This window comes from Sphingomonas sp. S1-29, assembly GCF_026167545.1.
GTDB lineage: Bacteria > Pseudomonadota > Alphaproteobacteria > Sphingomonadales > Sphingomonadaceae > Sphingomonas.
Genome location: NZ_CP110678.1, coordinates 2,946,189 through 3,002,654, shown reverse-complemented (window position 1 = coordinate 3,002,654; position 56,466 = coordinate 2,946,189). Strand labels below are relative to the sequence as shown.

Sequence of the window (56,466 nt, the reverse complement as noted above, 5' to 3'; positions counted from 1 at the left end):
GATCAGCCCCGGCGCGATGAACTCGGCAAAGGGGACGCCCATCACCGATCGCCCGCCGCCGCCCAGCGCGACGGTGAAAATCACCAGGAACAGCAAGGTGGTGATCGCCGGCGCCCACACCGTTTGCAACTGGACCTTGAAGAAGCGGCGGACCTCCTTCACATACAAGGTCTTGAGCCCACCCCAATTGACGCCGCGAAAGACCGCGACGCCGGGGGCGGGCAATTTGGATATCATAGGGTCGGGCCGGTCTGCCATCTTCGATGCGCCTAGTCGACGCTGCCCGCCCCCGCAACCCGGCGCCGCCGGCATGGAAGAGAAGAACGCAATGAGCTGGACCGAGGAACGTATCTCGACGCTGACCAAGATGTGGGAGTCGGGCAGCACCGCCAGCCAGATCGCCGAAGAGCTTGGCGGGATCAGCCGCAACGCGGTGATCGGCAAGGCGCATCGGCTGGGGCTCAAGCCGCGCCCGTCGCCGGTAAAGAATGCCGAGCCCGCCGCTGCCAAGCCGGCACCGGTCGCCGCACCCGCCGCACCGCCGCCACCGCCCGCGCCCAAGCCCGCCGCGCCGGTCGTCGCCGCGCCCGTCGCGCCGCCGGTTGCGGTAAAGGCGCCGACGCCGCCCAAGCCGGTCGCCGCGCCCGCCGAGCCCGCCGAGCCCGAGGATGAAGTCGAGATCGACGAGGTCGAGGCCGACGATGAAGACGACGCGGTCGCACCGGTGAAGGCGCCGGTGATGCGCTCGGTCGGCCCCGGCGGCTTCCTGCGCCAGAACCCGGGTGAGAACAGCGCGCCGCTGACGCCCGCGCCGCCGCGCCGCTTGGTGCCTGCGCGCCCGTCGGATGCGGTCGCGGGCAAGACCTCGCTGCTCGATCTCAACGATCGAATCTGCAAATGGCCGATCGGTCATCCAGGCGAGCCCGACTTCCACTTTTGCGGCGACAAGGTGAACCCAGGCTTCCCCTATTGCGTCGATCATTGCGGCCATGCGTATCAGGCGCAGCTGCCGCGCCGCGATCGCCGCCCGCCGCCGCCGCTGCCCTATGGCGGTCCGCGCGTCCGCTGAGCCGAAAGCCGGTCGATCGGGCGATCGACCGGCGCCAGATACAAGAAACCCCGCCGGCCCTGAGGCCGACGGGGTTTTTTGTTACGCTACGCTACTAACGATTCGCGATCAGAAGCGGAATGCGCCCGTCATGCGAATGCTGTGGAAGCGGAAGTCGTTGCTGCTGCGCTGGAAGTCGGTGCTACCGGCGCCGAGCAGGAACGGGTTGGTGACCGGGGCATTGCCGCGGCTGGTGTTCACGCGGAAATCGTCGTCAACATAGTTGTTGAACATATATTCCATGCCGAACGAGAAATTGTCGCCGATCTTCTGCTCGAGACCGCCACCGACGGCATAGCCCCAGCTGTTCGACTTGCGATCTTCCAGCGTGAACGCGTTCGCCGTGTTGGTCGACGAGAAGCTGTTGTTGATCCGCGCATAGGTTGGGCCACCGGCTGCGTAAAACAACGAACGACCGCCCGCTGCATAGCCGACGCGGCCACGGACCGAAGCGTTCCAGTCGAAATCGCGCGTCATGACGTAGTTGGCAGGCGTCGTGCTGAACGCCGAAACGCTGTCGCTGACTTCCGACTTACCGAACTCGCCCATCACGCCGTAGACGAAGTTGCCGATCTGGTGATCGGCGCCGACGCGCACGAAATATTCCTTGCCGTCTTCGTCGTTGCGGCACGCACCCGCTGGGGTCGCGCCATTGGCTGCGCCGTTGCAGAAGCCCGGCGAGAAGGCGTTGGGGCCGGCTGCGGTGGTGACGACGTCACCGAAATTGCCGTCGAGGTTGCGATCGAACAGGATCGTTTCGTCGACGTCGTTGGGCTGCACGCTCATGCCGAACGAACCGCCGACATACAGGCCCTTGAAGTGGGTTTCGCCGTTTGCGTCCTGCGCGAAGGCGGGAGCCGAGGTGGCAAGCAGTGCGACGACGCCGAGGGCGGCGCCTGATAAAGTACGCTGACGCATACGAAACTTCCTTCTGTGGTTTATGGTAACAAATACGGGGCGCTAACGCGCACGGTTGCACTTGGGTGCATTGCAGCGCGAAAATGAGACCGGACTGTGGCATTGATGCCACAATCGCCTTTTGCGGATTCGGTTTCCGCCTTCGGCACAGCACGATATAGCCCGACCATGTCCAACGACCTGTTCGCCGCGCCCGTCACCGCCGGCACCGACTATAACGCCGCCTCGATCGAAGTGCTCGAGGGGCTCGAACCCGTTCGCCGCCGCCCGGGCATGTATATCGGCGGCACCGACGAACGCGCGCTGCACCACCTCGCCGCCGAAGTGCTCGACAATGCGATGGACGAAGCGGTCGCGGGCCATGCGACGCGGATCGAGGTGACGCTCGATGCGGGCAACCGGCTGACGATCGTCGACAATGGCCGCGGCATCCCGGTCGATCCGCATCCGCGCTTTCCCGACAAATCGGCGCTCGAGGTGATCCTCTCGACGCTCCATTCGGGCGGCAAGTTCAACGGCAAGGCCTATGCCACCTCGGGCGGGTTGCACGGCGTCGGCATCAGCGTGGTCAACGCGCTGTCGGTCGATACCGTGGTCGAGGTGGCGCGCGGGCGTGAGTTGTACCGGCAGCGCTTCAGCCAGGGGCAGACGCTGGGGGGCATCGAGCATCTGGGCGGCACCCCCAACCGGCGCGGCACCTCGGTCGCCTTCACCCCCGATCCCGAAATCTTCGGCGCGATGCAGTTCAAGCCCGCGCGGCTGCACAAGCTGGCGCGATCCAAGGCGTATCTGTTCGCGGGCGTCGAAATCCGCTGGAAATGCGCGCCCACGCTGATCTCGGACGATACCCCCGCCGAGGCAGTGTTCCAGTTCCCCGGCGGGCTGGCCGATCACCTCAAGGAACAAGTCGGCGGCCGCGAATGCGCGACGTCCGAGTTCTTCGCCGGACGCCAAGCCTTCCCCGACGAACAGGGCAGCGTCGAATGGGCGGTCGCCTGGCCGCTCTGGTCCGACGCGTCGTATAGCTGGTATTGCAACACCATCCCCACCCCCGATGGCGGCACGCACGAGGCGGGGCTTCGCGCCGCACTCACCAAGGGGCTGCGCGCGTTCGGCGATCTGGTCGGCCAGAAAAAGGCCAAGGACATCACCGCCGACGATCTGATGGTCGGCACCGAATTGATGCTGTCGGTCTTCATTCGCGAACCGCAATTCCAGAGCCAGACCAAGGACCGGCTCACCAGCCCCGAGGCGGCGGGCCTGGTCGAGCGCGCGGTGCGCGACCATTTCGACCAATATCTCTCTGACCGGATGGAGCGCGGCAAGGCGCTGCTCGGCTATGTCCTCGACCGGATGGACGAGCGATTGAAGCGCAAGGCCGAGCGCGAGGTGAAGCGCAAGACCGCGACCTCGGCGCGCAAGCTCCGCCTGCCCGGCAAGCTCACCGATTGCTCGGCCGACGATCCCAAGGGCACCGAATTGTTCATCGTCGAGGGCGACAGCGCCGGCGGCAGCGCCAAGCAGGCACGCGACCGCAAGACCCAGGCGATCCTGCCGATCCGCGGCAAGATTTTGAACGTCGCCAGCGCCACGAGTGCCAAGATCATGGCGAACCTCGAAATCGCCGATCTGACGCTGGCGATGGGTTGTGGCACCCGCAAGGACTGTATCCCCGACAATCTGCGCTATGAACGTATCATCATCATGACCGACGCCGATGTCGACGGCGCACACATCGCCACCTTGCTGATGACCTTCTTCTTTCAGGAAATGCCCGAACTGGTGAAGCGCGGGCATCTGTATCTGGCGCAGCCGCCGCTCTACCGCCTGACGGTGGGGGCCAAATCGCTCTACGCCCGCGACGACGCGCACCGCGCCGAGATCGAACGCACGGTGTTCAAGGGCAAGAAGGTTGAGGTTTCGCGCTTCAAGGGCCTTGGCGAGATGAACCCGATGCAATTGCGCGAAACGACGATGGACCCCAAGACACGGGGACTATTACGTATTACCCTGCCGCAGGAATATGAGGAGCGCGCCGAAGTAAAGGATCTGGTCGACCGGCTGATGGGCACCAACCCCGCCCACCGCTTCGCCTTCATCCAGCAAAACGCCGCGCGATTGGAGGAGGATGCGATCGATGCGTAGCGATGTATTTGCGCTGTTGCTGAGCACCGTCGCCTTGCCCGCTGCCGCGCAGGTTGCCGAGGAACCCGGCCAGCAAAGCGATACGATCGTCATCACCGGCCAGCGACTCGAAGACAGCCAGTCCGCGCTCGACGCCTGCATCGCGCGAAATTGTCCTCCCATCGAGGAAATCACCGCGACGGTACGGCACGCCGAAAACGCCTTCGTCGCCGGCGATTACAAGGTAGCAAACGAAACGCTGCGAAAAGGCTTGGCACGCAACCGGCAACATGAAGCGGTGGCGCCTATCGCGGTATCCGAGCTGATCCGTGCCCGGTCGCAAGTCGCCGCGCATCTGGGGCTCACCGATCTTTCGCGCGTAGCCGCCATCGACAATGCGCGGATGCTGCGCAAGCAAGTCGGCGAAACCCACCCCAACAGCCTAGTGGCGGCAGCCGAAGTCAGCGACGCGCTGGTCAGGTCCGGCAGGCCCGACGCGGCCCGCGAGCATTATGCGAAGCTTGCAAAAAAGGCTCGGCGCCAGAACGAGGTCGGCTTCGAAGGCTTCGTCCGGTTGCGGCTTGCGGCGCTCGAAATAGCGATCGCCGAGCGGACCGTCACCGGAGCGCCAACCCGCGCGATGGAAACGCTCGATACGTTGATCGCGAGCACCATTCCCGAACAACGAGTGTATGCCGACGCAGCGCGAATGCTGAAGGCTGGCTTTCTAGCCCGCAGGGGCGACGACGGCGCGCTCGAGGCGGCGATCACCCAGGTACGCACGTCGCCCGAAAGGCCGCCGCAATTGTTGTTCGCGCCGGCGATCGACGTCGACGACCGTCGTCTCCCAGGCATGAGCCCGCGACCGCAGCTGCATGCAGTCGACGACAATTGGGCGGATATCGGCTTCTTCGTAAGGCCCGACGGGCGAACCGGCGATGTCCAGATATTGCGCACCGGCAAGCAGTTCGAACGACCCTGGGCAGATCGTGTGATCGCGTCGATCGCGGGGCGGCGTTACGCCCCGCGATCGGTCGCTGCGACCGATCCCGGGTCGTTTCGCGTCGAACGGTTCACTTATACCGCCGACTATCGAACCAACACCGGCTCACGCATGGTGGTTCGATCGGACAGTCCAAAGATCCTCCGGCTTGATCTGACAGTCGAAAAAACCGCGGCGAAATGATGGGATTAGCCCTGGCGGCGGCAGTATTTGCATCGTCTGCGCCGCCGCGTTTGCCCCCGCCCCCCACCCCGTTCGTGCTGAGCTTGTCGAAGCACCGTTCTGCCTCGCCGTCGTCAATCCGAAAGCAGGACGGTGCTTCGACAAGCTCAGCACGAACGGAGGGAGGGCCGTCACTCCCCTCCCGCGGCGCCGAAGTCGTAACGATCCTCAACGGCGATGGCGATTACGACACCGCCTTCACCGCCACCTTCCGCGCGCAGATCAGCCGGGCGCAATTCAACGCGATCGCTGCCCGACTGCGCAGCCAATATGGCCAGGCCACCGGGGTCGAGCGGATCGATGTCACCAATCGGCTGCAGGCGGTGGTCATCATCGGCTACCAACGCGGCACCGCCACAGTGTCGCTGTCGCTCGACGCCGCCGCGCCGCATGCGATCGGCGGCCTGCTCATCACCAGTACTGCGCCGCGTGGCGACAGCCTCGAGCGCGTCACGGCCGAAATCGAGGCGCTGCCGGGCAGCACCGGGATCGGCATCTATGCACTCGGCACCGACGCACCGCGCGCGCTGGCGCAGCTGAACGCCGACGTCGCCGCGCCGATCGGCTCGGCGTTCAAGCTTTGGGTGCTCGCCGAACTCGCCGCACAGGTAAAGGCGGGCGAGCGCCGCTGGGCCGATGTCGTCCCACTCGGTGCGGCGTCGCTGCCTTCGGGGATTACCCAAGGCTGGCCGGCCGGCGCGCCGATGACGCTGCAGAGCCTGGCCACGCTGATGCTGTCGATCAGCGACAACACCGCCACCGACACACTGATGAGCGCACTCGGGCGCGAGCGGATCGACGCGCGCGCGGTGGCGCTGGGCGCGCCGCGCACCTCGCTGCCGGTGCTCGCGACGCGCGAGGCGTTCGCGCTCAAGAGCGCCGACGCGGCCGCGGTCGCCGGCTGGGCGACGCTGACGCCCGCCGACCGCCGCGCGCGGATCGCCGCGCTACCCGTCAAGCCGCTCGACCCGGCGATGTTCTCGGGCACGCCGCTTCGTCCCGAAATCGAATGGTTCGCCTCGCCCGCCGCGATGGCCGCGACGCTCGACTGGCTGCGGCGCGAGGGCGATCCGACGGCGCTGGCGATGCTTGCGGTACACCAGCCCTCGCCCGCGACGCGGCGCTTTGCCTATGCCGGCTATAAGGGCGGGTCCGAGCCCGGGGTGCTCAGCCTCAACCATCTCGTGCGCGACAAGCAGGGCCGATGGTATGCCGTCGCCGCGGCCTGGCACCGCAGCGATGCGCTGGTCGAGGAACCGACGCTGGCGGGGATCGTCGATCGCGCGCTGACGGTCATCGCCACCCCGTTCGTTTCGAGCGAAGTCGAGAAAACCGACTAGGCGCGCGAGCCCCGTTTCTCGACTTCGCTCGAAACGAACGGGGTGGCGGCCGCGCCGAACAGCCACCGCTGGTGGAAAAGCGTAAATCCCGCTACCTAGCGGCGATGCATGTAACCAAGCGTTTCCCCTTCACCGCGATCGGCGCCGCCCTGCTGCTCGTCGCGATCCCCGCCGCGAGCCAGCAGCAGCCGGCCCCCGCGCTCCAAACCGCGCCCCCAACCGCTCCAGCGGCACCCGCCCCCGCGCCGATGGTCGAAGGGCGGATCCAGACCGCCGCCGAACCCTGGCTCTACAAGGGCAGCGACATCACCCCCGATCCGGGCTGGCGCTTCGGCACGCTGCCCAACGGCGTGCGCTATGCCGTCCGCCGCAACGGCGTGCCGCCGGGCCAGGTCGCGGTGCGCGTGCGGATCGATGCCGGGTCGCTGATGGAGCAGGATAGCGAGCGCGGCTATGCGCATCTGCTCGAGCATCTGGCGTTCCGCGGCTCCGAGCACGTGCCCGACGGCGAATCGAAGCGGCTCTGGCAGCGGCTGGGCGTCACCTTCGGGTCCGACAGCAACGCCAGCACCACGCCGACGCAGACGGTGTACAAGCTCGACCTTCCCTCGGCGACGCCGCAGGGGCTCGACGAGAGCATGAAGGTGCTCGCGGGCATGATGGCGAACCCGACGATCGACGAGGCGGCGATCACCGCCGAGCGCCCCGTGGTGCTCGCCGAACAGCGCGAGCGGCTGAGCCCGCAATCGCGGCTGGGCGACAAGTCGCGCGAATTGTTCTTCGCCGGCCAGTTGCTCGCCGATCGCTCGCCGATCGGCACCACCCAGACGTTGCAAGCGGCCAACGCCGCCGCGGTCAACGCCTTCCACAAGCGCTGGTATCGCCCCGAGCGCACCGTGATCGTGATCGCGGGTGACGTCGATCCGGCGGTGTTCGAACAGCAGATCGCGAAGCATTTCGGCAGCTGGCAGGGCGTCGGCCCCGCCCCCAAAAACCCCGATTTCGGCAAGCCGACCGGCGAGCAGGGCCTCAGCGCCGCCGCGGTCGAACCCTCGCTGCCGCCGGTTGTCAGCCTGGCGATCCTGCGGCCGTGGAGCATCACCCAGGACACGATCCTGTTCAACCAGGAGCGGATGATCGACCAGATCGCGATCCGCATCATCAATCGCCGCCTCGAATCGCGCGCGCGCAGCGGCGGCAGCTTCATCACCGCGGGCGCCAATCTCGAGGATATCTCGCGTTCGGCCAACGCCACCTTGGTCCAGATCCTGCCGGTCGGCGACGATTGGGAAGCCGCGGTGCGCGACGTTCGCGCGACGATCGCCGATGCCGCAATGACCCCGCCGACCCAGGCCGAGATCGACCGCGAAGTCGCCGAGATCGACGCGATCATGAAGAACGCGGTCGATACCTCGCGGGTCGAGGCGGGCGCCATCCAGGCCGACGAGATCGTCCAAGCGGTCGACATCGCCGAGACGGTGGCGTCGAGCGAAGGCTCGCTCGCGATCTTCCGCGGCGCGGTCGAGAAGAAGTTCTTCACCCCCGCTCGCGTCCAGGCTTCGTCGAAGAAGATCTTCGCCGACGGGCTTCGCCGCGCAGTGGTCAACACCCGTGCCCCCGACGCTACGGTGCAGGCGCGGCTGGCCGCGGTGCTCGACGAGGATGTGAGCAAGCTCGCCGCGGCGCGTTCGACCGGCCCGGCGATCACCTTTAATCAGCTGCCCAAGCTCGGCCGCCCCGGCAAGGTCGCCACGCGCGCGCCGGTGCTGAACGATCCCGACATCGAAAAGGTGACCTTCACCAACGGGGTCAATCTGCTGCTGTTCCCCAACGATGCCGAGACCAACAAGATCTATGTCCGTGTCCGCTTCGGCGGCGGGCTGCGCGCCTTGCCCGCCGATCGCGTGACGCCCGCCTGGGCCGCCGATCTGGCGCTGGTGTCGTCGGGAATCGGCAAGTTCGGCCAGGAAGAGATCGACCGGCTCACCAGCGGTCGGCAGATCGGGCTGAGCTTCGCGATCGACGACGATGCCTTCATGTACGGCGCGGTGACCAGCCCCGCCGATCTCGCCGACCAGCTCAAGCTGATCGCGACCAAGATGGCGGCGCCCGGTTGGGATCCCAATCCGGTGGCGCGCGCGCGCGCGGTGATGCTGGCGGGCTATGCCGGCCTCGAATCCTCGCCCGACGGCGTGCTGAGCCGCGACCTCGAAAACCTGCTCCACGCCAAGGACCCGCGCTGGGGCGTGCCGCCGCGCGAGGCGGTCGAGCAGCTGACCCCCAAGGCCTTCCGCGCGTTCTGGGAGCCGCTGCTGGCGACCGGGCCGATCGAGGTGCAGGTCTATGGCGACGTCACCGCCGAGGCCGCGGTCACCGCGGTCGCCAATTCCTTCGGTGCGCTCAAGGCCCGCAAGCCCGCAGCGCTCGCCGGCCCGACGCCGCAATTCCCCGCGCACGATGCCAAGCCGGTGGTGCGCTATCACGAAGGCCAGCCCAACCAGGCAGCCGCAGTGATCGCATGGCCGACCGCGGGGGGCAGCGAAGCGATCACCGAGAATCGCCGCCTCGAAATCCTGGTCGCGATCTTCCGCGACCGGCTGTTCGACCAGCTGCGCAGCCAGGCGGGTGCGAGCTACACCCCCAATGTCGTCAACGACTGGCCGGTGGGGCTGCCCGGCGGCGGGCGGCTCTTCGCAATCGGCCAGATCCCGCCCGAGCAGGCCGATTTCTTCTTCAAGCTGGCGCGCGAAATCGCCGCCGACCTGGTGGCGACCCCGATCGCCGAGGACGAGCTGCGCCGCGCGGCGGTGCCGCTGGCGCAGCAGATGATCCGCATGTCGAGCGGCAACACCTTCTGGCTGCAGCAGACCGGCGGCGGCAGCTTTGATCCGCGCCGGATCGATTCGATCCGCTCGCTGCCGCAGGATCTGGGCAAGGTAACCCCCGCCGACATCCAGGCGCTGGCGGCCAAGTATCTGGTGCCGACGCGCGACTGGACGATGCTGGTGCTGCCGAGCGAGAAGGTGGTGGCAGCGGGCAAGGCCGCGGCGCCGGCAGCGGCGGCGGGCGGGCGGTAAGCCCTCTTAATCCTCCCCATTCGCAGAATGGGGAGGGGGACCAGCCAAAGGCTGGTGGAGGGGAAAGGCGCAACGCTCGCAGATGAAACGAACCACCGCGTCGAGATCGCCCATCACCTCGCGCGCAGGGATCCGCAGCGTGGCGATCCCCTGCCCCATCAGCCAGCCATCTCGGACCGCATCACGCGCCGGGTTGTCGCCCATATCGTGCGCCATCCCATCGACCTCGATCGCGAGCCTCGCGGCGGGACAGTAAAAATCGAGCACATACGCCCCGATCGGATGCTGGCGGCGAAACTTGCGCCCGGCAGGCGAAGTTCGCAGCACCGCCCATAGACGGACTTCGGGGGCGGTCATCTGCCGCCGCAGCCGCCTCGCGCGTTCCACCGTTGCCCGCGCTACCATTTCCCCTCCACCAGCCTTTGGCTGGTCCCCCTCCCCATCTTCGATGGGGAGGATAGAACTCACCCCTTGTACAGCGCGTCCAACCTCGCCCCATATACCCCGCGCAACACATGCCGGCGGATCTTCAAGCTCGGCGTCAGCTGCTCGTTCTCGATCGTGAAGGGTTCGTCGGCGATGATGAAGCGGCGGACGCGTTCGATCTGCGACAAATCCTTGTTCACCCGCTCGACCGCGGCGCCAAGCGCAGTGCGAAAGGCGTGGTTCTCGCCCAGCGCCTTGAAATTGCACCCCGCCGCCGACCTGGCGCAATAGGACTGCACCCAGTCGGGATCGGGCACCAGCACCGCGACCATATAGGGCCGGCGATCGCCCGCGATCATCGCCTGGACGATCTCGGGCTGGAGCGTCAGCATCCCCTCGACCTTTTGCGGGGCGATATTGTCGCCCTTGTCGTTGACGATGATGTCCTTCTTGCGGTCGGTGATCCGGATCCGCCCGGCTTCGTCGATCAGCCCGATATCGCCGGTATGCAGCCAGCCGTCCTTGAGCACGCGCGCGGTTTCGGCGTCGTTGCGCCAATAGCCGTGCATCACCAGCTCGCCGCGCACCAGTATCTCGCCATCCTCGGCGATCCGCACCTCGACCCCCAGCATCGGCGGCCCGACGCTGTCCATCCGGATCCCCGCCGACGGACGGTTGCACGCGATCACCGGCCCCGCCTCGGTCTGGCCATAGCCCTGCAGGAACGACAGCCCGAGCGATTCGAAGAACAACCCCACCTCGGGGGTCAACGGCGCGCCGCCACTCACCATCGCCTTGATCCGCCCGCCAAAGCGCTTGGCGATCTTGGGCTTCAGCAGCGCGCCGACCAGCGCATTCATCGGCTGGTCGAGCAGCCCGATCCGCCCGGCGGCGGCGCGCTTGGCACCCAGCGCCACCGCGCGATCGAGCAGATAGGTCGAGACCTTGCCCTGTTTCTCGACCGTCTTGGTGATCCGCGCGCGCAACACTTCGAACAATCGCGGCACCACCACCATGATCGTCGGGCGCGTCTCCTCGATGTTCGAGGCGAGCTTGTCGAGCCCTTCGGAATAATAGATCTGCCCGCCCAGCGCGATCGGGAAATGCTGGCCGGCGGTGTGCTCATAGGCGTGGCTGAGCGGCAGGAACGACAGGAACACCTCGTCCCCCCAGCCGAAATCGCTGCTGATGATATCGGTGGTGCCGGCGATATTGTGGAGGATCGCGCCGTGATGCTGCATCACCCCACGCGGGCTGCCGCCGGTGCCGCTGGTGTAGATGATGCAGGCCAGATCGGCACGCGCGAAGGTCGCCTGCGCCTCGGCGGTCGCGGGGTCGGTCGGATGGTCGGCGATCAAGCGATGCCAGCTATGAAAGTCGATCGCGCCGGGCTGGCTGGCGCGCACGTCCTCGATGCCGATGACGAATTCGGCGCCCCCCGCCTGCAGCGCGGCGGGCAGCAGTGTCCGGGCGAGCTTCGCGCTCGACACGATGATCGCGCGCGCGCCCGAATTGTCGATGATGTGCTGGTGGTCGCGCTCGGTGTTGGTGATGTAGGTCGGCACCGTCACGCAGCCCGCCGCCATGATCGCCAGGTCGCTGATGCACCATTCGGGGCGGTTTTCGCTGACCAGCATCACCCGGTCGCCCGGCACCAGCCCGATCGCCCTGAGCCCCGCCGCCAGGCTCGCCACCTGCCGCGCCGCCTCGGCCCAGCTGGTCGATACCCAGCTGCCGCGCTGCTTGGCCCATAGGAACGGCTTGTCGCCCTGCTCGCGCGCGCGCGTGAAGAACATCGCGACGAGGTTCGGAAAATGTTCGAGTTGCCGTGCCATGCGCTCTCCTCGCCGCAGGGTGTAGATTGCGCCGCGCGCAAGCGCCAGCATGGACGCGCTGCCGATCGCTGGTTAAGCCGTGTTTCCATGACATCGCCCCTCCGGTCGCCGGCCCGCTCGCTCACCCTTTCGCTGCTGGCGCTCGCCGCGCTTGCTTCCTGCGCCAGGCCCGCTCCCGCGCCGCCCGCGGCAGCGCCCGCCCCGCCGCCCGCCGCGGCTGCGGCAGCGCCCGCCGCCTCGCAAATGTTCGTCGTCGCGGCGAACCCGCTGGCGAGCGAAGCCGGGATGGCGGTGCTGCGGCGCGGCGGCAGCGCGGTCGATGCGGCGATCGCGGTCCAGGCGATGCTGTCGCTGGTCGAGCCGCAAAGCTCAGGCATCGGCGGCGGCGCGTTCCTGAACTATTTCAACGCCGCGACGGGCAAGGCCGAAATTTACGACGGCCGCGAAACCGCGCCGGCGGGGGCGAGCCCCGACATGTTCATCGGCGATACCGGCAAGCCACTGGGCTATCCCGCAGCCGTCACGAGCGGCCGCGCGACCGGCGTTCCCGGCGTCGTGCGGATGCTCAAGCTCGCGCACGAAGAACATGGCAGCCTCGAATGGCGAACCCTGTTCGGCGATGCCGAACGGACCGCGCGCGACGGCTTCATCGTCAGCCCGCGGCTGGGCCGCTTCCTCACGCGCAGCTTCCCCCAGCTCGCCAGCCCCGACGCGCAGGCCTATTTCGCCGAGGCCGACGGCAGCCTGGTCGATGTCGGTGACCGGCTGAAGAACCCCGCTTATTCCGCCTTCCTCGCGCGCCTCGCCGCCCAGGGGCCCGACGCGCTCTATGCCGGCCCGACCGCGCAGGCGATCGTCGCGCGCACCAACGCCGCGCCGCTCGGCGGCACGATGACGCTCGCCGATCTCACCGCCTATCGCCCGGTCAAGCGCGAGCCCTTGTGCCGCGATTGGCGCGTCTATCTGGTCTGCGTGCCGCCGCCGCCGTCGAGCGGCGTGGGCATGCTGCAATTGCTGCTGATGCTCGAGCGCACCGACATCGCCAGCCGCAATGCGCAGGATCCACAGGCGTGGTTCCTCTTCGCCGAGGCGAGCCGGATCATGTACGCCGATCGCGACCGCTATGTCGGCGATCCGTTGACGGGAACCGTCCCGGTCGAAGGGCTGCTCGCCCCCGACTATATCGCACGCCGCGCGGCGTTGATCGGCACGGTCGCGGGCGCGCCGCCGGCTGCCGGCACCCCGGCAGGCGCGGTGGTCGCCGCCGCCGACACCACCGCCGAGCCCGCGGGCACGTCGCACTTCATCGTCGGCGATTCGAAGGGCAATGTCGTGTCGATGACCACCACGGTCGAATCGATCTTCGGCACCGGGCGGATGGTCGATGGCTTTTTCCTCAACAACCAGATGACCGACTTCGCCTTCTCGCCGCGCGACGCGCAGGGCCGCGCGGCGGTGAACGCCGTCGCGCCGGGCAAGCGCCCGCGCTCGTCGATGACGCCGCTGGTGATGATCGACCGGCAGGGCCGCTTCGCCGGCGCGCTCGGCTCGGCGGGCGGCAATGCGATCTTGGCTTATGTCGGCAAATCGATGATCGGCGCGGTCGATTGGGGCCTGCCGATGCAGCAGGCGCTGGCACTCCCCAACGTCGTCGCGCGCGGCGACAATTTCGGCGGCGAAGTCACCCGCTTCTCGCCGCAAATCCTCGAAGCGCTGGCGGCGCGCGGCATGAAGATCGAGCCCGGCCAGGGCGAGGATTCGGGGCTGCACGGCGTCATCGTGCGCGATGGCCGGATCGACGGCGGCTACGACCCCCGCCGCGAAGGGCGGGTGCTGGTGGAAGCTGGGCGGCGGTAGGGGGCGGCACACAACACTATGAAGGCGGCTAACGGGCCAGCATTTCCTCGTCACCCCGGACTTGTTCCGGGGTCTGCCGTGCCACGGATGATGCCGCCGATGAATGAGCGCGACCCTGCGTCTTCGGTCCTCCATCGATATCTGTAGCACCCGGCGGCTCGGTGGACCCCGGATCAAGTCCGAGGTGACGATCGGGGACCGTCCGCTTTCCGCCACTTCCCGCGGTTCTCTCGACCAGCCGGGCACGATCACGACGCCGCCTACCAAACCCCGCTGTCCTACAAGCCCCCGCTTTGATACCCATGCCGCATGAACACGCTTCCCTCATCCTCGCCCGCATGGCGTTTCATGCCGCGGAAAGGGCGAATCTGGGGGGGACGTAGTGTAGCTTTTGTAGCTTTCCGAGCCCCGGAAGCCACCAAGCCAGCCATGCACGACACCAATCCCCGGCTTCCTACCCAGCCAACCCGCGCACGATTCGCGCCGCCAGCCCCGGCCCTTCATAGACCAGCGCCGAATACAGCTGCACCAAGCTCGCCCCCGCCGCCAGCCGCAGCGCGGCTTCCTCGGGCGAATCGATGCCGCCGACCGAGATCAGCGGCAGCTGCCCGCCGGTGGCCTCGCGCACCTCGGCCAGCTTGGCGCGCGCCAGATCGCGCAAGGGCGCACCCGACAGGCCACCCGCCTCCCCCGCATTCGCCGAGCGCAGCGAAGCCGGCCGGCTGATCGTCGTGTTCGACACGATCAGCGCGTCGACCCCGTGATCGATCGCCGCGCGCGCCACCACGTCGAGCGCGGCGCGGTCGAGGTCGGGGGCGATCTTCAGGAACAGCGGTACGCGCTTGCCCCCGGTCACCCGCGCCGCGTTGCTCGCCGCGAGCAATTCGCCGAGCGCGGGCTGCGATTGCAGGTCGCGGAGCCCCGGCGTGTTGGGCGAGCTGATATTGATCGTCACATAATCGGCGAGCGTTGCCGCCTTGGCCACGCCGATCGCGTAATCGCCCACGCGATCGACCGACTCCTTGTTCGCACCGACATTGATCCCGAGCACGCCGCGCCGCCTTGCCTTGGCGATCCGCGCCAGTGCCGCGTCGATCCCGCCATTGTTGAAGCCCATGCGGTTCACCACCGCACGATCCTCGACCAGCCGGAACAGGCGCGGCTTGGGGTTGCCCGGCTGCGCGACCGGGGTGAGCGTCCCCACCTCGACCGCGCCGAAGCCCAATGCGAAGAAGCCGTCGATCGCCTCGGCATTCTTGTCGACCCCCGCCGCCAGTCCCACCGGGTTGGCGAAGCGCAGCCCCGCGACGGTCACCGGCGCCGTCGGCAGCCGCGGGGCGAGCGGCGTTCCTGCCCTCCCCCAGGCCGCAAGCGCGTCGATCGTCAGGCCATGCGCGCGTTCGGCGTCGAGCGCGAACAGCGCGGCGCGGGGGAAGGGAATTGCCATGCCAAGCGCTTTGGCAGCGCGCACCTGCCGCGTCAAAGCGGGGGCCGCCGCCGATCCCTCGAACCGAACAAAGTTGCGCCATGTTGCCGGATGTCGATTCCATCCAAGACCCCGGCATCGCTCGCGGGTAACGAAACAACGCGACCCAAGGGGCTCCTTCGAACAGGGGGAGCTTTATCTCGGCGGCCCGGATGCGAAAGCGTTCGGGCCGTCTTTTTTGGTGGGCGCGGGCGGCAATGCGGGGAGCTTCCCACGGAGTAACGAACGGTTTACCGTGTGTGCGGGGCTCTTCGGCGGAAAACGGCCGGGTTGCGCATGGGGGAATAGGGTCGTGGAATTGCGTTTCGCATCGCCGTCGCCCGATTTGTCGGCGCTCGTGACGACCTATTATCTCTACCGCAGCGACGATCGGCTGATCGAGGGGATCGAGCGTGCCGATGTCGGCCAGATCCGCTTCATGCTTCGGGGAACCGGTGCGCTGCGCTTCGCCGATGGGCATCAGGATGCCGCGCCGCCGATCATGATCAACGGCCCCGGCACCGGCGCCGCCGCCTATCGCGTCGACGGGCCGTTCCACTGTTTCGGCATCGCGCTGCGCCCGGTGGGCTGGTGCGCGATCATCCAGCAGCCGGCGCATCATTGCGCCGACCGCGTCACCGATGGCGGCGCGATCTTCGGCGAGGAAGGGCTGACGCTGCTCGAATCGCTGCGGCGGATGGACAGCATCGAAGCGATGACCGCGCATGTCGAACCGTTCCTGCGCGACCGCGCGCGCCCCGTCCCCGCCGAGCACCAGCAGGTGTGCGAGGCGGTGCGCGCCTGGCTTGCCGCCACCGACGCCTCGCCGCAGGTGGCGACGCTGTTCGACGCGATCCCGCTGTCGTCGCGCCATGTAATCCGGCTGGTGAACCAATATTTCGGCGCGCCGCCCAAACTGCTCGAGCGCAAGTTCCGCGCACTGCGCGCCGCGACCGCTTTGGTCGAGGGCGGCGACCCGCGCGACGTCGCCGCGCCCTTCTACGACCAGTCGCACATGATCCGCGAGATTCGGCACTTCACCGGGCACACCCCGGGGACGATCGCGACGCGGATGGACCCGGTGCTCGCGTTGACGCTGCAAGCGACCGCCTATGGCGAGCTCGACCAACCCGATACCGCCGAAAAGTCGCGCAACGTCGCGTGAAGCCGGGTTGACCCGCCGCGCAGGCACCCCCAAATAGCAATCGGACCAAAAGGGTCCGATTAGGAAATTCATGCGTCTTTCTGCCCAAGCCGACTATGCCGTCGTGATGATGAGCGCCGCTGCGCGCCATTGCGGTGCTGCAGGACGGCTGAACGCCACGCTACTCGCGAGCGAGACCGGGCTGCCGCTGCCGACGGTGCAAAAGCTCGTCAGCCGGCTGTCGGCAGCGGGGCTGATCGAGAGCACGCGCGGCACCGGCGGCGGCTTTCGCCTGTCGCGTCCGCCCGCCGCGATCACGCTCGCCGACATCGTCGAGGCGATCGAGGGGCCGATCACCCTCACCTCGTGCGTCGACCACGGCGCGCATGATTGCGCCGCCGAAGCCAGCTGCAACGTCAAGCCGCACTGGAACGCGGTCAACGGTGCGGTCCGCGGCGCGCTGGCGGGGGTCACGCTCTCGAGCCTGTCGTCGCCACCCCTCCTAGCGCGCGAGCTTGCCGCCGCGATCCCCGATATTTCCTCCCCTAGCCCTTCCCCTGCGCGGGAAGGGGACAAGGTGCTTATCTAATGGCTACCAAGAACGCCGAAGCCCATGCAGCGGTGAACCGCGAATATGAATGGGGCTTCCATTCGGACATCGAACAGGAATTCGCGCCCAAGGGGCTGACCGAGGATACGGTCCGCTTCATCAGCGCCAAGAAAGGCGAGCCGCAATGGATGCTCGACTGGCGGCTGAAGGCGTTTGCGATGTGGCAGACGATGGAGGCACCCGATTGGGCCAAGCTGGAAATCGACCCGATCGATTATCAGGACGCCTATTATTACGCCGAGCCCAAGGCCAAGCCGAAGCTGGGTTCGCTCGACGAGGTCGATCCCGAAATCCTGCGCGTCTATGAAAAGCTGGGCATTCCGATCGAGGAGCAAAAGCTGCTCGCGGGCGTAGAGGGTGCCGAAATGCCGCGCCGCGTCGCGGTCGATGCGGTGTTCGACAGTGTCTCGGTCGCCACCACCTTCCGCAAGGAGCTCGAAGCCGCCGGCGTCATCTTCCGGTCGATCAGCGAAGCGATCAAAGAATATCCCGATCTCGTCCGCAAATGGATGGGCAAGGTCGTGCCGATGCGCGACAATTATTTCGCGACGCTCAACTGCGCGGTCTTTTCCGACGGTACCTTCGTTTACATTCCTGAAGGCGTTCGCTGCCCGATGGAATTGAGCACCTATTTCCGCATCAACGCCGAAAATACCGGCCAGTTCGAACGCACGCTGATCATCGCCGACAAGGGCAGCTATGTCAGCTATCTCGAAGGTTGCACCGCGCCGATGCGCGATGAAAATCAGCTTCACGCCGCGGTGGTCGAACTGGTGATCCTCGACGACGCCGAGATCAAATATTCGACCGTCCAGAACTGGTATCCCGGCGACGAGAACGGCAAGGGCGGCATCTACAATTTCGTCACCAAGCGCGCGCTGTGCCAGGGCAAGAACAGCAAGGTGTCGTGGACCCAGGTCGAAACCGGCAGCGCCGTGACCTGGAAATACCCGTCCTGCGTGCTCAACGGCGAGAACAGCGTCGGCGAATTCTATTCGGTCGCGGTCACCAACAACCGCCAGCAGGCCGATACCGGCACCAAGATGATCCACAACGGCAAGGGCAGCCGATCGACGATCGTGTCGAAGGGCATTTCGGCAGGCCGCAGCGACAACACCTATCGCGGGCTGGTGCGCGTCGCGCCGAATGCTGAAGGCGTGCGCAACTTCACCCAGTGCGATTCGCTGCTGCTGGGCGACCAGTGCGGCGCGCATACCGTGCCGTATATCGAGGTGCGAAACCCGTCGGCGCAGATCGAGCATGAGGCCACGACCTCGAAGATCTCCGAGGACCAGATGTTCTACGCGATGCAGCGCGGGCTTGATGCCGAGAGCGCGGTGGCGTTGATCGTCAACGGCTTCGCCAAGGAAGTCCTTCAGCAACTGCCGATGGAATTCGCGGTCGAGGCGCAGAAGCTGCTGGGGATCAGCCTTGAGGGTTCGGTCGGATGATCACCCTCCCCCGCCGTCACCCCGGCCTTGTGCCGGGGTCCACCGCGCCCCGAACGTCAGCGCCGGTGGAGCCGTGGACCCCGGCACAAGGCCGGGGTGACGACGTCTCGACTATCGCCACCCGCGCCCCCTGCCCGCTGCAAACCGAGTTTATCTAATGCTGCAAATCACCAACCTTCACGCCGAAATCGACGGCAAGCCGATCCTCAAGGGTCTGTCGCTCAGCATCAATGCGGGCGAAGTCCATGCGATCATGGGCCCCAACGGCGCGGGCAAATCGACGCTCGGCTACGTCCTTGGCGGTCGCCCCGGCTATGACGTCACCGAAGGGTCGGTCAGCTTCGACGGTACCGACCTGCTCGAACTCGAACCGCATGAGCGCGCCGCCGCCGGGCTGTTCCTGGGCTTCCAATATCCGGTCGAAATCCCCGGCATCTCGAACGTCCAATTCCTGCGCGAAAGCCTCAATGCGCAGCGCAAGGGCCGCGGCGAGCCGCCACTGTCGGGGGCTGAGTTCCTGAAGGTCGCCCGCGCGCAGGCCGATGCGCTCGGCATGGACTACGACATGCTCAAGCGGCCGGTGAATGTCGGCTTTTCGGGCGGCGAGAAGAAGCGCAACGAGATGGTGCAGATGGGGATCATCAACCCCAAGCTCGCGATCCTCGACGAGACCGACAGCGGGCTCGACATCGACGCGCTGCGCATCGTCGGCGACGGCATCAACCGCATCATGCGCGCCCCCGACAAGGCGGTGATCCTGATCACCCACTACCAGCGCCTGCTCGAATATGTGGAGCCCGATTTCGTCCACGTCCTCGCCGACGGGCGGATCACCCGCACCGGCGGCCCCGAGCTTGCGATCGAGCTCGAGCGCGAAGGCTATGGGGCGATCGCCGCGTGAGCCTCACCCTTCCCTCTCGCCGTGACGAAGCGTGGCGCTGGGCCGATCTCGACGCGCTCCAGGCGGCGCGTTCGGCACCGGCCACGCCCGTACCGACTCCGCCGTTCCTCGATCTCGATGGCGCGCGGCTGGTGTTCGTCGATGGCGTGTTCGATGTCGCCGCCAGCGACACGCGCGGCGTCGTGGTCGAGCCGATCGCACCGGTCACCGAACACCCCTTGGGCAAGCACACCGCCGGCACCGGCTGGTCGCTGACGCTGGGGCCGCAACAGGCCGAAACCTGCGTCCAGATCGTCCATGTCGGCACCGGCGGCGAAAGCCATGTGCCCGGGCGGATCATCCTGGCCGCCGATGCCGTCGCCAGCATCGTCGAAACCTATGTCGGCACCGGCTGGGCCAACCGGCTGACCACGATCGGTCTCGCCGAAGGCGCGCGGCTGATGCGATCGGTGCGGATCCTGCAAAGCGCGGGCTTCGTGTCGCTGCGCGAGGAAGCGACGATCGGCAAGGCCGCGAGCCTGGTCAGCGTGTTCCTGGGTGCCGGCGGGATGGCCAGCCGGGTCGACGGCACATTGCGCGTCGTCGGCGATGGCGGCTTCGCCGAAATGGGCGGCGCATTGCTGACCCGCGGCGAGCAGCGGCAGGAATGCGCGGTCACCGTCCGGCACGAGGCGCTGCACGGCACCAGCAACCAGACCTGGCGCGCGGTCGCCGCCGATCGCTCGGCCGCCAGCCTTGCCGCGCGCGTCGACGTCGCGCGCGGCGCGCAGAAGACCGATGGCGTCCAGTCGCTGCGCGGGTTGCTGCTCGATCGCACCGCGACGATCAACCTGAAGCCCGAACTCGAAATCTTCGCCGACGATGTGAAGTGCGCGCACGGCGCGACGGTGGGCGAGCTCGACCGCAACGCGATGTTCTACCTGCAATCGCGCGGGATACCGTTGCTGCGCGCAAGGGCATTGATGACCCGCGCCTTCGTCGCCGATGCGATCGACCGGATCGGCGAAGACGCGGTGCGCGATGCCTTCGCGGCGGACGCCGATGCGTGGCTGGAGGGGGCGGCGTGAAGATAGACATCGCCAATCCCCCTCTCCCGCCTGCGGGAGAGGGCCGGGGTGAGGGTCTGTCCGCCAGCGCCGCCCCAGCCAATCCAGTCCCTCACCCTTCCGCCGCTTCGCGGCTCCCTCCCTCTCCCGCAAGCGGGAGAGGGGATCCGCTCGACCACGTCGCCGACTTCCCCGCCATCCCCGCCGGCTGGGCGTATCTCGACACCGCCGCGACCGCGCAAAAGCCGCAGGTCGTGATCGACGCGATCACCCGCGGCTACGACACGACCTACGCCACCGTCCATCGCGGCGTGTACCAGCGCTCGGCCGACATGACGCTCGCCTACGAAGCCGCGCGCGAACGCGTCGCGCGCTTCATCGGCGCCGCCAGCCCCAACGAATGCGTCTTCGTGCGCGGCGCGACCGAGGGGATCAACCTGGTCGCGCAATGCTGGGCCGCGACTCAGCTCAAGGCCGGCGATCGCATCCTGTTGTCGCTGCTCGAGCATCATTCCAACATCGTGCCGTGGCAGATGGTCGCCGAGCGGATGGGCGTCGGCATCGACGTCATCCCGCTCACCGCCGATCACGCGATCGACCTCGACGCGATGGCGGCGATGATCCGGCCCGAGCACAAACTGGTCGCGCTCGCACATGTCTCGAACGTCACCGGCGCGGTGCTCGATGCGCGCCGCGCCGCCGACATCGCCCACCGCAACGGCGCGCGGCTGCTGCTCGACGGTTGCCAGGCGGTGGCGCGGATCGCGGTCGACGTCGAGGCGCTCGGTTGCGACTTCTACGTCTTCTCGGGCCACAAGCTCTACGGCCCGACCGGCATCGGCGTGCTGTGGGGGCGCGCCGAATTGCTCGAGGCGATGCCCCCCTATCAGGGCGGCGGCGCGATGATCGACAAGGTGTCGTTCGAACGCACCACCTATGCCCCCCCGCCCGCGCGGTTCGAGGCGGGGACGCCGCACATCGTCGGCGTGCTCGGGCTGCGCACCGCGATCGACTATGTCGACGGCATCGGGCTCGGCGCGATCCACGCGCACGAAACCGCATTGGTGCACGCCGCGCGCGAGGCGCTGCGCGGCTTCAATTCGGTCACCTTGTACGGGCCCGAGGAATCGGCAGGGATCGTCAGCTTCGCGATCGAAGGGGTACACCCGCACGACATCGGCACCATATTGGACGAGGGTCACGTGGCGATCCGCGCCGGCCATCACTGCGCGCAGCCGCTGATGGATGCGCTGGGAATCCCCGCTACCGCCCGCGCCAGCTTCGGCGTGTATAACAGCCCGGGGGACGTCGAGGCGTTCGCCCGCGGCATCGAACGAGTGACGAGGATTTTCGGATGAGCGATCGGATTGCGATCGAGGAAGTCGATGCGGTGCAACCGCCGGCGCGCGCGCGGGTCGATATCGACGCGCCTGCTGCACCCACCCCGCGCGAGGCCACCCCACGCGAGGAGCGCTCGCGCGACTATCTCGACGGGTTCCTGGCGCAAAAGCCCGTCGAGGCGGGCGCGGGCGAGCCCGGCGGCGACGTCTATGAGGCGATCATCGCCGCGCTGAAGGACATTTTCGACCCCGAGATCCCGGTCAACATCTATGATCTCGGGCTGATCTACGGCGTCGAGGTGACCGACGACGGCCATGCGGTGGTGACGATGACGCTCACCACCCCGCATTGCCCGGTCGCCGAATCGATGCCGATGGAAGTCGAATTGCGCGTCGGCGCGGTGCCCGGGGTTGGCCATGCAGAGGTCAATCTGATCTGGGATCCGCCTTGGGACCCGCAGAAGATGAGCGACGACGCGAAGCTAGAATTGGGAATGCTGTAACGAGTCCCCCTCCCGCTTGCGGGAGGGGTTAGGGGTGGGCCGAGTCTCACCGAGTACGCGATATGTGGATAGCCCCACCCCCGGCCCCTCCCGCAAGCGGGAGGGGGGAGAGTTCGAAATGACCACCACCACCCGCCAACGCCCGCAAGCGATCCTGCTCACCCCCGCCGCCGAAGCGCGCGTCGCCGCGCTGATGGCGCGCGCCCCCGCCGACGCGATCGGGGTGAAGCTTTCGACCCCGCGCCGCGGTTGCTCGGGGCTCGCCTATTCGGTCGACTATGTCACCGCCGCCAACCCGATGGACGAGCGGATCGAGACCGCTGGCGGCAGCTTCTTCGTCGACGGCGGATCGGTGCTGTACCTGATCGGCAGCACGATGGACTGGGTCGAGGACGACTTCACCGCCGGCTTCGTGTTCACCAACCCCAACGCCAAGGGCGCCTGCGGCTGCGGCGAGAGCTTTACGGTTTAACTTCTACTCCCCTCCCTGAACGAGCATCGGGTCGGTCATGCCCCCGGCATGACCTAAACAGCGCGGGGCGCTGTTCACCCGATGCTGGGTTGGGGGTGGGTCGAGTGCTCGCGGTACGGCGGCCCGCAGCTCAGGCGGGTCCGTACCACCAAGACCCTACCCACCCCTAGCCCCTCCCTTCCAGGGAGGGGGACCCCCTTGCATCGCGCGGCGACCTCTGTTCCTAAGCCCCAAAGCCAAGAAACGGGGAGCAACATGCACGGTATCTTCAGGCGCAAGGCGATCGACGCCAGCGATCGCGGCGCGGGACAGACGCTGACGCCGACGCTGTCGTGGCCGCATCTGATGGCGCTGGGCGTCGGCGCGATCGTCGGCACCGGCATCCTGACGCTGATCGGCGTCGGCGCCGATCGCGCCGGCCCCGCGGTGATCCTGTCCTTCGTAATCGCCGGCGGAATCTGTGCCTGCGCCGCGCTCGCCTATGCCGAGATGGCGACGATGATGCCCGCATCGGGCGCCGCCTATTCGTACAGCTACGCCGTGCTCGGCGAGATCATCGCCTGGGTCGTCGGCTGGAGCCTGATCCTCGAATATTCGCTGGTCGTCTCGACCGTCGCGGTCGGCTGGTCGGGCTATGCCGCGCCCTTGCTCACCAGCATCGGCTTTCCTGCGATGCTGACGCAAGGCCCCGAGCTGGGCGGCTTGGTCAACGTGCCCGCGATCGGCATCATCGGCATCGTCGCGGCGCTGCTGATCTTCGGCACGCGCGAATCGGCGACGCTCAACGCGGTACTCGTCGCGGTGAAGCTGATCGCGCTCACCGTGTTCGTCGTCGTCACGCTGCCCTATTTCAACGCCGCCAATCTCGAACCCTTCATGCCCTATGGCTTCCCCAAATCGGTCGACGCCGCGGGTGCCGAGCGCGGGGTGATGGCGGCGGCGGCGATCATCTTCTTCGCCTTCTACGGCTTCGACGCGATCTCGACCGCGGCCGAGGAAACCAAGAACCCCGCGCGCGATCTGGCGATCGGCATCGTCGGGTCGATGGTCGCGTGCATCATCATCTACATGCTCGTCGCGGTCGCCGCGGTGGGAGCGGTTTCCTATACCGCCTTCGCCAATTCGGCCGAGCCGCTCGCGCTGGTGCTGCGCGAACTCGATCAGCCCGCAGCAGCGACCTTCCTCGCGGTGTCGGCGGTGATCGCGCTGCCGACGGTGCTGCTGGCGTTCCTGTTCGGCCAGAGCCGGATCTTCTTCACGATGGCGCGCGACGGACTGCTGCCGCGCAGCCTCGCCAAGATCTCGTCGCGCGGATCGCCGGTGCGGATCACGATCTTCACCGCGATCATCGTCGCGATCATCGCCGGTGTGCTGCCGATCGACCAGATCGCCGCGCTCGCCAATGCCGGCACGCTGGCGGCCTTTATCGCGGTATCGGTGTGCATGCTGGTACTCCGCCGCCGCGCACCCAACGCCGAACGCCGCTTCCGCGCGCCGCTGGCGTGGGTGGTCGGGCCCGCAGCGATCCTGGGCTGCCTGTATCTGTTCTTCAGCCTGCCCAGCCAGACCCAATTCTGGTTCCTGCTGTGGAATATCGGCGGGCTGGCGGTGTATTTCGGCTATGCGCGCAAGAACGCGGCGGATTGAGCGAGAGAGGGCGCGTGCACCGGCCCCCTCCCCCGTTCGTTTCGAGCGAAGTCGAGAAACGATACCAGGCGCTGCGCTGCGGTTTCTCGACTACGCTCGGAACGAACGGAGGCCGTGATCTACCGCAACCGCGTCCATTCCTGGGTGCGACAGAAAACCGCGATACATCCCTTTACCGCCAGCTTGTCGCCGCTCGCGCGCACCGTCGATCGATAGCTTCGCCCCGATTTGGGGTCGTAGATCGTCCCGCGCCATTCCTTGCCGCCGTCGATAAAGCCGCTCAGAATCGTCGTGCCCAGCAGCGGCCGGTTGCGCAGCGCTTCGTCCGGATTGTTGACGTCGGTAGTCGGCGCGCCCGGCGTCGGCTTCACGATCCGCGCCAGCTTGCCGCAAATCGCGCCACCGCAGCGTTCGATCGCCACCACGCCTTCGCCGCCCTGCGTCACCCAGCGCCCGGTGATAGGGTCGGCGGCGAGCGCCGGGGCGGAGATCGCGATGCACGCGATGAACAGGGCTTTGCGGATCATGGCGCCTATCCGTAAGGCGCAGACACGCGACCGACAATGGGCGCGCGCAGGAGGACGCATATGGCGGGCTGGACGATCGGGATCATCGGCGGGTCGGGGCTGTACGATGTCGAGGGGGTCGAGGACGGTCGCTGGGTCGAGGTCGACACGCCTTGGGGCCGCCCTTCGGACGCGCTGTACCAGGGGCGGATGGGCGAGGTAGGCGTCGTCTTCCTCCCCCGCCACGGACGCGGCCACCGGATCGCGCCGTCGGACCTCAACGCGCGCGCCAATATCGACGCGCTCAAGCGGCTGGGCGTCACCGACGTGCTCGCGATCTCGTCGGTCGGCAGCCTGGCCGAGGAACGCGCGCCGGGCACCTTCACCATCGTCGACCAGTTCGTCGATCGCACCAAGGGGCGCCCGTCGAGCTTCTTCGGCACCGGCATGGTCGCGCATGTCTCGATGGCCGACCCCGTGTGCCCGCGCCTGTCGGCGCTCGCCGCCGACGCCGCGCGCGCGGGCGGCGCGGTGACGCATGCCGGCGGCACCTACCTCGCGATGGAAGGCCCGCAATTCTCGACCCGCGCCGAGAGCAACCTGTATCGCTTATGGGGCTGCGACGTCATCGGCATGACCGCGATGCCCGAAGCCAAGCTCGCGCGCGAGGCCGAGCTTCCCTATGCGCTGGTCGGCATGGTCACCGATTATGATTGCTGGCGCGAGGGCGAGGAAGCCGTCGATGTCGCGCAGGTGATCGCCCAGCTGACCGACAACGCCGCCAAGGCGCGGGCGTTGGTGGTGGCGTTGCTCAAGGGCTTGCCGGCGCAGCGGCCCGCGTCGCCGATCGATACCTGCCTCGACGCCGCGCTGATCACCGCGCCCCACGCGCGCGATCCGGCGCTGCTGGCGAAGCTCGATGCGGTGGCGGGCCGGGTGCTCTTCTCTCCTCCCTGAAAGGGAGGGGTCGGGGGTGGGTCGAGTGCTCGCGATACGGATGCCTAAAATGGCCGGGCTACCGTACCGCCAAGCCCCTACCCACCCCCAGCCCCTCCCTTCCAGGGAGGGGAGTTGGCGCGTCCTACCCCCGCTCCGCCAACTTCCGCTCCCACGCCAGCGCATCGCGCACGATCCCGTCGAGATCGTCATGCTTGGGCCGCCACGGCAGCGCCGCCAGGATCGCGGCATTGTCCGCCACCAGCGCGTCGGGATCGCCCGCGCGCCGCCCCTCGAGCCGCCGCTCGATCGTCACATTGGTCACCCGGTCAACCGCATTGAGCACCTCGAGCACCGAATAACCGCGCCCATAACCCGCGTTCAGCGTGTGGCTCTCGGCGGGCTTGGCCACCAGCAGCGCCAGCGCCTCGACATGCGCGGCGGCCAGGTCGGTTACATGGATATAGTCGCGCACCCCGGTGCCGTCGGGGGTCGCGAAATCGGTGCCGAACACCGACACATGCCCGCGCTTACCCGTCGCCGCCTCGACCGCGACCTTGATCAGGTGCGTCGCACCCGCGGTCGACTGGCCCGAGCGCCCCTGCGGATCGGCACCCGCGACATTGAAATAGCGCAGCGCCGCATAGTTCATCGGATGCGCGGCAGCGACGTCGGCGAGCATCGCCTCGGTCATCAGCTTCGACATGCCATAGGGGTTGATCGGCAGCTTGGGGCTGTCCTCGCGCACCGGCACGACTTCAGGAATGCCATAGGTCGCCGCGGTCGACGAGAAGATGAAATGCTTCACCCCCGACACGACCGCGCTCTCGATCAGGCTGCGCGAGGCGGCAGTGTTGTTGCGATAATATTTGAGCGGGTCGGTCACCGATTCGGGCACCACCACCGATCCGGCGAAGTGCATGATCGCGCCGACGCCGTGCTCGGCGATCGCGCCGCGCACCGCGGCCTCGTCCTCGATATTGGCGCGCACCAAGGTCGCGCGCGGATCGACCGCCCAGTCGAACCCGGTCACCAGATTGTCGACCACCACCACGCGCCAGCCGGCATCGAGCAACGCCAGCACCGCATGGCTGCCGATATAGCCCGCCCCGCCCGTCACCAGCACGCTGAAATCGCTCATTGTATACTCTCCGCCATCGAACACGCTTGGCCCCATGCCACGCCATTCCTATCTAAACCCCCAACAAGGAGATCGACGCATGACAATCGAAACCGCAACGCTGGCCGGCGGCTGCTTCTGGTGCACCGAGGCGGTGTATAACGACGTCATCGGCGTCCAGAAGGTCGAAAGCGGCTATATCGGCGGCAAGGTTCCCGATCCGACCTACAAGCAAGTCTGCGGCGGCGATACCGGCCATGCCGAGGCGATCCGCGTGACCTTCGACCGCGACCAGATCAGCTATGGCGAGCTGCTCGACATTTTCTTCGCGACGCACGACCCGACGACGCTCAACCGCCAGGGCAACGACGTCGGCACGCAATATCGCTCGGCGATCTTCCCGCACGACGAAGCGCAGGAAGCCGAAGCGCGCGCCGCGATCGAGCGCAACGCCGGCGGCTGGCCCAATCCGATCGTCACGACGATCGAACCGCTTTCGACCTGGTACCCCGCCGAAGACTATCACCAGGAATATTGGAACGGCGACGGGCAGCGTAATCCCTATTGCCTCAGCGTCATTCCGCCCAAGCTGCAGAAGCTGCGCAAGAGCTTCGCCGCGCGATCGAAGGCGCAGACCGCGGCCGCCTGAACGCAGGGGGGATGGAACCTGCCTCCTCCATCGTGCATTTGTGCGCGGCTGGGGGGCGTTCCCCCCGACAGAGGGAGCAACGATATGAAGAAATTTTTCGCACCGGCACTGATGGCGCTGATGGCGGTTCCGCTCGCAGCTTGCGGCGGCGACGGTGACGACGCGCTGGCCGAGCGCGCCGAAGAGCAGGGCGAGGCCAATGCCGAAGCCGCCGAAGCGATGGGCGCCAACGAAGCCGTCGTCGAAGGCATCGAGGACAATGCCGAAGACCGCGCCGACGCGATCGACGATTCGGACGTCGACACCGACGACCTGACCGAGGCGCAGCAGAACGCGATGGTCAACGGTAATTGATCTTTCCTCCCTCTCCCGCAGGCGGGAGAGGGGGCGAGACTTGGGGTCGCACTTGCGGCCCCTAGTCGCAGCGGTGAGGGTCTGTTTTCGGGCCATCGATCTAGAAGAAGGCCCTCACCCAACCCTCTCCCGCAAGCGGGAGAGGGCTTTTTGAAGTCCCCTAGCGCACCGCCGCCCTTCCCAACCGGTCGTTGATCGCGACGCCTACCCCTTCATCCGGCACCGGTGCCACCGCGATCCCAGCCGCATCACTCGCATCGGCGCGGTGCAGCGCCTCGAACAACCCCGCCGCCGCTTCCACCACATCCCCGGTCGCCGACAGCGTATCGTCCCCGGCCACCGGCCCGAAGCCAATCAGCCATTCCCCCGCACGCGCCTCGCTCGCCCCCAGCCGCACCGGCTTCGAAGGAGCGTAGTGGCTCGAAAGCTGTCCCGGCGCGGTGATCGCGTCGCCGGCATAGGCCGCATAGCCCTCGCCCAGCATCGCCGCCGTCACCGGCCCCGGCCGCAGGATCGATCGCGCGCCCGGCGCGACGATCGTCGATTCGAGCCCCGCCTGCGTCGCGCCGTCGTCGATCACCAGCGCCACCCGCCCGCCGAGCGATGCCACCACATGCGCCGCGCGCGTCGGACTGATGCCGCCGCTCGCATTCGCCGAGGGCGCCGCCAGCGGCCGCCCGCACGCCGCCAGCAGCGCGCGCATCGCGCGGTGCGCGGGCACGCGGATCGCGATCGTGGGCAGCCCCGCGGTCACCAGCCCCGCGACCCCGCTCCCCTCGCGCACCGGCAACACCATCGTCAGCGGCCCGGGCCAGAACGCCGCCGCCAGCCGCTCGGCCTCATCGTCGAACGCCGCCAGCGCGCGCGCGCCTGCGACATCGGCGACATGGACGATCAGCGGGTTGAAGCTGGGCCGCCCCTTCGCCGCATAAATCCCGGCAACCGCCAGCGAATCGGTCGCGTCGGCGGCGAGGCCATAGACCGTCTCGGTCGGCACCGCGACGCACCCGCCGCCAGCGATCAGCGCCGCGGCTTCGGCGATCGCGGCGGTGCCGTAGGGTAAGGTCCGGGTGACGAAGGGCGGGTTTGGTGATGGCACGAAACCGGCGCTATATCGCCGCGACAGAGCCGACAAGATGGCCGCGCGAGAGAGGATCGATGAGCTTCACCCCACCGCAAGCCGAACAGCGTTTCGTGCTCGACCATATCGTCCGGCTCGACGAGCTTGCGGCGAGCGAACGCTTCGCCGACGCCACGCCCGACATGGTCGATGCGGTGCTCGAAGGCGTGGGGCAGTTCGCCGCGGGCGAATGGGCACCGCTCGACCGGGTGGGCGACACCGTCGGCGCGAGATGGACCGCCGATGGCGTGGTAATGCCCGACGGATTCGTCGCCGCCTACCAGGCCTATGTCGAGGGCGGCTGGGGCACGATCGGATCGCCCACCGACCATGGCGGCCAGGGGATGCCCTTCGCAATCTCGACCGCGGTGCTCGACACGCTCGGCGCGGCGAACATGGGGCTGGCCTTGTGCCCGACGCTCACCGTCGGCGCGATCGAGGCGCTGATGCATCACGGCAGCCCGCAGCAGCAGGCGGCGTATCTCGCCAAGCTGTCGAGCGGCGAATGGACCGGCACGATGAACCTGACCGAGCCGCAGGCGGGAAGCGACGTCGGTGCGCTTCGCACCCGCGCCGATCCGCTCGGCGACGGCAAATGGTCGATCACGGGCACCAAGATCTACATTTCCTATGGCGACCACGACATGGCGGCGAACATCGTCCATCTCGTGCTCGCGCGCACCCCCGATGCGCCGCCGGGCACCAAGGGGCTGAGCCTGTTCCTCGTCCCCAAATATCGCCTCGACGCCGCCGGCGCGCCCGGCGACTTCAACGACGTCCGCGTCGTGTCGATCGAGCACAAGATGGGGCTCCACGCCTCGCCCACCTGCGTCCTGTCATTCGGCGACAATGCCGATTGTATCGGCGAGCTGATCGGCCATGAAGGCGGCGGGATCGCGGCGATGTTCACGATGATGAACAATGCGCGGCTCAACGTCGGGCTGCAGGGCGTCCAGGTCGCCGAGCGCGCGACGCAAAAGGCGGTGGCCTATGCGCGCGACCGCATCCAGTCGGCGCGCGCGGGCAGCGCCAGCCGCGAGCCCGTCGCGATCATCGAGCATCCCGATGTCCGCCGGATGCTGCTGCGGATGAAGGCGCAAACGCAGGCGGCGCGCGCGCTGGTCTATTACGCCGCAGGCCAGGTCGATCGCGCCAATCTGGGTGGTGTCGATGCGCGCAAGCGGCTCGACCTGCTCACCCCGCTCGCCAAGGCGCACGGCACCGACATCGGCAACGAAGTCGCCAGCATCGGCATCCAGGTGCACGGCGGGATGGGCTATGTCGAGGAGACCGGCGCGGCACAGCAGTTCCGCGATGCGCGCATCACCCCGATCTACGAAGGCACCAACGGCATCCAGGCCGCCGACCTGGTCGGGCGCAAGCTCGGCATGGACAATGGCGGCGTGTTCCTGGCGCACATCGCCGACATGCGCGCCGAGGCGAAGGACACCGGGCTGATCGCGCTGATCGACGCCTGCGAGGAGGTCGGGCGGCATCTGCTCACCGCCGACACCGACGACAAATTGGCCGCGAGCTATCCGTTCCTGACGATGCTGTCGGTCGCGACCTGCGGCTGGCTGATGGAGCGATCGGGGATGATCGCGGCAGGGGCCGAGGGCGACCCCGCCTTCCTGTCGCTCAAGCGCGCGGCGGCACGCTTCTATGTCGAGCAGGTCGTGCCCGAAGCGCAGGGACTGAAGGCTGCGGCGATGGCGAAAGCCGAGGTGCTGTATGCGCTGACCCCCGAGGCGTTCGCCGCCTGAGAGGGCGGGGACTACCTATTCCCGTTCGCACTGAGCTTGTCGAAGTGCCGTCCTTCTCCGCCAGCGTGGAAGGAAGAAGAACGGTGCTTCGACAAGCTCAGCACGAACGGGGTGAGGGCTGTGCGAAGTAACCTTTAAGCCCTCTCCCGCCTGCGGGCGCATCGGGTCGATCATGCCCCCGGCATGATCTGAACAGCGCGGGGCGCTGTTCACCCGATGCGGGTTGGGTGAGGGCCTTCTTCTTCTGCTCGCCCCGAGAAACCAGCCTACGCCGTCTCGCGCTCGAACAGCACATCCCGATCCAGCCCCAGCAGCGCGATATGCTCGCGCACCTTGGGCCAATAGCTCGTCAGGAACCGGTCGCGCTCGGCGGCGCGCAGCGCTTCGGCAGCGCCGGGGAGCACGAACATGCCCACGCCGCGGCGAACCTCGACATAGCCGTCGTCCTGGAAGGTCTGGTACGCCTTGGCGACGGTCAGCGGATTGGCGCCGACTTCGGCGGCAAAGGCGCGGACCGAGGGGAGCTGGTCGCCGGCGCGATATTCCCCGCGCAGGATCGCGGTCGCGATCGTCGCGCGTAGCCGCATGTACACCGGTGCGTCGTCATGTTCGAGTGCTGTCATGCTCGACTAATACGCCAAAGCGCGCGTACGATCTAGCCTTCATTCGGCCCAATAACGTACGATTGTTTCAAGATCGGGACGCGGACGCTCGTCCAGATCGCGTGACGGCGTGCCGATGAAGACGAACCCCGCGATCGTCGCTCCCTCGCCCGCCAGCGAGTCGCGCACCGCCGCCGAATAGGTCGCCCAACCGGTGAGCCATCCCCCGACGAAGCCATGCGCATGCGCCGCGTGGAGCAGGTTCATGCACGCCGCGCCGGCGGACAATTGCTGTTCCCACAGCGGAATGTGGCTGGCGGCATTGGGGGCCGAAACGACGACCACCAGCGTCGGCGCCTGGTGCGCGAACTGCTCGATCGCCTCGATTTCGAGCCGCCCCGCCTCGGGCTTGTCGGCGCGATAGGCGGCGACCAGCATCGCCGCGAACGCCGTCCGCTGCTCGGCGGGCACGATCACGAAGCGCCACGGCGCCAGCTTGCCGTGATCGGGCGTCCGCGCCGCCATGCCGATCATCGTGCGCAGCGTCGCATCACCGGGCCCGGGCGCCACCATGTCGCGCGGCTTGCCCGAACGGCGGCTGGCCAAATAGGTGGGTAGCGAACTGAGATCGTTGAACATGGCACGTCCTAGGCGGTGCGCGACGGGGCGGAAATGCCGCGGACCAGCGCTCTAACAGCGCCGCTAGATATTTACACCCGGCGCTTTGCCGCTAGTCTCGCTTGCAACTATCCCGCGGGGGTTCACCGCGGCGAGTATCAGGGAGCGTAAATTTTGCCCATCATCCCGACGATCGCGCTGGGATTCCTCGCGATCCTCCTGGCCGGCGGCGTGTATGTCGCGACGACCAAATCGCCCGAGGTGGCGGGTCACCCCAAGGGGCTGTACGTCCTGTTCTTCGCCGAAATGTGGGAGCGCTTCTCCTTCTACGGCATGCGCGCGCTGCTGATCTTCTACCTCACCAAGCATTGGCTGTTCGACGATTCGCAGGGCAACCTAATCTATGGTGCCTATCTGTCGCTGGTCTACATCACCCCCGTGCTCGGCGGCTATCTCGCCGATCGCTATCTCGGCCAGCGCAAGGCGGTGCAGTTCGGCGCGGTCCTGCTTACCATCGGCCACGCGCTGATGGCGTTCGAAGGAACCGGCGGCCAGGCCGACCCGATCATCAACATCTTCTGGCTGGCGCTCGCCTTCATCATCGTCGGCAGCGGCTTTCTGAAGGCCAACATCTCGGTCATCGTCGGCCAGCTCTATCCGCTCACCGACGTTCGCCGCGATGGCGCGTACACGATCTTCTATATCGGCATTAACGTCGGCGCCGCGCTAGGCGTGATCATGGCGGGCTGGCTCGGCGAGACCTATGGCTGGGCCTATGGCTTCGGCGCGGCGGGCATCGGCATGCTGCTCGGGCTGATCGTTTTCATCCTCGGCCGGCCGTTCCTGCTCGGCCGCGGCGAGGCCCCCCGCCCGCTGACCAAGCGCACCGAATGGTCGCTCTACGGCGTCGGGCTGGTTGCGATCGCGGTGATGTGGGCGCTGATCCAGTATCAGGACGTGATCCAGAACCTGCTGATCTTCTCCGGCATCGCGCTGCTCGGCTATGTGCTGTTCGAAAGCTTCAAGCTCGAACCGCATGCGCGCGACCGGATGTTCGTGGTGCTGTTCCTGATCGCGCTGAACCCGGTGTTCTGGGGGCTGTTCGAGCAGGCGGGCGGCTCGCTCAACCTCTATACCGATCGCTATGTCAGCCGCGGCGACGTGCCGGCATCGCTGTTCCAGTCGATCAACGCCATCTACATCATCCTGCTCGGCCCGATCTTCGCGACCTTGTGGGTGCTGCTCGGCCGGCGCGGGTTCGAACCTTCGACGCCCGCCAAGTTCGGGCTGGCGCTGGTCCAGGTGGGGCTTGGCTTCCTGGTGTTCGTCTGGGGCGCGCAATCGGTGGGCCCGGGCGTCGCGACGCCGGTATTGTTCGTGTTCCTGATCTACCTCCTCCACACCACCGGCGAGCTTTGCCTGTCGCCGGTCGGGCTGTCGGCGATGAACCGGCTCGCGCCGCGCCATCTCGCCAGCCTGATCATGGGTGCCTGGTTCTACATGACCGCGGTCGGCAATTTCGTCGCGGGCAAGATCGGTGAGGCGACCGGCGGCGAAGGCGGCGAGATGACGCAGGAAGGCACGCTTGCGGTCTATTCGACGATCGGCTGGTGGACGATCGGCATCGCCGCGGTGGTGCTCGCGCTATCGCCGCTGGTGAAGCGCTGGATGCACCTCGACACGCTCGCCGACGAAGACCGTGCGATGCTGGGCCAGGCCGAGTTGGCCGAGCCGGCTGCGGCGGGGGTGAATACGAAGGGCGAGACGAAGCGCTGACCACCCATCCGTTCGTTTCGAGCGAAGTCGAGAAACGCTGGCGGGGCGCTGGGCTTCTCGACTCCGCTCGAAGCGAACGGTAATTTGGCGCCGATATAGGCCGAAGGATCGCCGCCATGACGCTGCTCGTCGCCACCGTCTTCGCCTTCGTCGGCAGCCACTTCCTCCTCTCGCACCCGCTGCGCGCGCCATTGGTGTCGCGGATCGGCGAGCGGGGGTTCCTGCTGGTCTATTCGCTGGTCGCGTTCGCCACGCTTGGCGGCGTCGCGCATGCCTATAAGACGATGCCCGCGCAGCCGATGCTGTGGGAAGTCGGCGACGGGCTGTGGATTGTCGCGACGATCGTCATGCTGGTCGCGAGCATCCTGCTGATCGGATCGCTGATCGGCAATCCGGCGCTGCCCGATCCGACCGCGGGGTCGAAGCCCGTCCCCCAGCCGCGCGGCGTGTTCGCGATCACCCGCCACCCGATGATGTGGGCGTTCGCGCTGTGGGCGGCTGCGCATATCCTGGTGTTCCCGATCGGCGCGCAGATCGTGCTGTCGCTTGGCATCGCGATCCTCGCGCTGGTCGGCGCGGCGCTGCAGGATGCCAAGAAGCGTAGCCTCATGCCCGATTTCTGGCCCGAATGGGCGCGTCGCACGTCGTATCTTCCGTTCGCGGCGCTCGGCGCGGGTCGCTTGCCGTGGACTGCCGCCAAGCTGCGCCCCCATGACTGGGCGGGCGGCATCCTCCTCTGGCTCGCCGCCACCTGGGCGCATCTGCCGCTCGCCGGCTGGGCGGCAGGGATCTGGCGCTGGATCGGCTAACCCCGACCGCGCGCTGTTCCACGATCGTTACATCTTGCGACAACAATTCGTTGGACCTTCAATCGCTTTCTGGCCAACCAGAGCCATGATGTGGCGTCACGGCATTCCCCTTCTCGCGCTCGCGGGCATCGGCCTCAGCGGCTGCACCGTCGGCCCCGATTACCGCCCCGCGGCCCCCAGCGAGCTCGGCGTGCGCGAGGGTTTCTCGGTCCCCGCCCCGGCAACCCCCGAGGACCTGACGCGCTGGTGGAACCGGTTCGACGATCCGCTGCTCCAGCGGCTGATCGAACAGGCGGCGAGCGACAATCTCGACGTCGCGCAGGCGGTCACCCGGCTGCGCCAGGCGCGCGAACAATTGGTGCAGGCGCGCGCCGATTTCCTGCCCTCGCTCAGCGGATCAGGCGGCTATTCGCGCCGCCAGAGCATCCGCGGCGGCAGCAACCAGACGCAGCTGCCCGACGGCACGATCATCAACACCGGCGCGGGATCGACCAACAATTTCTCGCTCGGCGCCGATGCCAATTACCAGGCCGATTTGTTCGGCGGCATCCGCCGCTCGGTCGAGGCGTCGCGCGCGAGCTACGACGCCAGCGGCTATGACTATGCCACCGTCCTGATCTCGACCCAGTCGGAGATCGCGCGCAACTATGTCCTGGCGCGCGCCGCGCAGGCGCAGATCGCCAATGCGCGCCAGTCGCTGGCGCTGCAGGACGACAATCTCGAAATCGCCGGCTTCCGCGTCCAGGCGGGGCTGGTGTCGTCGCTCGATGCCGAACAGGCGCGGGCCCAGCGCGCGCAGACCGCGGCGTCGATCCCCTCGCTCGAGGCGAGCTACAACAGCGCGGTCTCGCGGCTGGGCGTGCTCACCGGTCGCGCGCCCGGCGCGCTCAAGGGCGAGCTCGCGGCGGTCCGTCCGATCCCGCGCGGCCCCGCGACGGTGGGCGTGGGCATCCCCGCCGATACGCTGCGCCAGCGCCCCGACGTGCGCAGCGCCGAACGCGCGCTCGCCGCCGCCACCGCGCAGATCGGCGTCGCGCAGGCGCAGCTCTACCCCGCGCTCAGCATCTCGGGCGGGATCGACACCAGCGCCAACGCGATCGGCAGCCTGACCGACATCATCACCGGCACCTTGTTCGCCGGCCTCAACCAGCTGATCTTCGACGGCGGTCGCACCCGCGCGGCGATCCGCGCGCAGGAAGCCGCCGCCGATGGCGCGTTCCTGGCCTACAAGCAGACGGTACTGACCTCGCTCGAGGACATCGAGAACGCGATCGTCGCGCTGCGCACCGCGCAGGCGCGCCAGCGCGAATTCGCGATCGCGCTCGATGCCGCCAACGTCTCGGCGATCCTCGCGCGCAGCCAGTATCGCGCGGGGCTCACCGATTTCACCACGCTCAACCAGACCGAAACCCAATTGCTCAATGCACGCAACAGCCTGACCCAGGTCGAATCGGACGAGGCGACCGCGCTGGTCCAGCTGTTCGGCGCGCTCGGCGGCGGCTGGGACAGCGAAACGATTCCCCGGGTGGCGGGCACCATTCTCGCCCCCGAAAGGCAGGACGATACCAATGGCTGACGCGCAAAGCCCCGATCTCGACGCGTTCCTGGGCACCAAGACCCAGCCCAAGTGGAAGACCTATGCCAAATGGGCGTTGGTCGCGCTCGGCATCGTCCTGCTCGTACTCGCCGCGATGCGCTTCCTCGCGCCGGCGGAGAAGCAGGGCTATGCCGCCGCCCCGGTGCGCCAGGGCAAGCTGCAGGTGACCGTCTCGGCCACCGGCAAGCTCGCGCCGACCAATCAGGTCACCGTCGGGTCGCAGCTGTCGGGGCTGGTCACCCAGGTGGTGGTCGACGTCAATGATCGCGTCCGCGCCGGCCAATCGCTCGCGCTGATCGATCCCGAACAGCTCGACGACCAGATCCGCCAGAACCAGGCACAGCTCGCGGCACAGCAGGCGGCGGTACAGCAAGCCGAGGCGACCTTGCAGGAAGCGCGCGCGACGCTCGGCCGCTTCGAGGAGGTCAGCCGGCTGTCGGGCGGGCGCGTTCCCGCCAAGACCGAGCTCGACACCGCCCGCGCCGCCGCCGCGCGCGCGGTCGCCGGGGTCCGCACCGCCGAAGCCAATGTCACCGCAGCGCGCGCGCAATTGTCGTCGAGCCAGACGCAGCGCGAGCGCGCGATCATCCGCTCGCCGGTCAACGGCGTGGTGCTCGCGCGCCAGGTCGATCCCGGCCAAACCGTCGCGGCCTCGTTCAACACCCCCACGCTGTTCGTGATCGCCGAGGACCTCAGCCAGATGGAGCTCGAAGTCGCGATCGATGAAGCCGATGTCGGATCGGTACGCAACGGCCAGCGCGCCACCTTCGCGGTCGACGCCTTCCCCGGCGAAAGCTTCAACGCGACGATCACTCGCGTCGATGTCGGGTCGAACCTGTCGGCGCAGGAAGCGTCGTCGTCGACCACCACGACCACCACGACCGGGCAGGTCGTATCCTACGCCGCGATCCTCACGGTCGAGAATCCCGAGCTTCGCCTGCGTCCCGGCATGACCGCGACCGCCGAAATCGTCACCACCGAGCGCGACAACGTGCTGCTGGTCCCCAACGCCGCGCTGCGCTTCCGCCCCACGGCGGCGGGGGCCGATGCGAGCAAGGGTGGCGGCCTGGCCAGCGCGATCGTGCCCCGCGGGCGCCGCGGTGGCGGGCGCCCCGAGCGCACCGCATCGATCGGCCGCGGCTCCGAACAGACGATCTACATCGTCGGCGAGGATGGCGAGCCGCAACCGGTGCAGATCCGCGTCGGCGAAAGCGACGGCCAAGTCACCGAAGTCATCGGCGGCAACCTGCGCGCCGGCGCACAAGTGATCACCGGCCAACTCGCGGCCGAAGGATCGGGCGGGCAAGCCAAGGGCGGCCAGGCCAAGGGCGGCCAGCGCGCCCGCCCGGCGAGCTAGTCATGGCAGCCCAGCCGATCATCACGCTGCGCGGCGTCACCAAGGTCTATGGCGAAGGCCCCACCGCGTTCCAGGCGCTGAAAGGGGTCGATCTCGACATCGAACAGGGCGATTTCGTCGCGGTGATGGGGCCGTCGGGGTCGGGCAAGTCGACGACGATGAACATCCTGGGCTGCCTCGACGTGCCGTCGGCGGGCACCTTCCTGTTCAAGAACATCCATGTCGAGACGCTCGATCGCGACCAGCGCGCGCTGCTGCGGCGGCGCTATCTGGGCTTCGTGTTCCAGGGCTTCAACCTGCTCAGCCGCACCTCGGCGCTTGAGAATGTCGAACTGCCCCTGCTCTATCGCGGCGAGGACAAGAAGGCGCGGCGCGAAATGGGGATGGCGGCGCTCGACAAGGTCGGGCTGGCGAACTGGTGGGACCACACCCCCGCCGAGCTATCGGGTGGACAGCAACAACGCGTCGCGATCGCGCGCGCAATCGTCACCCAGCCCGACGTGCTGCTCGCCGACGAACCCACCGGCAACCTCGACAGCGAACGATCGATCGAGATCATGGAATTGCTCACCGACCTCAACCAGAATGGCGGGATCACCGTGCTGATGGTGACGCACGAAGGCGACATGGCGGCGTTCGCGCGCACCGTGGTGCATTTCAAGGACGGGCTGGTCGAACGCATCGACAGCCAGCACGCCCGCGGCGAGGTGGTAGCGTGAGCCGCCTTTCTTCCCTCGCCCCCCGCAGGGGGGAGAGGGTTGCGCAGACTTGGTCCGCGCGCTTGCGCGGGCCTAGTCGTAGCTGCGTGAGGGGGTGGCGGCGCATCGCGCCGCGGCGCCATCGGCGCGCCCGACCCCTCTCCAAGCTCCGCTAGCCAGCAAGCTGGCAAGCTGCGCTATCCTCCCCTCCCGCCAGCGGAAGGGGAGCAAGTAATGCTCTCCACCACCTTCACCCTCGCCGTCCGGTCGATCCGCCGCCATCTGCTGCGCTCGTTCCTGACGATCCTCGGCATCGTCATCGGCGTTGCCGCGGTCGTCACGATGGTGACGCTCGGCCAGGCGACCACCGCCGCGGTCCAGCAATCGATCGCTAGCCTGGGCACCAACATCCTCCAGGTCCGCCCCGGCCAGGGCTTCGGGCGCGGCGGCGGCGGACCGCGCCCGCCCGATTTCGAGGAGCAGGATGTCGAGGCGGTGAAGGGCCAGGTCGCGGGCGTAAAGGCGGTAGCACCGCAGGCACAGGCGACCGCGACCGCGATCTACAACGGCGCGAACTGGTCGACGACGATCAACGGCACCACCAACGCCTTTTTCGAGGTCCAGCCCTGGAACCTCACCGGCGGCCGCACCTTCCTCCCCGCCGAGGAAGCCGCCGGCCGCGCGGTGTGCATCATCGGCAACACCGTCCGCCAGAACCTGTTCCGCGAAACCGACGCGATCGGCGAGCGCATCCGCCTCAACGACGTGTCGTGCGACGTGATCGGCACGCTCGAGACGCGCGGCCAGGCGGGCTTCGGCGGTGATCAGGACGATGTCGTCATCATGCCGATCAAGACGGTGCAACGCCGCTTCACCGGCAACCGCGACATCCGGCTAATGCTCGTCGGGGTCGACGCCGCCTATGACGGCGCGCAGGTGCAGGAATCGCTCTCGACGCTGCTGCGCGAACGCCGCGGGATCGAGACGGGGGCCGAGGATGACTTCAACATCTTCGACACCGCACAGATATCGGCGACGCTGACGGGCACGACGACGCTACTGACCAGCATCGTCACCGCGGTCGCGGGCATTTCGCTGGTGGTCGGTGGAATCGGCATCATGAACATCATGCTGGTGTCGGTGACCGAGCGCACCCGCGAAATCGGCATCCGCCTGGCGATCGGAGCGGTCGCGCGCGAGGTGCTGCTGCAGTTCCTGGTCGAGGCGATCGTGTTGTCGATGCTCGGCGGGCTGATCGGGCTGATCCTGGCGCAGATCGTCATCGCGGTGCTGGTACCGATCATGCAGGTGCCCTTCATCTTCGATCTGCAGATCAACATCGTGGCGTTTGCGATCTCGGCGCTGATCGGCGTCGTGTTCGGCTTCTTCCCGGCAAGGCGCGCAGCGGCGCTAAACCCGATCGACGCGCTAAGGCACGAATAGGCGGCGCGCTCCTCCCCTCCCTGAAAGGGAGGGGCTGGGGGTGGGTCGGCCGGTTGGCTGGCGTAACGCTCCTCGCAAACCGACCCACCCCCTACCCCTCCCTTCAGGGAGGGGAGGACCCGCCATCACCCCGCGTATTTCCTCCGCAGCGCCGCCAGATCCTCGGGCGTATCGACATCGGCCAGTTCCTCGGGACTGGCGATCACGTGGTGCCCGGCGCGCACCAGATCGCGCGCGCCCTGGTCACCCTCCAGCGCCAGCAGCGCCCCGAAATGCCCCCGCCCGAACAGCGCCGGCGGCATCGGCCTCGCGCCATCGCTCGACGCGACCACCGCGTCCTCGCCCTCGGCACCGTCCATCAGCCGCCAGATATGCGCCGCGGTGACGCGCGGCATGTCGGCCAGCGCCACCAGCACCGCCTTGGCATCGACGCGCCGCGCCGCCGCGATGCACAGCCCCAGCGAATGCCCTTGCCCGTCCTGCGCGCGCGGGTTGGCGACCACCTCATAGCCACGGCCAGCGAAATCGAGCTGCGTCCCCGACACCACCGCGATCCGCCGCTTGAACGGGATCGCCGCCAATGCGGTCACGACATGGAACGCCAGCGGTTCGGTGAGGAATGGCTGCTCGAGCTTGTCGACATCCCCGAACCGCACCGATCGCCCTGCCGCGAGCAGCACCAGCGCGACGTCTTCAGGCGCGATCATGCAACGCCTTCACCATCGCCGCGGCGATCGACAGCGCGATCTCGGCCGGGCCGATCGCGCCGATCGCGAGCCCCGCAGGACCGTCGATCCGGTCGAGATCGGCCTCGCCGATCCCCGCCGCCGCCAGCCGCTCGCGGCGCGCGGCGTGGCTCTTGCGGCTGCCCAGCGCGGCGACATAGCCCGTTGGGCGCCGAAGCGCCTCGATCAACGCGGGATCGTCGATCTTCACGTCATGGCTCAGCGTCACCACCGCGCTGGTCGCCCCCGGATTGAGCGCCGCCACCGCCTCGTCGGGCCAGCGATCGTCGAGCGTCGTGCCGGGGAAGCGCTCGGCGGTGAGGAAGCGCGCGCGCGGGTCGATCACCGTCGTCGCGATCCCCAAGGGACGCACCAGCTCGACCAAGGCCTGCGCGATCTGCACCGCGCCGATGATCAGCAGCCGGCGCGGCGGATCGTAGCGGTTGACGAACGCCGCCCCCTCGATCGGCCGCAGCGACGATTGCCCGCTGCCGAGATCGGTCTGGATGGTCAGCGACCGCCCCTCGTCGCGCGCCTCGGCGATGCGATCGAACAATTCGGGGTCGAAGCCGTCGGCGGCGACCGGCTGCACCAGCACCGCGATCTCGCCGCCGCAGGGCAACCCGACTTCCCACGCCGCAGAATCGGCGACGCCATAGTGCTTCACCACCGCCGGCGCGCCCGCGATCACTTCGGCGGCGGTCGCGAGAATGTCGGTCTCGACGCAGCCGCCCGACACCGATCCCTCGAACCGGCCATCGGCGTGGATCAGCATATGGCTCCCCCGCGGCCGCGGCGCCGATCCCCAAGTCGACACGACGGTGGCCAGCGCCATCGGCGCGCCGGCCCAATCGCGCGCGGTGTTCAGGATGATGTCGTTGTCGTTCATGCGGGCCTACCGATACCGTTCGTCCTGAGTAGCCGCTGAGCTTGTCGAAGCGGCGTATCGAAGGACCGGCCCGATCGGGGCACTGTCCTTCGATACGGGCCTTCGCCTTCGCTCAGTCCCTACTCAGGACGAACGGTTCCTTCAATCGGGCAACCCCGCCAGCAACTTGTCACAGGTCATCGGATAGCTGCGCACCCGAACCCCGGTGGCGTTGTAGATCGCGTTGGTCACCGCCGCGCCCGCGCCCGAAATGCCGAGCTCGCCGATCCCCTTGGCCTGCAGCGGATTGGCCGACACGTCGCGCTCTTCGACGAAGATCACCTCGATCGGCGGGACATCGGCGTGCACCGGCACATGATATTCGCCCAAATCGCGGTTGACGCATTTGCCGGTGCGATCGTCGTGGATCAGCTCTTCGGTCAGCGCCGCGCCGATGCCGAAGACGATGCCGCCGATGCACTGCGACCGTGCGGTCTTTTCGTTCAGGATGCGCCCCGCCGCGAACGCACTCACCCAGCGTGCCACGCGCACTTCGCCGGTGACCGCGTTGACCCGCACTTCGCAGAAATGCGCGCCATAGCTCGCCTGGCTCACCGCCTCGGAGGTTTCACCTGGCTCGATCGACCCCTCTTGCGTCAGCCCCTCGCCCACCAAATCGGCGAGCGGCACCGCACGATTGCCCGCGATCGCGCGCCCGTCCTTCAGCGTTAGCGAACCCTCGTGCGTGTCCATCGCCCTGGCCAACTTCGCGCGCAGCCCCTCGCAGGCGAGATATACCGACGAGCCGCTCGATCCCGCGCCCCACGATCCGCCCGAACCCGCCGCCGGAGGGAAGTCGGTATCCCCGAGCTTCACATCGACCTGGTCGAGCGGCAGCCCGAGCATCTCGGCGGCGATCTGCCCCAGGATCGTGTAGCTCCCGGTGCCGATATCGGTCTGGTCGGTCTCGACGATCGCGCGTCCTTCGGGGGTCAGCGACACCCGCGCGCGCGACGGCTTGAGGATGTTGCTGCGCGTCGACGCCGCCATGCCGTGGCCAATCAGCCATTCGCCGTCGCGCATCGCGCCCGGCGTGGCGTTGCGCTGGTCCCACCCGAAGCTTTTGGCGCCCGCGTCGAGGCAATCCTGCAGCTTGCGCGACGAATAGGGGATCGCCTTCGACGGGTCCTGCGCCGGTTCGTTGCGCCGGCGCAGCTCGACCGGATCGATCCCGAGCTTCTCGGCGAGTTCGTCCATCGCATTCTCGAGCGCGAGCATCCCCACCGCTTCGCCCGGTGCGCGCATCGATCCCGACAGCGTGCGATTCACCGGGATGATGTCGTGCGTCACCAGCCGGTGATCGCCCGGGTACAGGAAGTGCGTCGCGATCCCCGCAGGCTCGAAATATTCCTCGCCGTCGAGGTTCGAGCACAAGGTCTCATGACCGATTCCGGTCAGCCGGCCATCGGCCCCCGCCGCCAGCCGGATCCGCTGGCTGGTGTCCGACCGCCGCACCGTCGCCTCGAACACCTGCGGGCGGGTCATCACCGTCTTGACCGGGCGCCCGATCTTCTTCGCCGCCAGCGCCGCCGCTACCACCTCGGGCGCGATCCCCAGCTTCGATCCGAAGCCGCCGCCAACATACAGCGCGACGATCCGGACATTCTCGGGGTCCATCCCCAGCGTATCGGCGAGCTGCAGCCGGTCCGACGCCAGCATCTGGTACGACCCGTGGATCGTCAGCTTGCCGCCGTCCCATTGCGCGGTCGAGGCATGCGGCTCCATCGCCGCCGAATTCTGTGAGGGGGTGGTATAGGTCTGGTCGAGCGTCACGTCCGCGTCGAGCATCGCCTGTTCGAGATCGCCCGTTGCCGCGTGCGCGGGTGCCGATGCATCGGCCGGCTTGAACGCCTCGCCCTGCCGCCCCTCGACGCTGAAATCGCCGAGCTTGGGCTTCACCTGGACGCGCACCCGAAGCGCGGCGTCGCGCGCGATCTCGTAGCTTTCGGCGACGACGATCGCGATCGGCTGGCCAAAATAGGCGACCTCCTGGACGCCCTGCGTCGGCCCTTCGGTCTCGCCGCCCTGCGCTGCGTTGCGGATGAAGCCTTCGAAGTCATGGACGACGTCGATCACACCGGACATCGCCAGTGCTTCGGTCGCGTCGATCGCCTCGATCGTCCCCGCGCCGTAATCGGCGCGCACCAGATAGCCATAGGTAAGGTCGTCGAAGGCGAATTCGGCGGCATAGGTCGCCGCGCCCGAAACCTTGACCGGCCCGTCGATCCGGTCGAGCGGCTTGCCGAGCACCTCCTGCACCGTGTGATCGAGGATCGAATCCTTGATCGGCTTGTCCATCGTCAGGCTGGTGGTCGTCGCGCTGGTGGTGCTGCTCATGCCGTCAACTCCTTCAGGCACGCGATCAGCGTGCGGCGCGCCAGCGGGATCTTGAAGTCGTTCGACCCCTGCCCGCGCGCGTCCTTCAACAATGCATCGGCGGCCGCGGCGAACACCGCGGCGCCAGGCGCCTGGCCGATCAGCACCGCCTCGACCGCGGGATCGCGCCAAGGCTTGTGCGCCAGTCCGCCGAACGCCAGCGCGGCGCTGGCGATCCTGCCGTCCTCGACCGAAACCACCCCCGCAACCGACACCAGCGCAAAGGCATAGGAGGCACGATCGCGCACCTTGCGGTACAATTGCCTGCCCTTGGGCGCCGGCGGTAGCTCGACATGGGTGATCAGCTCGCCCGGCTCGAGGATCGTGTCGATCTGCGGGGTATCGCCCGGCAACCGGTGGAAATCCCCAAACGCGATCCGGCGGCGATCGCCGTCGGGCTTGAGCGTCACCACCACTGCATCCAGCGCCGCCATCGCCACCGCCATGTCGCTCGGGTGCGTCGCAATGCACTGCTCCGACGCGCCCAGGATCGCCATGATCCGGTTATGCCCGCCGATCGCCGAGCAGCCGCTGCCCGGCTCACGCTTGTTGCAGCCCGTCGCGGTGTCGTAGAAATAATAGCAGCGCGTCCGCTGGAGCAGATTGCCCCCGGTCGACGCCTTGTTGCGCAGCTGCCCCGACGCGCCGGCGAGCAATGCACGGCTCAGCACCGGGTAACGCTCGCGCACGAGCGTATCGGCGGCGAGGTCCGAATTGGGCACCATCGCGCCGATCGAGAGCCCGCCCTCGGGGGTTTCCTCGATCGTCGCCAGATCGAGCCGGCTGATGTCGACCAGCTTGTCGGGCGTCTCGATCTGCAGCTTCATCAGGTCGAGCAGATTGGTGCCGCCGGCGATGAACCGGGTGTTCGCATCGGTCACCGCCGCAACCGCTGCCTCGGGGCTGTCGGCGCGCGCATAGTCGAAACGCTTCATGCGGGCACCTTGGCGTCGGCGGCTTCGGCGGCGCCGTGCGCAACTTCGCGGATCGCATCGACGATGTTGGGATAGGCCGAACAGCGGCACAGATTGCCGCTCATTCGTTCGCGAATTTCGTCGTCGGTCAGTTCGGCATCGCCCTCGAGCCGGTCGCTGACATGGCTCGGCCAGCCCTTGGCCGCCTCGTCGAGCATCCCGACCGCCGAGCAGATCTGCCCCGGCGTGCAATAGCCGCACTGGAAGCCGTCATGCCGGACGAATGCCGATTGCAGCGGGTGCAGGTCGTCGGCCGAGCCCAGCCCCTCGATCGTCGTGATCTCGTCGCCCTGGTGCATCACCGCCAGCGTCAGGCAGGAATTGATCCGCCGTCCGTTCACCAGCACCGTGCACGCGCCACACTGGCCATGGTCGCAGCCCTTCTTGCTGCCGGTCAGGCCGACATGCTCGCGCAACAAATCGAGTAGAGAGGTGCGGATGTCTGGATCCGCCGAATAGGAAGTACCGTTGATGGTGAATTGCATGGGTCGTTCCCCTGAAGTTGGTGGGGTAACGCGCACGGCCAACAGTGTTTCCCTGCGAACGACCCGCAACGCAAGCGCGGCGTTGGGGCTGAAATCGCTGGCGATTTGCGCGATGATCGCGCTCGGTGGCTGCGCCGCCACACAGGAGAAGACGATGCCCACCGCTGCCAGACCGCTGCTGATCGCGCATCGCGGGGCCAGCGGCGAACGCCCCGAACACACGCTCGCCGCTTACGACCTCGCGATCGACCAGGGTGCCGATTTCATCGAACCCGATCTGGTGCTCACCAAGGACGATGTGTTCGTCGCGCGGCACGAGAACGACATCACCGCGACCACCGACGTCGCCGCCCGCCCCGAATTCGCCGCGCGCAAGGCGACCAGGACGATCGACGGCCAGCCGCACACCGGCTGGTTCACCGAAGACTTCACGCTCGCCGAGCTGAAGACGCTGCGCGCCAAGGAACGCCTGCCGCAGCTTCGCGCGGGCAATGCGCGCTATGACGGCCAGTTCGAGGTGCCGACGCTGGCCGAAGTGATCGCGCTCGCCAAGCGCCGTTCGACCGAGACAGGGCGGACGATCGGCATCTACCCCGAGACCAAGCACCCCAGCTATTTCGCGTCGATCGGCAAGCCGATGGAGGCACGGCTGGTCGCCGAACTGCGCACCGCCGGCTGGGACAGCGCCACCGCGCCGGTGTTCATCCAGTCGTTCGAGGTTAACAATCTCAAGCGGCTCGCGTCGATGACCGACGTGCGGCTGGTCCAGCTCGTCGCTTCGGCCGGCGGCCCGCCCGATGGCGCCGCGCCCAGCTATGCAGCGATGCTGACGCCGGAAGGGCTGCGCGCGATCGCCGGCTATGCCGCGGGCCTCGGTCCCGAAAAGCCTTTGGTCGTTACTGCCGAGGGGCAAGTGACGCCGCTGGTCGCCGACGCACACGCCGCCGGGCTGGTCGTCCACCCCTGGACCTTCCGCGCCGAGAATTACTTCCTCCCCACCGATCTTCGCAGCGGCAGCGATCCGCGCGCGGCGGGGCGGATCGACGACGAGATCGCGCGGCACCTGGCGGCAGGCGTCGATGGATTCTTCACCGATTTCCCGTATATCGGCAATCGCGCGCGCGACGCCTTCGTCCGCGCAGCCGGGGACGAGTGACATGCGTAAGGGTTTGCTATTGCTGGTCGCGCTGCCGCTGCTGAGCGGCGGCTGCATCGCCAAGACTGCGTGGGACGTCGCGACGCTGCCGGTCAAGGCCGCGGGCCAAGCGGTCGACTGGACCACCACCAGCCAGGAAGAAAGCGACCGCAACTACGGCCGCAAGATGCGCAAGCAGGAAGCCGAAGAAGGCCGCCGCCTGCGCGAGGAAGAAAAGCGCCGCAAACGAGCCGAACGCGACGACTGATCCACTCCCCTCCCTGGAAGGGAGGGGTCGGGGGTGGGTCGAGTGCTCGCGATACGGAAGCCGTGCGCGCAACCGATCCGTATCACCAAGCCCCTACCCACCCCCAGCCCCTCCCTTCCAGGGAGGGGAACTAGTTCCGGGAGGGGAGATATCACCCCCCAGCACCCCCGCCACCGCGCGCAGCACCTGCGGGTTGTGCTGCACCCACACATGACTGCTGCGCACCTCGATCGAGCGGCAGCGATCGTCGCGGCAGATCGCGCCATTGACGAATCCGTCGCTGGCGCTCCAGATCGCGGTGGTCGGCACCGGCGGATGCTCGGCGGCGAGCGCGGCGAACGCCACCACCTCGGGATCGTCGACGCGGACGCCCGACAGCAGCTCGTACACCCGCCAAACATTGGTCGCGCTCGGCGGTCCCGCGAAGGGCGAACTGATCGTCACCACTTCGCGCACCAGCTCGGGATGCCGGTGCGCCGCGATCCGCGCCATGATCCCGCCAAGGCTAACCCCCACCAGCGTCACCGGCTCGCCGCCGCCCATCGCCTCGATCGCCGCGAACAGCCGCTCGCCATCGGCACCGATCGCGCGCTGCCCGAAATTGCGGCCCAATCCCCAGCCCTCGGCACGATAGCCGAGCGCATTCAGATAGCGCCGCAGCACCAGGCTCGACCGGTCGCCGTTGAACAGCCCCGGCAACAGCATCACCCGCCGCCCGTCGCCGCGCGGCGCGTCCATCAGCGCGCGCCGCGCAAAGGGCAGGCCGCCGACCCCGATCACCGCGCGCGGCACTTCGGTGAGCAGCCGCAGCTTCGACGGCGGGCCTAGAACCACCACATCACCGTCCGCGAAAACGGCGTCCACTCCCCCATCCGCACCCCTGCCGCGCGAAAGGCCGCGCCGGTCCAGTCGTTGCAGGTATGCACCGCGTTGTAATGCCCGTTCGCGGGATAGAAGGCGTCGTAGGCCGCATAGCCGCGCACCGCCTGCCCTTCGGCGAAGCTGGCGCGCACGAACGCCACCAGCCGCGCGAATTCCTCCGGTCGCAGCCGGATCGCGCGCACCTGCGGCCCGCCACGCGGCTGCGCGATATGCTCGACATGCAGCACCGTCCGGTCGCTGCCGATCAGCGCCGCCGCCACCGTCGCCGGCCGAACATCGGCCCAGGTGGGCGTTTCGAGATAGAAGGCACGGTCGCCCCAGCCGACCACCAGCCATTCATGCGCGGCAAAGCGCGGATCGCCAATGTCCCCGGGCGCGACCAGCCCGTCGAGCGCGCCCTCCAGCATCGCCTTGGGCAAGGCGATGCCGGTATGCACGCCATTGTCCTCGACGAAGACCTCAATGCCTTGCGCGGGCTCGCGCCACGCTGCGTTCGCCGGGATCGCGCCGCCGACCAGCCCCGCCATCCAATAGCCATAGCCGATCACCGCCAGCACCAGCAGCAGCGCCGCCACCGCGCCGCCCATTGCTCGCAAGCCGCGAGGTCGCACCCTATTTCTGTTCATACCACGCTCATGCTAGGGCCCCGTCCATGGTCGATCAAACCCACTTACTCGAAAAGCCGCCCGAGGGCGCATCCGCCGACTGGACCATCGCGCAAGGCTGGGACCGGTACACTCCGCAAGAACATGCGGTGTGGGACACGCTGTATGCGCGCCAGATCAAGCTGCTCCCCGGCCGCGCGTCGAAGGCGTATCTGCGCGGGCTCGACGCACTCAAATTGTCCGAAGGCGGCATCCCGCATTTCGACGAATTGTCCGAACGGTTGATGAAACTCACCGGCTGGCAGGTCGTCGCGGTGCCGGGGCTCGTCCCCGACGACGTGTTCTTCGATCACATGGCCAATCGCCGCTTCGTGTCGGGCAATTTCATCCGCCGGCCCGACCAGCTCGATTATCTCGAAGAGCCCGACGTCTTCCACGACGTGTTCGGGCATGTGCCGATGCTCGCCGATCCGGTGTTCGCCGATTATCTCGAAGCCTATGGCCGCGGCGGCCTGCGCGCGCTCGAGCTCGGCGCGCTCAAGCAGCTGTCGCGGCTCTATTGGTACACCGTCGAATTCGGGCTGGTGCGCGAGGATGGCGATCTTCGCATTTACGGCTCAGGGATCGTCTCGTCCTCGGCCGAAAGCGTCTTCGCGCTCGACGACCCCAGCCCCAACCGGATCGGCTTCGATCTGCGCCGGGTGATGCGCACCGATTATCGGATCGACGATTTCCAGCAGAATTACTTCGTCATCCCCAGCTTCGACGAATTGCTGCGGCAGACGATCGAAACCGATTTCGCGCCGCTGTACGAGGAAATCCTGCCGCTACCCGCGATCCCGGTGGCGCAGATCGTCGAGGGCGACGAGGTGATCCACCACGGCACCCAAGCATATGCCATGAGCAAAAATCCTCCCCCTTCAGGGGGAGGTGGCAGCCTGTAAGGCTGACGGAGGGGGCCTCGCCACAAGCGCACCGCCCGTGACCGCCCCCTCCACCACCGCTACGCGGCGGTCCCCCTCCCCCTGGCGGGGGAGGATTATGGTTTACCGAATCGCCCGCCGCACCATGCGCAGCGTCGGCCAGTCGCCCAACGTCACCTTCCCCGCCAGCCGCAGCCCATGCCTGCGATAGGCCTGCGCCACCGCCGACGCCTGCCGCTCGAGCAGCCCCGCCAGCACCACCGTCCCACCCGGCGCCACCGCCGCCGCGATCACCGGGGCGAGCTCGATCAGCGGCGCAGCGATGATGTTCGCCAAGACCAGGTCATAGGGCGCGCGCCGCTCGATGCTGTTGTGCGCCATCCCCGGCGCCACCGCGAGCGTCAGCTGCCCCGGCCCTACCCCCAGCTTCACGCCGTTGGCGGCGGCATTCTCGCGCGTCACGTCGATCGAGATCGGATCGATATCCGATGCCGTCGCGCGCGCATTGGGCCATAAGTGCATGCCGGCAAACGCCAGCAGCCCGGTGCCGGTGCCGACATCGATCAGGTTGCGCACCACCGCCCCGCGCTTTCGCATCGCCTCGAGCGTCAGCAGGCAGCCGGTGGTCGTCTCGTGATGCCCGGTGCCGAACGCCAGCCCCGCCTCGATATGAAACGCGCGCAAGCCCGGCGGCACGTCGCCGCGATTGGCGCTGGTGTGGACATAGAAGCGCCCCGCCACCACCGGATCGAGCCCCGCCTGGCTCAGCGTCACCCAATCGGCCTCGATGATCCGCTCGGGCGCGGCCTTGGTCGCCGCCGCGCTCGGCACCAGCCGGCGCAGCACCGCGATCTCGCGCGCGCCGGGCTTGTCCTGGAAATAGGCTTCGATCACCCAATCCTCGACATCATCCTCGGTCAGCTCGCGGGTCATCAGCACCGGCGGCGCGCCGAATTCGGCAAAGGCCTCGCCCTCGGGATCGATCGCCTCGGCCTCGGCGCGGGTGCAGGGCAGCGTGATCTTCCAGCTATCGCTCATCGCACATAGCTCGCGCCATTGGCGTCGAGCACCGCGCCGGTCATCGATGCCGGCGCCTCGAGCGCACAGAAGCGCGCCATCGTCGCGATTTCTTCTGGCTGGGCGACACGCCCCAGCGGAATATCGGCGAGCAATTTATCGCCGCCGCGGCTTTCGAGATAATCCTCGGCCATCCCGGTCATCGTGAAGCCCGGGCAGATCGCGAACGCCAGGATGCCCTCGCGCGCATAGCCACGGGCGATCGTCTTGGTCATCCCGACCATCCCCGCCTTCGACGCGGCATAATGCCAGTGCGCAGGGCTGTCGCCGCGATAGGCGGCGCGGCTGGCGATGTTGACGATCCGCCCCTCGCGCCCGCCCTGCTGCCAATGGCGCACCGCCAGCCGGCACAATTCGGCGCTGGCGGTCAGGTTGATCCGCATCGTCCGCTCCCAGGCGGCGACCCAATCGGCGTGATCGGCGGCGAGCGGCGATTCCTCGAACACCCCGGCATTGTTCACCAGCACGTCGATCCGCCCGTCGAGGCTATCGAGCGCGCGCGCCCAAAGATCGGCGGGGGCGGCGGGATCGGCGAAGTCGGCGGCAAGCGCGCCGCGGGTCGATTGGCAGGCGGTGCGGACGCCGGGGTCGGCATCGAACGCGGCAGCAATCGCCGCACCGATGCCCCGGCTCGCGCCGGTGAGCAGGATGTGAATGGTCATGCGACGCCGCTTAGGGCGAAATGGCGAAAGGGGAAACTCCCCCTGCTTCTCCCCTCCCTGAAAGGGAGGGGCCGGGGGTGGGTCGACTGCTCGTGGCACGCCTCCGCCGGTGTCGTCGGTTCCGGTGACCTCAGGACGCCGCCCGCCCCCAACCTGTCCCTTCCAGGGAGGGGAGGCCCCTACGCCGCGACCGAACTCGAAAACGCGTCGGCGGCGCCCTTCAGCGTCACCAGCCGCTCGTTCGCCGCGGCGACCTCGGTTTCGAGCCGGTCGATCTCGCCCGTCACCTGTTCGGTATCGTGGCGGATCGCCTCGATCGTCAGCGACGACGAATCGGCCGCCATCGCGGTCTCGTCGATCGCCGCGGTGATCGCGGTCACCGTCTGCGCCTGCGCCTCCATCGCCAGCCGGATCCGGCTCGCGCTGTCGCGCACCTCGGCCACCGTCGCGCGGATCGACGCGCTGCTGTCGACCGTCGATCGCGTCGCCGACTGGATCGCGGCGATCTTGCACGCGATGTCGTCGGTCGCGCGCGCGGTTTGGTTGGCCAGGCTTTTCACCTCCTGCGCCACTACCGCGAAGCCGCGCCCCGCATCGCCCGCACGCGCCGCCTCGATCGTCGCATTGAGCGCGAGCAAGTTGGTCTGTCCGGCGATCTCGCGGATCAGCCCCAGGATCGATTCGATCGATTTGGTGTGATCGGACAGCGCACCCGACGTCTCGACCGCGGCGCTCGCCTGCACCGATGCGCGGCTGGCGATTTCGCCCGCGGCATCGACCTCGAAGCGCGCATCCTCGATCGCGCTGATCAGCCCCGCGGCGGTTTCGGCAGCCTCGCGCATCGCCATCGCCGATTGCTCGGCGGCGGCGGCGACTTCGCTCGCCTTGCCCAGCATCCCGCGCGCCGACGCCGCGGTCGACACCGCCTGTGCGCGGATCCGGTCGCCCGCCGCCGACGCCTCGGCGATCGATTCGGCGATCCCGTCGCGGAATTGCGCGGCACTGGCCTGGCGCATCGCGCGCCCCTGCCGCGCGTCGCTCAATCCCAGATGCGTCGCCATGATGTCGGCCTCGATCAGCGCCAGCCGCTGGACGACGTCGCCCAGCCGCCGCATCCGCGCGGCATCGTTCCCGACCTTCGCCTCGAGCCGGCACAGCGTGTCGCTGTGCGCGAACGCCAGCGCCGACAGCAAGGCGGGCAGCGGAATCCCCACCGCCTGCGATTCATCGGCATGCAGCCGCGCGATCGTCACCCATTCGTCGCCGGTGGGATCGGCATATTTGATATGCGCATAATGCGCGCTTCGCCGGCGCTGCGTGTCGATCCGCGCGCCGGCGGTTCGGTCGCGAATATGCGCCGACGCCGGCAGCGCCAGATAATGCCGCCAGAATGCCTGCGAAATCGCGTCATATTCGCCCGCAAGCAGCTCGGCCACCTCGTGCGCGGTCGGTATTACGATGCCGTCCCAGTCATATTCGCGCAGCCGCTCGGCGATCCCGCGATCGGTGCCGCTCCAGCGGCCCAGCGCCTGTTCGTTCCCTGCCATCCAACGTCCTCTCCATCAGGCCGCGACCTTGGCCACGAATTCGCCGGCGCTGTTTTTCAGCGTCCCCAATTGTTCATCGAGCACCGCAAACCCCAGCCCGACCTGGTCGATGCCTTCGGCGACGGTCTCGGTGTCCTCGCGGATCGTCGCGATCGTCGTCGACATCGTGTCGGCGGCAAGCGCGGTCTCGTCTACGGCGGCGGTGATCGCGGTCACGGTCTGCGCCTGCGCTTCCATCGCTTGGCGGATACGTTCGGCCGATTGCCGGACTTCGGAAACGGTCGAGCGGATCGACACGCTGGTATCGACCGTCGATCGCGTCGCCGACTGGATCGCCGCGATCTTGTAGGCGATGTCGTCGGTGGCGCGCGCGGTCTGGTTGGCCAGGCTCTTCACCTCTTGCGCCACCACCGCAAAGCCGCGCCCGGCATCGCCAGCGCGCGCCGCCTCGATCGTCGCATTGAGCGCGAGCAAATTGGTCTGCCCGGCGATTTCGCGGATCAGCCCCAGGATCGATTCGATCGACTTGGCATGGTCAGATAGCACCCCCGATGTCTCGACCGCGGCACCCGCTTGCGCCGATGCGCGCGTCGCGATCTCGGTCGCCACCTCGACTTCGCTGCGCGCATCCTCGATCGCACGGATCAGCCCGCCCGCGGTTTCGGCGGCTTCGCGCATCGCGACCGCCGATTGCTCGGCGGCGGCGGCGACTTCGCTCGCCTTGCCCAGCATCCCGCGCGCCGCCGCCGAGGTATCCATCGCCTGCGAGCGTAAGGCTTCGCCCTCGCGCGATGCCTGTTCGAGGCTCGCACCGATCTTCGAGCGGAACTCACCAGCCAGCCGCTCGCGCGCGCGGTCGTTGCCGTGTTCTACATGCGCACGATACATCGCGACGGTGATTTCGATCTCCATCGCCGACAGCCGCATCAGCGTGTCGATTCCTGCGGCCAGCTGCGGATCATCGGCGGGCATCGCCGCCAGGAGGAAGCCAAGCGCACACCGGTCCGACGCGGTGACCATCGACACCAACGCCATCGGCGGCACGTCGGCGGCATAGGCGGCGGCGACCGATCGTTCGATCGATTCGATCCAGGCCTGTCCCTGCGAATCGAGGAAGCGATTGCGCAGGAAGGCGACGCCCGCGTCGATCATCGCTTCGCCCTCCACCGGCGCCCAATCGCCATGATCGGTGAAGGATCGCTGCCAGTGGCGCCAATATTCGCCCGCGATCGCGCGCGCATTGGGTTCGAGCACCGCCCACACCCCGCGCGCAGCCCCCACCATCGTACCGTCGGGATCGAACAGCCGCATCCGCCGCGCCAGTTCTACCTGCGCGCTCAATGCCCCCGGTTCGGGCATCTCCTTGTGCTTGTCGTTCACAAATGCAGCCCCCGCTCGCCGTTCTACCTGTGCGTTCCCCGCGCCACTCGGATCGTTGCTACGCCGCCATCCGTTAAGAGTGGGTTAGCCACGGTCGAGATGCCGTCTTGCAACATGGTCATCGCGGCTTCATTAGCGCTGCCAAGCAAAAGGAGCCCGCCTTGGCCACAAGATCCACGAACCGCCCGCTTTCTCCGCATCTGTCGATCTGGAAATGGGGCCCGCACATGCTGGTCTCGATCCTGCACCGCGCGACGGGTAGCGGGCTGGCGCTCGTCGGCACCGTGCTGCTGGTCGGCTGGCTCGCCGCCGCTGCGGCGGGCGAGGCGAGCTATGCCGCCTTCATGGACTGGTTCACGCTCGCCGATGGCCGCACCAACATCGTCGGTTACGTGCTCGGCATCGGGCTCACCTGGTCGCTGTTCCAGCATATCGCCAATGGTGTGCGCCATCTGTTCATGGATGCCGGCGCCAATTTCGAACTCCATCGCAACAAGGCAAGCGCCAAGGCGACGATGGTGGTTTCGGTCCTGGCGACGCTGGCGCTGTGGGCCTATCTGATCATGGGGAAGTAAGATGGCATCGGGAACGAGCATCGGTCGCGTCCGGGGCCTTGGCTCCGCCAAGGAAGGCACGCATCACTGGTGGCACCAGCGGGTTACCGCGGGCAGCAATCTGGCCCTAATGCTGTGGTTCATCGCGTCGCTCGCGCTACTACCTCAGCTCGATCATGCGACGGTATCGGCGTGGCTGGGTTCGCCCTGGGCCGCGATTCCGATGTTGTTGCTGGTCTTCAGCGTCTTCTATCATTTCCGCCTGGGGCTCCAGGTGGTGATCGAGGACTATAGCCATGCCGAAACGCGCGTGGTGCTGATGGTGCTGCTGAACTTCTTCACGATCGGCATGGGGGCGATCGCGATTTTCTCGATCCTCAAGCTGGCGTTCGCCGCCGGAGCAGTTTCCGCATGACCGAAGCCTATAAGATCATCGACCATACCTATGACGCCGTCGTCGTCGGCGCCGGCGGCTCGGGCCTTCGCGCCACGATGGGCATCGCCGAGGCGGGTCTGAAGACCGCCTGCATCACCAAGGTGTTCCCGACGCGCAGCCACACCGTCGCCGCGCAGGGCGGCATCGCCGCGTCGCTCGGCAACATGGGTCCCGATCACTGGACCTGGCACATGTACGACACCGTCAAGGGGTCGGACTGGCTGGGCGACCAGGACGCGATCGAATATCTCTGCCGCGAAGCGCCGCAGGCGGTGTACGAGCTCGAACATGCCGGCGTGCCGTTCAGCCGCACGGCCGAGGGCAAGATCTACCAGCGCCCGTTCGGCGGCATGATGCAGAATATGGGCGAAGGCCCGCCCGCGCAGCGCACCTGTGCCGCCGCCGACCGCACCGGTCACGCGATGCTCCATGCGCTGTACCAGCAGAGCCTGAAGTACGACGCCGATTTCTTCGTCGAATATTTCGCGCTCGACCTGATCATGGAAAATGGCGAATGCCGCGGCGTCATCGCGTTGTGCATGGACGATGGCTCGATCCATCGCTTCCGCGCGCATTCGGTGGTGCTGGCGACCGGCGGCTATGGCCGCGTGTACCAGTCGGCGACCTCGGCGCACACCTGCACCGGTGACGGCAACGCGATGGTGCTGCGCGCCGGCCTGCCGCTGCAGGACATGGAGTTCGTCCAGTTCCACCCGACCGGCATCTACGGCGCGGGCGTGCTCATCACCGAGGGTGCGCGCGGTGAAGGCGGGTACCTCACCAATTCGGAGGGCGAGCGCTTCATGGAGCGCTATGCTCCCTCGGCCAAGGACCTGGCGTCGCGCGACGTCGTGTCGCGGTCGATGGCGATGGAAATCCGCGAAGGGCGCGGCGTCGGCAAGGAGGGCGATCACATCTTCCTCCACCTCGACCATATCGATCCCGCGGTGCTCGCCGAGCGGCTGCCCGGCATTACCGAGACGGGCAAGATCTTCGCCGGTGTCGACCTGACGCGCCAGCCGCTGCCGGTGGTGCCGACCGTCCATTATAATATGGGCGGCATCCCGACCAATTATCACGGCGAAGTCGTCCGTCCCAAGGACGGCAACCCCGATTCGGTCGTCCCCGGCCTCTATGCCGTGGGCGAAGCCGCGTGCGTGTCGGTGCACGGCGCCAACCGCCTCGGCTCGAACAGCCTCATCGACCTAGTGGTTTTCGGCCGCGCAACGGGCCTGCGCATCAAAGAAACCCTCAAGCCCGGCACCCCGCACGCAGCGCTGCCCAAGGATTCGGCCGATCTGTCGCTCAGCCGCCTCGACCACTTCCGCAACGCCAAGGGCGCGACCCCGACCGCGGTGCTTCGTTCGGACATGCAGAAGACGATGCAGCGCCATGCCGCGGTCTTCCGCACCGACGAACTGATGGCCGAGGGCGTCGCCAAGATGGACGCCATCTATGCCGGGTTGCAGGACGTCAGCGTCACCGATCGCTCGCTGATCTGGAACACCGATCTGGTCGAAACGCTCGAGCTCGACAATCTGATGGGCCAGGCGCTGGTGACGATTCGGTCGGCGCTCAACCGCAAGGAAAGCCGCGGCGCGCATATGCACGAGGACTTCCCCGAGCGGCACGACGCCGAATGGATGAAGCACACCGTCGCCAGCTTCGACGG

At 67.7% G+C, this 56,466-nt stretch carries 52 protein-coding genes (2 of these 52 running past the window's edge); 31 read left to right on the top strand and 21 right to left on the bottom strand.

Annotation, left to right across the window (positions count from 1 at the left end):
• Positions 1-237: the 5' portion of an ABC transporter permease gene (locus OKW76_RS14285; protein WP_265549514.1), read on the bottom strand. 573 nt of this gene lie to the left of the window's left edge; the window shows 237 of its 810 coding nt (coding positions 1-237); its start codon is at positions 235-237; the stop codon falls past the left edge of the window.
• Between the two features lie 91 nt (positions 238-328).
• On the opposite strand from OKW76_RS14285, the gene OKW76_RS14280 reads away from it, so the two are divergent.
• A complete protein-coding gene (locus OKW76_RS14280) occupies positions 329-1,069 on the top strand; it encodes a GcrA family cell cycle regulator (RefSeq protein WP_265552995.1) in 741 nt (246 codons plus the stop codon).
• 108 nt (positions 1,070-1,177) lie between these two features.
• Here the strand turns inward: OKW76_RS14280 and OKW76_RS14275 are convergent, their stop codons facing one another.
• Positions 1,178-2,026, bottom strand: coding sequence for an outer membrane protein (locus OKW76_RS14275; RefSeq protein ID WP_265549513.1), 849 nt, complete (start codon positions 2,024-2,026; stop codon positions 1,178-1,180).
• Between the two features lie 168 nt (positions 2,027-2,194).
• Here OKW76_RS14275 and parE point away from each other — a divergent pair, with 168 nt between their 5' ends.
• The 4 genes from parE to OKW76_RS14255 all read left to right on the top strand — a co-directional run bounded on the left by parE (position 2,195) and on the right by OKW76_RS14255 (position 9,792).
• On the top strand, positions 2,195-4,171 hold the full coding sequence (gene parE / locus OKW76_RS14270; protein WP_265549512.1) for a DNA topoisomerase IV subunit B: 1,977 nt from the start codon (positions 2,195-2,197) through the stop codon (positions 4,169-4,171).
• Entirely contained in the window at positions 4,164-5,336 is a 1,173-nt protein-coding gene (locus OKW76_RS14265; RefSeq protein WP_265549511.1) for a hypothetical protein, read from the top strand. Before parE ends, OKW76_RS14265 begins: the two co-directional genes overlap by 8 nt.
• An 83-nt stretch (positions 5,337-5,419) precedes the next feature.
• A complete protein-coding gene (locus tag OKW76_RS14260; protein ID WP_265549510.1) occupies positions 5,420-6,715 on the top strand; it encodes a serine hydrolase in 1,296 nt (431 codons plus the stop codon).
• 104 nt (positions 6,716-6,819) lie between these two features.
• Positions 6,820-9,792 carry a M16 family metallopeptidase gene (locus tag OKW76_RS14255; RefSeq protein ID WP_265549509.1) on the top strand — a complete coding sequence of 991 codons (2,973 nt, stop codon included), beginning with the start codon at positions 6,820-6,822 and terminating at the stop codon, positions 9,790-9,792.
• A 6-nt stretch (positions 9,793-9,798) separates the two neighbouring features.
• Here the strand turns inward: OKW76_RS14255 and OKW76_RS14250 are convergent, their stop codons facing one another.
• Both OKW76_RS14250 and OKW76_RS14245 read right to left on the bottom strand, forming a co-directional pair.
• On the bottom strand, positions 9,799-10,197 hold the full coding sequence (locus OKW76_RS14250) for an endonuclease domain-containing protein (RefSeq protein ID WP_265549508.1): 399 nt from the start codon (positions 10,195-10,197) through the stop codon (positions 9,799-9,801).
• Positions 10,198-10,256: 59 nt separating this feature from the next.
• On the bottom strand, positions 10,257-12,053 hold the full coding sequence (locus OKW76_RS14245; protein WP_265549507.1) for an AMP-dependent synthetase/ligase: 1,797 nt from the start codon (positions 12,051-12,053) through the stop codon (positions 10,257-10,259).
• A gap of 87 nt (positions 12,054-12,140) precedes the next feature.
• Between OKW76_RS14245 and OKW76_RS14240 the strand changes: the two genes are divergently transcribed.
• Complete coding sequence (locus tag OKW76_RS14240) at positions 12,141-13,910, top strand: gamma-glutamyltransferase family protein (protein WP_265549506.1); 1,770 nt, start codon at positions 12,141-12,143, stop codon at positions 13,908-13,910.
• A gap of 454 nt (positions 13,911-14,364) precedes the next feature.
• Here the strand turns inward: OKW76_RS14240 and OKW76_RS14235 are convergent, their stop codons facing one another.
• Entirely contained in the window at positions 14,365-15,357 is a 993-nt protein-coding gene (locus tag OKW76_RS14235) for a quinone-dependent dihydroorotate dehydrogenase (protein WP_265549505.1), read from the bottom strand.
• 331 nt (positions 15,358-15,688) lie between these two features.
• Here OKW76_RS14235 and OKW76_RS14230 point away from each other — a divergent pair, with 331 nt between their 5' ends.
• The 9 genes from OKW76_RS14230 to OKW76_RS14190 all read left to right on the top strand — a co-directional run bounded on the left by OKW76_RS14230 (position 15,689) and on the right by OKW76_RS14190 (position 24,489).
• On the top strand, positions 15,689-16,540 hold the full coding sequence (locus OKW76_RS14230; protein ID WP_265549504.1) for a helix-turn-helix domain-containing protein: 852 nt from the start codon (positions 15,689-15,691) through the stop codon (positions 16,538-16,540).
• 70 nt (positions 16,541-16,610) lie between these two features.
• Complete coding sequence (locus OKW76_RS14225) at positions 16,611-17,108, top strand: RrF2 family transcriptional regulator (protein WP_265549503.1); 498 nt, start codon at positions 16,611-16,613, stop codon at positions 17,106-17,108.
• A complete protein-coding gene (gene sufB, locus OKW76_RS14220; RefSeq protein WP_265549502.1) occupies positions 17,108-18,580 on the top strand; it encodes a Fe-S cluster assembly protein SufB in 1,473 nt (490 codons plus the stop codon). Before OKW76_RS14225 ends, sufB begins: the two co-directional genes overlap by 1 nt.
• A gap of 157 nt (positions 18,581-18,737) precedes the next feature.
• Positions 18,738-19,481: a Fe-S cluster assembly ATPase SufC gene (sufC, locus tag OKW76_RS14215; RefSeq protein WP_265549501.1), complete on the top strand. Its 744-nt coding sequence runs from the start codon at positions 18,738-18,740 to the stop codon at positions 19,479-19,481.
• A complete protein-coding gene (locus tag OKW76_RS14210) occupies positions 19,478-20,548 on the top strand; it encodes a SufB/SufD family protein (protein ID WP_265549500.1) in 1,071 nt (356 codons plus the stop codon). Before sufC ends, OKW76_RS14210 begins: the two co-directional genes overlap by 4 nt.
• Positions 20,549-20,724: 176 nt before the next feature.
• Positions 20,725-21,885 carry a cysteine desulfurase gene (locus tag OKW76_RS14205; RefSeq protein WP_265552993.1) on the top strand — a complete coding sequence of 387 codons (1,161 nt, stop codon included), beginning with the start codon at positions 20,725-20,727 and terminating at the stop codon, positions 21,883-21,885.
• Positions 21,882-22,370 (top strand): SUF system Fe-S cluster assembly protein, encoded by a 489-nt coding sequence (locus tag OKW76_RS14200; RefSeq protein ID WP_265549499.1) that lies wholly within the window; start codon positions 21,882-21,884, stop codon positions 22,368-22,370. The genes OKW76_RS14205 and OKW76_RS14200 overlap by 4 nt, the downstream gene beginning before the upstream one ends.
• A 118-nt stretch (positions 22,371-22,488) precedes the next feature.
• Positions 22,489-22,842: a HesB/IscA family protein gene (locus OKW76_RS14195; RefSeq protein WP_265549498.1), complete on the top strand. Its 354-nt coding sequence runs from the start codon at positions 22,489-22,491 to the stop codon at positions 22,840-22,842.
• 255 nt (positions 22,843-23,097) lie between these two features.
• Entirely contained in the window at positions 23,098-24,489 is a 1,392-nt protein-coding gene (locus OKW76_RS14190) for an amino acid permease (protein WP_265549497.1), read from the top strand.
• A 119-nt stretch (positions 24,490-24,608) separates the two neighbouring features.
• On the opposite strand, the gene OKW76_RS14185 is transcribed toward OKW76_RS14190, so the two are convergent.
• Complete coding sequence (locus OKW76_RS14185) at positions 24,609-25,016, bottom strand: DUF2147 domain-containing protein (protein WP_256506525.1); 408 nt, start codon at positions 25,014-25,016, stop codon at positions 24,609-24,611.
• A 60-nt stretch (positions 25,017-25,076) separates the two neighbouring features.
• On the opposite strand from OKW76_RS14185, the gene OKW76_RS14180 reads away from it, so the two are divergent.
• Positions 25,077-25,952: an S-methyl-5'-thioadenosine phosphorylase gene (locus tag OKW76_RS14180; protein ID WP_265549496.1), complete on the top strand. Its 876-nt coding sequence runs from the start codon at positions 25,077-25,079 to the stop codon at positions 25,950-25,952.
• A 124-nt stretch (positions 25,953-26,076) separates the two neighbouring features.
• Here OKW76_RS14180 and galE read toward each other — a convergent pair whose 3' ends face one another.
• Positions 26,077-27,072 carry a UDP-glucose 4-epimerase GalE gene (galE, locus tag OKW76_RS14175; RefSeq protein ID WP_265549495.1) on the bottom strand — a complete coding sequence of 332 codons (996 nt, stop codon included), beginning with the start codon at positions 27,070-27,072 and terminating at the stop codon, positions 26,077-26,079.
• Between the two features lie 79 nt (positions 27,073-27,151).
• Between galE and msrA the strand changes: the two genes are divergently transcribed.
• The gene (gene msrA, locus OKW76_RS14170) at positions 27,152-27,700 is read left to right on the top strand and encodes a peptide-methionine (S)-S-oxide reductase MsrA (RefSeq protein ID WP_265549494.1); all 549 of its coding nucleotides are present in this window, start codon (positions 27,152-27,154) and stop codon (positions 27,698-27,700) included.
• An 84-nt stretch (positions 27,701-27,784) separates the two neighbouring features.
• Complete coding sequence (locus OKW76_RS14165; RefSeq protein WP_265549493.1) at positions 27,785-28,054, top strand: hypothetical protein; 270 nt, start codon at positions 27,785-27,787, stop codon at positions 28,052-28,054.
• A gap of 160 nt (positions 28,055-28,214) precedes the next feature.
• Here the strand turns inward: OKW76_RS14165 and OKW76_RS14160 are convergent, their stop codons facing one another.
• Positions 28,215-29,153 (bottom strand): L-threonylcarbamoyladenylate synthase, encoded by a 939-nt coding sequence (locus tag OKW76_RS14160; protein WP_265549492.1) that lies wholly within the window; start codon positions 29,151-29,153, stop codon positions 28,215-28,217.
• A gap of 59 nt (positions 29,154-29,212) precedes the next feature.
• Between OKW76_RS14160 and OKW76_RS14155 the strand changes: the two genes are divergently transcribed.
• Positions 29,213-30,937 carry an acyl-CoA dehydrogenase gene (locus OKW76_RS14155; protein WP_265549491.1) on the top strand — a complete coding sequence of 575 codons (1,725 nt, stop codon included), beginning with the start codon at positions 29,213-29,215 and terminating at the stop codon, positions 30,935-30,937.
• A 266-nt stretch (positions 30,938-31,203) separates the two neighbouring features.
• Here OKW76_RS14155 and OKW76_RS14150 read toward each other — a convergent pair whose 3' ends face one another.
• Both OKW76_RS14150 and OKW76_RS14145 read right to left on the bottom strand, forming a co-directional pair.
• Positions 31,204-31,560 (bottom strand): GntR family transcriptional regulator, encoded by a 357-nt coding sequence (locus OKW76_RS14150; protein ID WP_265549490.1) that lies wholly within the window; start codon positions 31,558-31,560, stop codon positions 31,204-31,206.
• A 39-nt stretch (positions 31,561-31,599) separates the two neighbouring features.
• Positions 31,600-32,178, bottom strand: a complete 579-nt coding sequence (locus tag OKW76_RS14145; protein WP_265549489.1) for a nitroreductase — start codon at positions 32,176-32,178, stop codon at positions 31,600-31,602.
• A 153-nt stretch (positions 32,179-32,331) separates the two neighbouring features.
• Here OKW76_RS14145 and OKW76_RS14140 point away from each other — a divergent pair, with 153 nt between their 5' ends.
• The 6 genes from OKW76_RS14140 (at position 32,332) to OKW76_RS14115 (ending at position 39,837) form a co-directional block, all read left to right on the top strand.
• Entirely contained in the window at positions 32,332-33,933 is a 1,602-nt protein-coding gene (locus OKW76_RS14140) for a peptide MFS transporter (protein ID WP_265549488.1), read from the top strand.
• 107 nt (positions 33,934-34,040) lie between these two features.
• Positions 34,041-34,742, top strand: a complete 702-nt coding sequence (locus OKW76_RS14135; protein WP_416221869.1) for an NnrU family protein — start codon at positions 34,041-34,043, stop codon at positions 34,740-34,742.
• 85 nt (positions 34,743-34,827) lie between these two features.
• Entirely contained in the window at positions 34,828-36,318 is a 1,491-nt protein-coding gene (locus OKW76_RS14130; RefSeq protein WP_265549486.1) for an efflux transporter outer membrane subunit, read from the top strand.
• Entirely contained in the window at positions 36,311-37,696 is a 1,386-nt protein-coding gene (locus tag OKW76_RS14125; protein ID WP_265549485.1) for an efflux RND transporter periplasmic adaptor subunit, read from the top strand. Before OKW76_RS14130 ends, OKW76_RS14125 begins: the two co-directional genes overlap by 8 nt.
• 2 nt (positions 37,697-37,698) lie before the next feature.
• Positions 37,699-38,415: an ABC transporter ATP-binding protein gene (locus tag OKW76_RS14120; protein WP_256506512.1), complete on the top strand. Its 717-nt coding sequence runs from the start codon at positions 37,699-37,701 to the stop codon at positions 38,413-38,415.
• 213 nt (positions 38,416-38,628) lie between these two features.
• Positions 38,629-39,837 carry an ABC transporter permease gene (locus OKW76_RS14115; RefSeq protein ID WP_265549484.1) on the top strand — a complete coding sequence of 403 codons (1,209 nt, stop codon included), beginning with the start codon at positions 38,629-38,631 and terminating at the stop codon, positions 39,835-39,837.
• 125 nt (positions 39,838-39,962) lie between these two features.
• On the opposite strand, the gene OKW76_RS14110 is transcribed toward OKW76_RS14115, so the two are convergent.
• The 5 genes from OKW76_RS14110 to OKW76_RS14090 all read right to left on the bottom strand — a co-directional run bounded on the left by OKW76_RS14110 (position 39,963) and on the right by OKW76_RS14090 (position 45,325).
• Positions 39,963-40,544 (bottom strand): nucleotidyltransferase family protein, encoded by a 582-nt coding sequence (locus tag OKW76_RS14110; protein WP_265549483.1) that lies wholly within the window; start codon positions 40,542-40,544, stop codon positions 39,963-39,965.
• Complete coding sequence (locus OKW76_RS14105) at positions 40,531-41,451, bottom strand: XdhC family protein (RefSeq protein ID WP_265549482.1); 921 nt, start codon at positions 41,449-41,451, stop codon at positions 40,531-40,533. The genes OKW76_RS14110 and OKW76_RS14105 overlap by 14 nt, the downstream gene beginning before the upstream one ends.
• Positions 41,452-41,592: 141 nt before the next feature.
• Complete coding sequence (locus OKW76_RS14100) at positions 41,593-43,827, bottom strand: xanthine dehydrogenase family protein molybdopterin-binding subunit (protein ID WP_265549481.1); 2,235 nt, start codon at positions 43,825-43,827, stop codon at positions 41,593-41,595.
• Positions 43,824-44,801, bottom strand: coding sequence for an FAD binding domain-containing protein (locus tag OKW76_RS14095; protein WP_265549480.1), 978 nt, complete (start codon positions 44,799-44,801; stop codon positions 43,824-43,826). Before OKW76_RS14095 ends, OKW76_RS14100 begins: the two co-directional genes overlap by 4 nt.
• On the bottom strand, positions 44,798-45,325 hold the full coding sequence (locus OKW76_RS14090) for a 2Fe-2S iron-sulfur cluster-binding protein (RefSeq protein ID WP_265549479.1): 528 nt from the start codon (positions 45,323-45,325) through the stop codon (positions 44,798-44,800). Before OKW76_RS14090 ends, OKW76_RS14095 begins: the two co-directional genes overlap by 4 nt.
• A gap of 112 nt (positions 45,326-45,437) precedes the next feature.
• Between OKW76_RS14090 and OKW76_RS14085 the strand changes: the two genes are divergently transcribed.
• Both OKW76_RS14085 and OKW76_RS14080 read left to right on the top strand, forming a co-directional pair.
• On the top strand, positions 45,438-46,481 hold the full coding sequence (locus OKW76_RS14085) for a glycerophosphodiester phosphodiesterase (protein ID WP_265549478.1): 1,044 nt from the start codon (positions 45,438-45,440) through the stop codon (positions 46,479-46,481).
• Between the two features lies 1 nt (position 46,482).
• Positions 46,483-46,728, top strand: coding sequence for a hypothetical protein (locus OKW76_RS14080; RefSeq protein ID WP_256506505.1), 246 nt, complete (start codon positions 46,483-46,485; stop codon positions 46,726-46,728).
• A gap of 93 nt (positions 46,729-46,821) precedes the next feature.
• On the opposite strand, the gene OKW76_RS14075 is transcribed toward OKW76_RS14080, so the two are convergent.
• Together OKW76_RS14075 and OKW76_RS14070 are read right to left on the bottom strand one after the other, a co-directional pair.
• Positions 46,822-47,565, bottom strand: a complete 744-nt coding sequence (locus OKW76_RS14075) for an esterase/lipase family protein (protein ID WP_265549477.1) — start codon at positions 47,563-47,565, stop codon at positions 46,822-46,824.
• On the bottom strand, positions 47,553-48,197 hold the full coding sequence (locus tag OKW76_RS14070; RefSeq protein ID WP_265552991.1) for a TIGR02117 family protein: 645 nt from the start codon (positions 48,195-48,197) through the stop codon (positions 47,553-47,555). Before OKW76_RS14070 ends, OKW76_RS14075 begins: the two co-directional genes overlap by 13 nt.
• Before the next feature lie 65 nt (positions 48,198-48,262).
• On the opposite strand from OKW76_RS14070, the gene phhA reads away from it, so the two are divergent.
• Positions 48,263-49,159: a phenylalanine 4-monooxygenase gene (gene phhA, locus OKW76_RS14065; RefSeq protein WP_265549476.1), complete on the top strand. Its 897-nt coding sequence runs from the start codon at positions 48,263-48,265 to the stop codon at positions 49,157-49,159.
• A gap of 102 nt (positions 49,160-49,261) precedes the next feature.
• Here phhA and OKW76_RS14060 read toward each other — a convergent pair whose 3' ends face one another.
• The 4 genes from OKW76_RS14060 to OKW76_RS14045 form a co-directional block, all read right to left on the bottom strand.
• Positions 49,262-50,176: a 50S ribosomal protein L11 methyltransferase gene (locus OKW76_RS14060; RefSeq protein WP_265549475.1), complete on the bottom strand. Its 915-nt coding sequence runs from the start codon at positions 50,174-50,176 to the stop codon at positions 49,262-49,264.
• Entirely contained in the window at positions 50,173-50,877 is a 705-nt protein-coding gene (locus tag OKW76_RS14055; RefSeq protein WP_265549474.1) for an SDR family NAD(P)-dependent oxidoreductase, read from the bottom strand. Before OKW76_RS14055 ends, OKW76_RS14060 begins: the two co-directional genes overlap by 4 nt.
• Positions 50,878-51,056: 179 nt before the next feature.
• Entirely contained in the window at positions 51,057-52,424 is a 1,368-nt protein-coding gene (locus OKW76_RS14050; protein ID WP_265549473.1) for a methyl-accepting chemotaxis protein, read from the bottom strand.
• A gap of 15 nt (positions 52,425-52,439) precedes the next feature.
• On the bottom strand, positions 52,440-53,783 hold the full coding sequence (locus OKW76_RS14045) for a methyl-accepting chemotaxis protein (RefSeq protein ID WP_265552989.1): 1,344 nt from the start codon (positions 53,781-53,783) through the stop codon (positions 52,440-52,442).
• A gap of 128 nt (positions 53,784-53,911) precedes the next feature.
• Here OKW76_RS14045 and sdhC point away from each other — a divergent pair, with 128 nt between their 5' ends.
• The 3 genes in view from sdhC to sdhA are tightly spaced (at most 1 nt apart) and all read left to right on the top strand, a layout consistent with a single transcriptional unit that may run on beyond the window.
• The gene (gene sdhC / locus OKW76_RS14040) at positions 53,912-54,379 is read left to right on the top strand and encodes a succinate dehydrogenase, cytochrome b556 subunit (RefSeq protein WP_322740096.1); all 468 of its coding nucleotides are present in this window, start codon (positions 53,912-53,914) and stop codon (positions 54,377-54,379) included.
• A 1-nt stretch (position 54,380) separates the two neighbouring features.
• Complete coding sequence (gene sdhD / locus OKW76_RS14035; RefSeq protein WP_256506498.1) at positions 54,381-54,773, top strand: succinate dehydrogenase, hydrophobic membrane anchor protein; 393 nt, start codon at positions 54,381-54,383, stop codon at positions 54,771-54,773.
• On the top strand, positions 54,770-56,466 hold the 5' portion of the coding sequence (gene sdhA / locus OKW76_RS14030) for a succinate dehydrogenase flavoprotein subunit (protein WP_265549471.1). Its footprint extends 106 nt past the window's final position; 1,697 of the gene's 1,803 nt are visible here — the first part of the coding sequence; the start codon lies at positions 54,770-54,772; its stop codon lies beyond the right edge, outside the window. The genes sdhD and sdhA overlap by 4 nt, the downstream gene beginning before the upstream one ends.

Excerpts from the sequence above, each read along its gene's own strand:
- OKW76_RS14130 (WP_265549486.1), top strand. The coding sequence starts at position 34,828 with ATGATGTGGCGTCACGGCATTCCCCTTCTCGCGCTCGCGGGCATCGGC.
- OKW76_RS14100 (WP_265549481.1), bottom strand. The coding sequence starts at position 43,827 with ATGAGCAGCACCACCAGCGCGACGACCACCAGCCTGACGATGGACAAG.
- OKW76_RS14145 (WP_265549489.1), bottom strand. The coding sequence starts at position 32,178 with ATGTTCAACGATCTCAGTTCGCTACCCACCTATTTGGCCAGCCGCCGT.
- OKW76_RS14180 (WP_265549496.1), top strand. The coding sequence starts at position 25,077 with ATGGCGGGCTGGACGATCGGGATCATCGGCGGGTCGGGGCTGTACGAT.
- OKW76_RS14070 (WP_265552991.1), bottom strand. The coding sequence starts at position 48,197 with ATGGGCGGCGCGGTGGCGGCGCTGCTGCTGGTGCTGGCGGTGATCGGC.
- OKW76_RS14095 (WP_265549480.1), bottom strand. The coding sequence starts at position 44,801 with ATGAAGCGTTTCGACTATGCGCGCGCCGACAGCCCCGAGGCAGCGGTT.
- OKW76_RS14240 (WP_265549506.1), top strand. The coding sequence starts at position 12,141 with ATGACATCGCCCCTCCGGTCGCCGGCCCGCTCGCTCACCCTTTCGCTG.
- OKW76_RS14155 (WP_265549491.1), top strand. The coding sequence starts at position 29,213 with ATGAGCTTCACCCCACCGCAAGCCGAACAGCGTTTCGTGCTCGACCAT.
- OKW76_RS14060 (WP_265549475.1), bottom strand. The coding sequence starts at position 50,176 with ATGAGCGATAGCTGGAAGATCACGCTGCCCTGCACCCGCGCCGAGGCC.
- OKW76_RS14225 (WP_265549503.1), top strand. The coding sequence starts at position 16,611 with ATGCGTCTTTCTGCCCAAGCCGACTATGCCGTCGTGATGATGAGCGCC.
- OKW76_RS14280 (WP_265552995.1), top strand. The coding sequence starts at position 329 with ATGAGCTGGACCGAGGAACGTATCTCGACGCTGACCAAGATGTGGGAG.
- sdhD (WP_256506498.1), top strand. The coding sequence starts at position 54,381 with ATGGCATCGGGAACGAGCATCGGTCGCGTCCGGGGCCTTGGCTCCGCC.
- OKW76_RS14125 (WP_265549485.1), top strand. The coding sequence starts at position 36,311 with ATGGCTGACGCGCAAAGCCCCGATCTCGACGCGTTCCTGGGCACCAAG.
- OKW76_RS14105 (WP_265549482.1), bottom strand. The coding sequence starts at position 41,451 with ATGAACGACAACGACATCATCCTGAACACCGCGCGCGATTGGGCCGGC.
- OKW76_RS14165 (WP_265549493.1), top strand. The coding sequence starts at position 27,785 with ATGAAGAAATTTTTCGCACCGGCACTGATGGCGCTGATGGCGGTTCCG.
- OKW76_RS14265 (WP_265549511.1), top strand. The coding sequence starts at position 4,164 with ATGCGTAGCGATGTATTTGCGCTGTTGCTGAGCACCGTCGCCTTGCCC.
- sufB (WP_265549502.1), top strand. The coding sequence starts at position 17,108 with ATGGCTACCAAGAACGCCGAAGCCCATGCAGCGGTGAACCGCGAATAT.
- OKW76_RS14085 (WP_265549478.1), top strand. The coding sequence starts at position 45,438 with ATGATCGCGCTCGGTGGCTGCGCCGCCACACAGGAGAAGACGATGCCC.
- OKW76_RS14090 (WP_265549479.1), bottom strand. The coding sequence starts at position 45,325 with ATGCAATTCACCATCAACGGTACTTCCTATTCGGCGGATCCAGACATC.
- sufC (WP_265549501.1), top strand. The coding sequence starts at position 18,738 with ATGCTGCAAATCACCAACCTTCACGCCGAAATCGACGGCAAGCCGATC.
- OKW76_RS14150 (WP_265549490.1), bottom strand. The coding sequence starts at position 31,560 with ATGACAGCACTCGAACATGACGACGCACCGGTGTACATGCGGCTACGC.
- OKW76_RS14255 (WP_265549509.1), top strand. The coding sequence starts at position 6,820 with ATGCATGTAACCAAGCGTTTCCCCTTCACCGCGATCGGCGCCGCCCTG.
- OKW76_RS14250 (WP_265549508.1), bottom strand. The coding sequence starts at position 10,197 with ATGGTAGCGCGGGCAACGGTGGAACGCGCGAGGCGGCTGCGGCGGCAG.
- phhA (WP_265549476.1), top strand. The coding sequence starts at position 48,263 with ATGGTCGATCAAACCCACTTACTCGAAAAGCCGCCCGAGGGCGCATCC.
- OKW76_RS14045 (WP_265552989.1), bottom strand. The coding sequence starts at position 53,783 with ATGCCCGAACCGGGGGCATTGAGCGCGCAGGTAGAACTGGCGCGGCGG.
- parE (WP_265549512.1), top strand. The coding sequence starts at position 2,195 with ATGTCCAACGACCTGTTCGCCGCGCCCGTCACCGCCGGCACCGACTAT.
- OKW76_RS14200 (WP_265549499.1), top strand. The coding sequence starts at position 21,882 with ATGAGCGATCGGATTGCGATCGAGGAAGTCGATGCGGTGCAACCGCCG.
- OKW76_RS14055 (WP_265549474.1), bottom strand. The coding sequence starts at position 50,877 with ATGACCATTCACATCCTGCTCACCGGCGCGAGCCGGGGCATCGGTGCG.
- galE (WP_265549495.1), bottom strand. The coding sequence starts at position 27,072 with ATGAGCGATTTCAGCGTGCTGGTGACGGGCGGGGCGGGCTATATCGGC.
- OKW76_RS14275 (WP_265549513.1), bottom strand. The coding sequence starts at position 2,026 with ATGCGTCAGCGTACTTTATCAGGCGCCGCCCTCGGCGTCGTCGCACTG.
- OKW76_RS14115 (WP_265549484.1), top strand. The coding sequence starts at position 38,629 with ATGCTCTCCACCACCTTCACCCTCGCCGTCCGGTCGATCCGCCGCCAT.
- OKW76_RS14185 (WP_256506525.1), bottom strand. The coding sequence starts at position 25,016 with ATGATCCGCAAAGCCCTGTTCATCGCGTGCATCGCGATCTCCGCCCCG.
- OKW76_RS14245 (WP_265549507.1), bottom strand. The coding sequence starts at position 12,053 with ATGGCACGGCAACTCGAACATTTTCCGAACCTCGTCGCGATGTTCTTC.
- OKW76_RS14195 (WP_265549498.1), top strand. The coding sequence starts at position 22,489 with ATGACCACCACCACCCGCCAACGCCCGCAAGCGATCCTGCTCACCCCC.
- OKW76_RS14110 (WP_265549483.1), bottom strand. The coding sequence starts at position 40,544 with ATGATCGCGCCTGAAGACGTCGCGCTGGTGCTGCTCGCGGCAGGGCGA.
- OKW76_RS14080 (WP_256506505.1), top strand. The coding sequence starts at position 46,483 with ATGCGTAAGGGTTTGCTATTGCTGGTCGCGCTGCCGCTGCTGAGCGGC.
- OKW76_RS14235 (WP_265549505.1), bottom strand. The coding sequence starts at position 15,357 with ATGGCAATTCCCTTCCCCCGCGCCGCGCTGTTCGCGCTCGACGCCGAA.
- OKW76_RS14050 (WP_265549473.1), bottom strand. The coding sequence starts at position 52,424 with ATGGCAGGGAACGAACAGGCGCTGGGCCGCTGGAGCGGCACCGATCGC.
- msrA (WP_265549494.1), top strand. The coding sequence starts at position 27,152 with ATGACAATCGAAACCGCAACGCTGGCCGGCGGCTGCTTCTGGTGCACC.
- OKW76_RS14190 (WP_265549497.1), top strand. The coding sequence starts at position 23,098 with ATGCACGGTATCTTCAGGCGCAAGGCGATCGACGCCAGCGATCGCGGC.
- OKW76_RS14120 (WP_256506512.1), top strand. The coding sequence starts at position 37,699 with ATGGCAGCCCAGCCGATCATCACGCTGCGCGGCGTCACCAAGGTCTAT.